Genomic DNA, 55,330 nt, shown 5'->3' with positions numbered 1-55,330 from the left:
TTACCTTGGCGATCTTCTCGGCCGAGATGAATGCGCCGGTTTCGCGATCGAGCACATAGAGGAAGCCGTTCTTCGGTGCCTGAATTAGGACCTTCCGCGTCTTGCCATCGATCACTACGTCGGCGAGCGTCATGTCCTGTACGGCGGTGCAATCCCACTGTTCGGCAGGACACACCTGGTAATGCCACCTGTATTCGCCGGTGTCGGCATCGACGGCCACGATCGATGCGAGGAAGAGGTTGTCGCCTCCGCCCGGGCTTCGCATCTTGTGATTGTAGGGGAAACCATTGCCCACGCCGATATAAATGAGGTTCAGCGCCGGATCGTAGCTGAAGGCATTCCATGCCGTGCCGCCGCCGCCGATACGCTTGCCATCAGCGCCCATCCAGCCGCTCCAGGTCGATCGCATGACCTGTTCCGCTTTCGTGGCGGCGGGCTGCGCGGGGTCGCCAGGCACAGTATAGAAGCGCCACAGCTGCTTGCCCGTGTTCACGTCATAGGCTGTCACGTAGCCTCGTTCGGGCGTGATGTCGGCGCCGCCGTGACCGATGATGACCTTGCCGCCAAATACGCGCGGCGGGCCATTATTGTTCTTCATGTCGCCAAGACCGTACTGGCGCTGCTCCCACACGGGTTTGCCGGTGCGGTCGTCCAGCGCGATCACGCGGCCGTCAGTCGTCCCGACGATGACCTTGCCGTTTGACCATGCAATGCCCTTGTTGCCCCAGCTCATGTGCAGGTTGAGTTGGGCAATCTCGCGAGTCCTGGCGTCCCACTCCCACAAGAGTCTTCCGGTTGCCGCGTTGAAGGCCTGGATGTGCGAGTGGCCGGTGGTAATGAACAGCTTGCCGTTCGCCTGAACCGGTGTTGAGACGGTAAAACCTGGCGTCAGGCCCTGATGCCATGCAAGGCCAAGCCGAGCGACATTCTGCGTGTTGATTTCGGCTACCGGACTGAAATGCTGTTCGCTGCCATCGCGCCCGAAATTGCTCCACTCTGAATTAGGGGAAGAGGCGGCAATCGCACCGGCCGACAAAAGCCCCGCAAGGCCAGCAGTCACGGCCCGGCGCATCATGTTTCGCATCGATTGCATTGTGAACTCCAATCAATGGCAAAGAGCAACGGCGGTCACCTCAGTACCGTATGCCTGCGGCGTCAGGTCCTGTCAGAGCTCGGTAAAATGAAGTGTTTCGCGGGCTCCAGCGGCGAAGGGGAGCAGCATTTCGCGAAATTCGACGTGGGCCGGTTCGTGGCGCGATTCCTTGTGCGCCTCGATTGACTCCCATTCGGCAAGGAACAGGAAAGTCTCAGGCTGCTCGACACAGCGCAGCGCCCTGAACGACAGGCAGCCGGTATAAGTCGCGGCAAGCGGCAATCCGCGCGTGCGCAGCATTTCGCCCACCTCGTCGCCAGTACCGTCCCTGGCAATAAATTCGGCGCGTTCGAGGACCATGGAGTGCTCCGTTTCTGATTATAAGGACTTGCGAGGCTGGCGGCGCATCTCCGCGCGCACACGCGGTGACAGCTCAAGGACATGGAAGCCGCTGGCGTTGCAGACAACCCAGATCTGTCCGCTTTCCGGCAAGAATCGGACATGGCCGGTGCAAACATCACCAGGCTTGAAATAGGCGACTTCCTGGGGCTGTGCCGGCTTGCGCAAATCGACGACGCGCAGGCCTCCCCACATGAAGTTGAACAGGCCCAGCTTGGTATCGACCGGGCTATCGACCGCATTGTAATGAAGCGTTGCCGTGCCTGGCGGCGGCACTATGCCGCCACTCGCCCGATCAGCTGCGGTGGGCACCGGGCAGTTTGCTTGCTGGTTCATCGCCAGCTTGAACTCACCGGCAAGGAAGGGGCGCTTTTCATCGGCAATATTGGTGATGCGCGGCCAGGTTCCGGGGCAGGCTCCCAATTCCGCTCCGCCGACAAGATAATTTACGCCGCCGATGCGTGCAGGCACTACCGAGTGCCAGCCACCACCCGGCATCGTGCCGAGCAGCCTCAGCTTGGGATCGGCCCGGCCTTCGACAAAATCTGTATTGTCGAAGATGTAGACACCGCCACCATCGGGACCGAGCGATTTCTGGCTGGGAGGGAGCAGCTTGATGCCGATATTGAGGTCCCCGCCGAGAGAAGCGTTCACCCCGGCGTACATCCGGCGGCCATCGGGGCTGAATGAAACTTCATGTGAAGCAAATTCGAATGTCGAACCGTCAGCCTTTGTCGCGCCGAACTTCCCGAGGAAGTGCGGCTTGGCCAAGTCCGATATATCCATGACCTGAATGCCGCCGCTGCCGGTAAACGGCGAAAGGTTGGTTCCATAGACCAGCCGCCCATCCGGCGAGAGACGCGCACTGTGCGAGTTTTCCGGCCACTCGACTTCTGACATCAGCTTCGGGTTGGCGCAGTCGGACACATCATAAACATCGAGCCAGGCGCCCTGCGCGGCTGGATCGTGCTCCTTTGCACCGGATGTCCCAGCCGCATGCGCGCCGCCATGATAAGCGCCGGCGATAAGCACCTTGCGCCCTTTTGCCGTAACCGCGTGCAACACTTCGAGCGAGGCTGCCGATCCCCGGTCACGAAGCAGTTTTACCGTCTTCGGCTTGCGCGGATTGCTCACGTCAATCACGGCAACCCCGGTCAGCGCCGGATCGCCCTTAAGCGTACCGATGATCGGAAACGGTCCTGCCGTGCTTGAAACGTAAGCGCAGTGGTCCACCCACGCGAGCTGCACATTGGTATCGCGGCCACGAATGGAATCATGGCCGATGCGGCGAAGCCCTTTCGCATAAGGCTGCGCAAGAACGACCGCCTCGCCCTGCATGGTCTGACCCTGAAGGCCCGGTTCAGGGCGATCCTTGGCACTGGTCGCGAGTCCGGCCGACGCTGTAGCCAAGGCTACCACAAAGGACGCGGAACTTACCCAACGCTGGAGCTGCGGGTTCATTGCGTCACGCCTGCCTGACGGCCGCTTTCGCCGACTTCGAGCATCCGCTTGTCTGAAGGCGAGCAGGTCCAGCTCGAAGCCTGCTTCACATCACCCTTGCCATCATAGCGGGCCATCTCTGGGAACTTACAGAGCGGCATCGTGCGCAGCGGGGTCTTGCTCGGATCGATGAACGGCGAGGTGTGGCTGAAAAGGCTGGCCTTCAGCGCATCGGGTGCGCGCTGCTTTTCGACCCAGTCTTCGAGCGCACCGATCGCATCGAAATTGCCGGGACCTTGCTGGCCCATGCTGCAGTGGCTGGAGCCGGGGATCATGAACAGGCGAATGTCATCCTGCAGCTTCTCATAGCCGCCGTACATGGCCGCGAGTTGCTTGTAATAGTTCACCGACATGTACGGCGTGAGCTTTTCGTCGCTCGAATTGTGCCAGATCAGCAGTTTGCGGTTCTGGCGGATCAACTTCGCGACATTACGCGGATCGTCGCCGATACCCATGCGGACCGCAACATGGGCTTTCTCAACCTCAGCGCGGGGCACGATGGCACGGAAGTCGGTTACCGGTCCGGTGCCGCCACCAGCGAACGAGAAGATCGCCCGCGTGTCGAAGTTCGGGTCGTTGCGGTTGGTGAAAATCTTGAGCGTCGCATTTGCGATTGATCCAAGGCTGGGGGGATTGTCCCAGTCCACAGGCGCGGAAAGGTCGGTCGGGCGCGCTCCTTCGCGGAATACAGGCATGATTTCGCTCACAGCAAAGCCGGGCTGCACCAGCCTGCCGTTCTCATCCGTCACGGCGGTCAGGTGTGCACTGATGGTCTGCGCCTGAGCGAGCGTGAAGCAATTGCTGCCCGGCTTGTCGTCGGCGCATCGCGGCAGATCGCGTTCCGCGCGAAAATTGCAGGCGGCCGGGTTCTGGATAAGCCCGTCCTTCACCCCGTCCACCGCGTCGCACTGCGCTTTTACGATGGGATCGATCTGAGCGATCAGGCTGGGCGGTACGTCGGCACCGGGGGCGCGGCGGGTAGCGAGGTAATTGCCGGCGATCTGCACACCGGCGTTGACCATGTTCGCATAGGGTGACCCGGCGATGATCCCGTCGAACTCCTCGGGGAAATAGGACGCGGCCACCAGTGCATCTCGCCCGCCGCCGGAACAACCGCAGAAATACGAATAGGCAAGGGTCTGCTTCTGCTTGGTGGCCTGGCTGTAGAACGCACGGGTAAAGGCCTTGCCACCCCGCGCCAACACAAGGTTCGAGCGGTAGAGGAAATCGTCGATCGCATCCTGATCGACTTTGCCCGGACCCTTGATAGCCCAGTTGCCACCCGTCGGGTCTTCATGGCCCTGGTCAGTGCCGAACGAGGCATAGCCCTTTTCGATGATCTGGCCGGGATAGCCCTGTGCAACAATCGTCACCAGCGGCATCGCCGCGTCGTTGAGCGAGAAGAAGCCGCAGTGACCAAAGCAACCGAACTGCAGGTACTTACGGTTCCACGCATCAGGCAGCGTGGCAAGGAAGTTGGCGGTTTTGCCGGTCTTGCGGTTGGTGACAATGCTGCCTGTCACCTGGCAATAGCCCGGCCGCTGGGCGGTTGCCGCGACATATTTGGTTCCACCGGGCAGTTTCGGCCCGTTGGCGATCGGCTTGATTACCATGCCATAGGGCAGCTTCGCCGCGACTGCCTTGACCGCTGCCGGATCGCACGCTGCGGCTATGCCCGCGACGGTAACCCGGTCCGTGGCTGGCCGATTACCGGCCGGGGTATCTGCTGCATGAGCCAGGCCCGCCGAGCCAAGCGAAATCAGAACCAGTAGATCGCGAAATCTTTTTACCAATTGCATGGACCTTACTCCCCGCCGACTTTGCGGCTAAATTTCAATTGCTTGGCTTGCCGCTGTTTTCAGCGCCCATTCCCGAAAATCCTATCGAATATCCGCCATCCACCGGCAGGATTACGCCGGTGACGTATGCCGCCTCGTCGCTTGCCAGATAGAGGCCCGCATAGGCGATGTCGCTTGCAAGCCCCCAACGATCGAGCGGAATCCCGGGCAGTCTGAACCCGTCCTTTGGAGGCACCGGAATCGTCTTTGAGGCTTCAACAAGACCGGTCCACATCGAGCCCGGAGCAATGGCGTTCACCCGGATATTGTGATCTGCGTAGTCAAGCGCTGCCGCCTTGGTCATTTGATGGACCCCGGCCTTTGCCGCGCCATAGATGGAATGGTGTTTCCAACCGACCACTGCCGACGCCGAGCCGGTGTTCACAATCGAGCCGCCGCCGGTCTTCAGCATCGAGATGATGCCGTATTTCATGCCGAAGAACACGCCGCGCAGGTTGACCGAGTGGACCAGATCCCAGCTTTCGGTTGTCTGTTCATGCAGGGGCTTCATGCCGCCGCCGAAACCGGCGTTGTTGACCAGCACATCAAGCCGGCCGAACCGTTCTTCGGCCGTAGCAATCATGCGCTGCACGTCGTCTTCATCGGCGACGTTGCAATGCACCGCGACGGCTGCGTCGCCGATGGAAGCTGCGACCGCTTCCTGCTGGCCGCTGATGTCTGCACAGACAACCTTTGCCCCTTCCTGTGAGAAGAGTTCTGCCATGGCTTTGCCCATGCCGGAGCCTGCGCCGGTTATTACGGCAACTTTGCCTGCAAGGCGCATCATTCGGACCCTTTGCTCTCGGAGGTTGGGTTGAACGCGGGTGCCAGCCCACGCCTCAATGCGGCCAGTGCCGTCTCGTGCGCCGACTTGGTGACCGGGGCATCCTTGGCGAGTTCAAAGCCGTGATAGGCACCGGGATAGAGGTGGAGTTCGGTAGACACCCCGGCGCGCATCAGACGGCGCGCAAATTCGAGGTTTTCGTCGGCAAACAGATCCAGGGCACCGACAGTGATGAATGTGCGCGGAAGGCCGGACAGGTCTTGCGCCCGCGAAGGCGAAGCGTAACCGCAAACGCCTTCACCGCCGGCAGGCTCACCTAGAAGCGCCGACCAGCCCAGCTGGTTGTTGCCCGCAGTCCAGACAAACTCTCCGGCATAGGGGTTGGCTGTATCCGGGCCCGTGCGGTCATCAAGCATCGGATAGATCAGGTGCTGGTATGCCAGCGATATTTCATCTCGATCACGCGCCAGCAATGCAGTTGCCGCCGCGAGCCCGCCGCCCGCACTTTCGCCGGCAACGGCAATCCGGGTAGGGTCGATACCGAGCGATGGGGCATTATCGTGCACCCATTTCAGGGCTGCATAGCAATCTTCGACCGGCCCCGGATGTGGCACTTCGGGAGGCAGCCGATAGTCGACCGAAACGACAAGGCATTGCACATCGCGCGCCATCAGCTGGTTCGAAAGCCGCATGGATTCGGCCGAACCAAGAAGGAAGCCGCCGCCATGGGAGTAGACGACCACCGGCGCGGCTGGGGGCAGGTTATCCGGCCGGTGGATGAGCACGCGCACCTTGTGCCCTTGGGGTGAGGGTACGAAGTCTTCAGTTGTGCTGACGCCAGCAAGGTCTTCAGTGACCCCCATCCGCGTGAACTCGGCCATGCGCTCACGGATGGCGGGCAGGTCTTCGAGAGTGAACTCGACCGAAGGTATTAGTTCGAGTCCGGGCAGCAGTTCCGGATCTACGAGGTGGCGCGAAATGGTCATTTTACTTATTTCCGTGATAGCCCAGCCGGGCGAGTTCGAGTATTTCTTCGCGGTCTGCGGAAAGGATCGCGCCGCGCGAAATCGCCTTGTCGAGCGATGCGGCAAATCTTCCGAGGTATTCGCTGCGCCCACCCGGATACAGACGGTCAAGCGTTGCCTGATCGAACAGCGTGGTGCTTCCAACGAGCTGCGGGGTCGATGCGAATGCCACGCCTGACAGCAGCGACACGGGAACATCCACCCACGGAGACCTGACGCCGCCCAGGCTGTTGCCAAGCGCATCCTGTTCGAAACCAGGCGCGGTGCCGGGCTTCATCTTGAGGCGCTCGAATGCGGGAGGAGCAACACCTGTACGGACCCACACATCGAGATGTCTTAGCGCGACTTGAGTCACATAATGATGCTGCGGCCCGTTGTTCATCGGCTTGTCGAGCTTGACGCCGGGCATCGAATCCATGGGCTTCCATGCGGCGGCGAGTTGTTCAATTGGCAGTTTGCCAGAATCAATTCCGCCAACCCGAAAAAGGTAATTGTCCGCATGAGCGGCCCCGGCGATTTCCCAAGTCCGCAGCTTGCTACTGTTCGGCTGCCGCGCTGAGTGGAAACCGATCGAACCGACCAGCCCGAGGAGGTCAGTTTCGGTATGGACCTGCATGACAGGCACCCGCAGGTTGGTGCGCAACCTGACCGCCTTCTGCATGACTTCAGGCCCCGCAGTCATGAACACCCCATCGAGGGGTGCGGCAACTCCCGAGCGCGAATGGATCAGGAAACCGTCATAGATCTGAGCCAGCCGATCAACGGCATTGACGTAAGTTGTCAGGAAAAAGGCCGACTGCGATTCGCCCATGGCGATGATCTTGCTTGGGGCAAGCGGTCCCAGAACTGTTGATCGTTGCCTGCCACGAAGCAGCCGGCCAACATCACTGAAGATGTCGTAGGAGTATGCATCCCCCGGATGCGAAAGCTCGCCATAGCGTTTGGGATTGATCTTCTTGAGCGCCGCAGAGGTTCCCCGGCCGAGATTTGGCCCGCCCTCAACGCCAACAACCTGCGCGGATACCCCGACATAGGCATAGCCGCTGCGCATCATTTCCCGGTGCATGGTCGACCATTCCACCGGTACGTCGAGCCCGCCGCTGACGTTCATCCATTCTACCAACACAGTGCCGTTGAATTTTGCCGCATCATTGGGCTTGATGACGATGATCCGCGATCGATAGGGCGCGCTTCCGGCAGCCTTGACCTGCCAGCGACCGTCGCTTCCTGTGGCACCCTTCGCAATGAAAGAGCGTGCCTCACCCGATACTGCAAATTCTTCGAGGCCATAACCCAACTGGGCGAGGTCGAAGCTTCCCTTCACGACAAATGGTTCGCCCGGCATGGCAGTGGCGACGGGGTTTTCTGCGCGAGCAGTGCCAGAAACGGCCAGCGTCGCAGCAGATATGGAGAGTCCCAGCATGACGAGGCTGTATGCTGCGGACTTCATCGCGTTCCTCCCGGATATTCCTGTCTCGCGCAAATTTCTGCCGGCTTCAAAGTCACAAGCGCGATTGCGGTCAGTTCTCGATTGCCATAACCATGCCACTCAAGAACCCCCCGAATGGGGGGCGAGGTGGGAAAGCGGATGCCTGGCACTTTCGATCAAAGCGAGATGATCACCGCAATTCTTGACGGGGCCTTCGAAACCCCGCCCTGGACAACGTTTATCAACCAATTGAGGATGTTGACTGACGCAGAGTTCGTCACGCTTCTGTTCAGGCCATCGGGACGTCCGCTCGATGAAACACTCCACATGTTCAGCGGCGCCGCGACGGACCAGGAAGTACTTGAAAACTATTACCAGCCGCACAGCAGCATGGATTTTCTGGGTGCACTGGAAATGGAGGAAGGCCGCGTCTATCACTTTGATGAGCTTTACCCTCCCCGCAATCCGGCCCTGACGAAGTTCTACGAAGAACTGGTGGTGCCAAGCGGCATCCGAGCCTGCAGAATGCTGCGGGTCATGGAACCTTCCGGTGTCAGCGCATGGCTGGCCATATCCCGTACAGCGGGTGATTTTGGTGCCAACGCTGACGCAATTCTGAAAGTTGTCGCCCCGGTCTTGCGCGGAGCTTTGCGAAATTTCGTGGCGCTTGAGCATAGCCGCTTCGCTGCCAAGGTAGCCGGCGATGCCATGCGGGGACTGCGTTTCGGGTGGATGGCGCTCGACGCCGAAGGACACATCGTCGATCACGATTCAGAAGCGGGCAGTGTTTTCGTGCTCTCAAAAATTCTATCGAAAAGCCCGGGTGGCCGGCTCGAAGTGCATTCGCAGTCGTTGAAAACCAGCATATTTTCGGCCATCCGCGACCTGGCGCAGGGCAAGGGAAAGGCTCGCGCCTTCACCCTTTCGCAGGAGCCATGGCTCGATATGCTGATCATGCCCGCAGCAGCAACCGGCCTTTCGGCCAGCCCGCGCGCGGCGGTAATCGCCTACGTCCATGGCGATTCCTGGCTCGCTGCCGACCGGTGCGATCAGTTGACCGAATTGTTTGGCCTGACGCGAAGCGAAGCAAAGCTGGCGCTTGCTCTTAGCCGCGGCATGAACATCGCCGGCGCAGCCGAGCATCTGGGCATCAAGGAAGCAACGGCACGCAAGTGCACGAAGCAGATCTATGCCAAGACCGGCGCGGCCGGCCTGCCCGATCTCGTCCGGATCGTGATGCGCAGCGTTTTGGCACTGGCACCGCGCGACTGACCCGCCACAAAATAATCGGGGCGCCACTTGCGTGACGCCCCGATCCCTTGGGAGGGAGGGTCAGGTCAGAACTTCTTGTTGATCCCGAACTGGACGAGACGGCCAAGAGTGCGACCATTGGCAAAGCCGTTGGTTCCCGGGGTCAACCCATTCTGCTTCAGGTAGACCGGCGGATCGGCATCAAACACGTTGTTGACGTTCAGCGACAGCGAGAGACCGTTCAGCATGTCGTCGCCCTTGAAGTCATACTTGAAGAACAGGTCGACAACGTTGAATGCGCTGACGCTGTTCTGGGTCGTACCGACACCAACGGCGGGGACGAGCTTGTATCCCGCGCTGTGGCTGAGCGAGACCTGCGCCCGAAGGCCACTGATCTGCGCGCCCGCCGAAGTGCGGAAGCGGAAGCGGCTCGCATTCGCGAAGATCTGGTCGGTGTAAGGCACGGTCGAAACCGCAGCCTGGTCGCGCTTCAGATCGATGTTGCCATTGAAGCTGAAGTCGACCGAACCGAAGCTGGTCAGGCGAACGTAGTTGGCGACCAGATCAAGGCCGGCAATCTTGACGCGCGACAGGTTCTGCTTGCGCGCATCGATGATTACATAGCAGTTCGCGCCGCAGCTTGCGCCGTTGATCTGGCTGGATGAAGCCAGCGCCGCATCGACCTGAGCCTGCGTTGGGTTGAGCGTGATCGTCGGGGTGCCAACAAAGTTCTGATAGAACGTGCTGGTGGTGAACGGCGGCTGCCCGATGATGTCGCGGTAGTCGATGTTGTAGTAGGTGCCGCTCAGGCGCAGCCCATCAACGAACGGTACGTCAAGATCGGCACCAACCGACCACGTGGTTGCGGTCTGCTTGGTGATGCCGGGACGGTTGCCCAGCAGAACGATCTGCTGGCGGCCGTTGACGGCCGGGATGACCACGCCATTGATCGTGGTACCGACCTGAGCCGCAGTGGGCTGCAGGAACGAAAGGTTGGCTACGTTGAACGAATTGACTGCTGCCAGTTCATCGTCGGCAAGGCTGGGCGCGACGAAGGATTTGCCCCAGTTGGCGCGCAGACGAAGTGCGTCGAACGGCTTCCACGTGATGCCGAACTTCGGGTTGAACGTGCTTCCGAAGTCGCTGTAGTCATCGAAGCGGCCAGCGACCGACAGGGTTAGTTCGCGGAAGCCGGTCATCGCATTGTCAGCGCCGAACAGCGGCACAACGAGTTCACCAAACGCCGACTTCACGTTACGCGACAAGTTGACCCGCTTGAGCGGACCGTAAGCAGCGATGATCGTCGTGCCGTTTACCGAAATGCCGTTCGAACCGGTATTTTCGGTTCCTGGTATGATGCTGCCATTGCGCGGGCTGAAGTGCTCGAAATCGTATTCCGCGCCGACTGCGACCTTCACGCCGCCGCCGGGCAGCGCGAACAGTTCGCCATCGACGATGACCTTGGTGTTGAGCTGACGCTGGCGGGTGTCGCCGTAGAGTTCATTGTTGGCGATTGCGGCCAGTGCCGCCGGATTGCTGGCGGAAGGGTTGTAGGGATTGAACAGGCCGGCGCTGACAGCAGCGTTCACGCCCAGCGCGTTCAGGTTGAATCCGTCGAACCGGACGCGGCTTTCGCCGTAGCTCGAGATCCACTTGGCCTCCCAGCCGCCGCCCAGATTGGCGGTGAAGCGCGGCGCAACGCCCCAGGTCTTGAGGTGGTTGCGGGTATTGATCGAGTCCGCAGGGCCAAACTTCCAAAAGACGGTCTGCGTCTCAAACAGGTTGCATGGCAGCGGGAAGATAAGGCCCGGAGCAACCTGCGTCGGGCATGAACCGCCAACAGCCTTGTTGGCATCGAACAGCGGACTCGACAGGAAACCGAAGGAGGCGAGGAACGAAGGACCGAAGTTCGTCTGACCATTGAAGGCCCCTTCACTGAAGGTGATCAGACGATCCGTATAGAATGCACGAACATCAAATTCGATATTGTCGTTCAACTGCACGTTCATCCCGGCCATGACCGAGTGGCGCTTTTCGCGCGGATAGATCGAGGCATCATCCGAGGCATCGCACTGGTTCAGCGTTGCCTGGCGCGCGCCGGTGGGCGTCAAACCATAGAAGCCCAGTCCAGTGGCGGGACCCGAGCCGACAAAGCCAGCGCTGACATTGCCGGGCGAGCACAGGAGGCTGGTTGCTGTAGTAGATGGCGAACCCGGCGCTCCGCCGATGGTGTCCAGCGGATAGAACACCCAATCGCGGTCACGGCCGTGGAGTTCGCTGTGCTGCGAGTAGTTGTAAGAGATGAACAGCGAGGCATCACCAAAGGTCTTGCCCGCCGTGACGCTGGCGTCCCAGCTGTCATACTTGTCGGCAAAACCATAGTGGCCGCCGATCTCGATGCCATCGAACTTCTTCTTGGTGATGAAGTTGATCACGCCGGCAACTGCGTCAGAACCGTAGATGGCCGATCCGCCATCGGGGACAATCTCGACGCGCTCGATCAGGCTTGGTGGCACAATGTCGGGATCTGGTGTTGTCACCGAAATGCCGGCACCGACTACGCGGTGACCATCGACCAGCACCAGCGTTGGCGAAGCGCCCGCGGTGGTGAAACCGGGCAGGCTGCGAAGGTTTGGCCGGTTGGTGGTTACGAAGTTCGATGCGGCGACTGGCGCCTGAAAGTCGTTGAACGAACCGACCTGCGGAATCGTCTGGAGCAGCTGCGCGGTGGTCGAAGCGCCGGTCTCTGCAACCTGCTCATTGCCGACCGTGATCACGCTGGCGCCGGCGGGCGCAATGCCGCGAACAAGCGTGCCAGTTACGACAATTTCCTTGTCCTTGGGCTCGTCTTCAGCTGCATCCTGCGCATAGGCTGGCATTGCCAAAGCAAGCAGGCTGACGCCCATGAGTGATTTCTGGATTCCGAATCGCATAGATTTCCCCTCCCATTGATAAATTTGCATTTCAGCTCGGTTCAGGCTGATTTGAGGGGGAACCTAGTTAATCGGCTGCCTGTAATAACCCCCCAACTGGGGGGCAATTAGCCTTCGATCTTATATGAAGTCGTGAAGCGGCCCGCATTGGGCCCGCAAGGGTTCATCACTCCCCCCATTTGGGGGTGACAACCAGCCTATTGGCAAGGCTATGCTCACTTCACGTCACGGGTTCGCATCGCGATTGCGCTCAGCATACGGGCGAGACAGCAATCGAACCCAGCTGACGCAGAAAAGGCCTTGAGGGGAGAGTTGATGGCGGTGATCAAGCAAATCGCTTTGGCGACGGTTTCGCTGGCGGCGGCAGGTTCTGTCCTCGCGTTTCCATTACCGATTGGCTCGGGCGCCGGTGTTGCCCAAGCCAGTTCTGGAACCTCCCCCCAGTCACAAGATGTCTGCACACGACTCGCCGACCTTCGCCTGAAGGACGTCACCATCACCATGGCGACCTCGCTTGCCGAGGGTGCGCCGGTGCCTAACTCCGGTCTTTCGTCGATGTTCGGCAATGCCCCTGTCGTCGGAAAGGCCTCGGCCGCGATGTGCCGGGTCGCTGGCCGCATTCGCCCGACCGCAACCTCGGACATCGGCTTTGAGGTTTGGCTTCCGGCAACCGGCTGGGATGGCCGTATGCATGGTATCGGCATCGGCGGGTTTGCCGGAGCAATCGACTATTTCACCTTGGGGCAAGCGGTAAAGGCGGGACAGGCCGCCGTCGCTACCGACACCGGCCACCGTGGCAACATGCAGGAAAGCGCATGGTCGAAAGGCCAGCCGGAAAAGGTGCGCGATTACAGCTGGCGCGCAGTGCATCTGTCCACTGTCGCAGCGAAGCAAGTTATTGCTGCTTTCTATGGCAAGCGACCGGACAAGTCCTACTTCGTCGGTTGCTCTGGTGGCGGTCGGCAGGGTCTGGTTGAGGCGGCTCGTTTCCCAGAGGATTACGATGGCATCGTTTCAGGCGCCCCCGCCGCAAGTTTCACCGAACTGGCGATGGCGCTCGTCAATGCGCACCAGGCACAGATTCCGCCGGGCGCTGCCATGCGCCCCACCCAGACCAAATTTCTGCAGGAAGAAGTCCTTCGGCAATGCGATGCGGGTGACGGGCAGTCCGATGGCCTGATCGACGATCCGCGCCAATGCCGGTTCGATGCCAGCAAGCTGCTGTGCAGCAATTCCAATTCGCCGCAATGCTTCAGCGATGCGCAGGTCGGCGCCCTCAAGCGGCTGCACGCGGGCCCGCGCAATTCGGCGGGATTTCAGCTTGCCGGCGGTTACCTTCCTTCCGGATCGGAAGCCGGTGATCCCGCGCCGCTGCTCGGCTGGGAAGGATACCTGATGTCAGGCGGCAACAGCAGCACGGCTGGGCGCGGACTGGCCGACGGGATGCTAGACGGCTTGATCCAGAACCAGTTCGCCACAGTTCAGACCTTCGATTTCGATCGACACCCGGCAAAACTGAGGACGGCTTCGCGCGAACTCGACGCGCCGCCAAACCTTAGCCGCTTCTTTGCGCGTGGCGGCAAACTGATCATCTGGCACGGCTGGGCCGACGCAGCGATCCCGCCTGAAGCCAGTTTGCGCTATCATGCCGCGATGCTCCGCCAGTCGGGAGCAAAGGCGAAGGATTCCGTGCGCCTGTTCATGGTGCCCGGCGTTCAGCACTGCTTTGGCGGCAAAGGCGCCGACGTATTCGGCCAGAGCGGCGCGCCTGGTGTGAATGAAACACCCGATCGCAACATGGTCATGGCCATGCAGAACTGGGCCGAAGGCCAGCGCTCGGCACCTCAATCCTTCATCGGACGCCGCGGACACGGCGGCGGCATGTTTGGTCCAACTGCGTCCGGCCCCGAACGCCAGCGCCTGCTCTGTGCCTGGCCGAAGAAGGCCGTGCTCCAATCCGGCGCCGATCCGGACAAGGCCGCCAGCTACACGTGTTCATGACGGGAAAACGAAAATGCGCCTCTTGAAGTTCGCGACGGCCAGCAGTGCCGCAATTCTCCTGTTTTCGGCAAGTGCTGCATCTGCGGCCGACCATGAAGTGATCGCGCTGTGGCCGGGCACCCCTCCGGGGACCGACGACTGGACAGGGCCGGAGACGGTCCAGACCTACCCCCTGCCCGGCCAACCCATCCGTATGATCGGCAATGTAACGCGGCCCACGCTTACGGTTTATCGTCCCAGCCCGGACAAGACCAATGGCACCGCGATGATCGTTGCGCCCGGCGGCGGGTTTACCTCGCTGGCAATCGATCATGAAGGCATCCTTGTCGCCCAGTGGCTTGCCGAGCGAGGGGTTACCGCCTTCGTGCTGAAGTACAGGGTCAAACCTAACCCGAACTTCCGAGTTCCAGGCGATCTGCGCAAGAACCCGGAATTGTTTTCGCAGTTCAAGGCGACGTTCGGCAAAGGCATTCCGATTGCGGTTGCCGATGCAACACAGGCAATCCGTCAATTGCGGAGCAATGCCGCCCGCTTTGGCCTTGCTCCTGATCGCATTGGAATGATGGGTTTCTCGGCTGGTGCCATTACCACGATGGGTGCGGTAATGAACACCGCCGCCGCTGACCGGCCCAACTTCGCCGCGCCAATCTATGGCGCAATGGACGAAAAAGCCCCGTCCGCTGATGCACCGCCGCTGTTCATTGCGGTCACGCAGGACGATCCTGCTGTGCCCGCCACAGAAAGTTTGAAAATCTATTCCAGCTGGACCGCTGCCGGATTGCCTGCCGAACTTCACATCTACGAACGCGGCGGGCATGGCTTCGGCATGCGCAAACTGAACCTTCCGGTCGATGGCTGGACAGTGGCGTTCGAAGCCTGGATGAAATCGCATGGCTGGCTGGACAGGCCCGTCGCAACCAATAAACCCGTCAAATGACCCGTATCGACGAACTGATCGCACGCTATGGCGCTCGCGATGCCTGTGCAGCACAGCTACTGTGCGACCGGCACGATCCCGAGGCCATCGCCTATCGCGTCATTGCGCCGGAACTGACGGCCAAGCCCATTTCCTATGGCGAACTGCGGCAGGAATCCGAAAAATTCGCTGCGGCCCTTCAGTCGCTTGGCGTGGGCCCGGGTGACCGTGTTGCCACCTTGATGGGCAAGAGCAGGCAATACCTGATCGCCCTGATGGGCATCTGGCGCTTGGGAGCGGTGCACGTGCCGCTGTTCACTGCCTTTGCCCCGCCGGCAATTGCCCTGCGCTTACTTGGCAGCAAAGCCAAGGCAGTCATCTGCGACCAGGCGCAACGGCACAAGCTTGTGCCGGGAGATGACATACCTGCTGATGCGCCGTGGCAAGTCATCTCCACGGGCGAAGCAAGCGAAGGGCAACTTTCGTTTGACCGGATGATCGACGAGGCACGGCCTGGCATTGCCGCCGCAGTAGTGGGCGGCGATGCTCCGCTGATCCACGTCTACACTTCGGGAACAACGGGCAATCCCAAGGGCGTAATCGTGCCGCTTCGCGCACTCGCATCGTTCCACGCCTATGCCGAGTTTGGCTTTGACCTCAGAGCCGATGATGTCTTCTGGTGCGCGGCCGATCCTGGCTGGGCCTATGGCCTTTATTTCGGCATCCTCGCGACCTTCCTGACCGGGACGCCAAGCATCCTGCTGGAGGGCGGGTTCTCACCCGACACGACTTTGGCGGTGCTTGCCGGCGAGGGCGTCACCAATTTCGCTGCCGCGCCGACCGTCTACCGTGCCCTGCGAAGCTCCGGCCTTCGGCCTGCCTCTCCGCTGCATCTTCGCTGCGCCTCGAGCGCGGGGGAGCCGCTTACTCCGGAAGTCAATGAATGGGCGCAGGAAGCGCTCGGCGTCACCGTCCATGACCATTACGGCCAGACCGAAGCGGGAATGTTGATCAACAACCATCATCATCCCTTGATACGCCGCCCAGTCATGTCAGGGTCGATGGGTCAGGCGATGCCCGGATGGACTGCCACAATCCTTCATGTCGACCGCGATGAGGAAGTCGGCCCGAACCAGATGGGCCGCGTGGCAATGGTTCTACCGGACAGCCCGCTCGCGTGGTTCAGGGGCTATGACGGCGATCCGGCCAAGAGTGCCGAGAAATTCGCTGGCGGCGGGCGCTGGTACCTGACCGGCGACACCGGCATGGTAGATGACGAGGGATATTTCCATTTCTCCGCGCGTGATGACGATGTGATCATCATGGCCGGTTACCGCATCGGCCCGTTCGAAGTGGAATCAACGATCGCGACGCATCCTGCCGTAGCTGAAACTGCCGTCATTGCGGTGCCCGACGAAGTCCGCGGCGAAGTGATCGAGGCGTTTGTTGTTCTGCGCGACGGGTTTACTGGTTCTGCCGAACTGGAACGCGAAGTGCAGCAATGGGTGAAAACCCGCTTTGCCGCGCATGCCTATCCCCGCACGGTCCACTTCGCTTCCAGCCTGCCCAAGACACCCAGTGGCAAGATCCAGAGGTTCGTGCTGAAGCAGCAGCGCCGACTGGAACTGGAAGCGGGCCGTTGATGCCGGAAGAAGAGCCGAATGCTGACGTGCTGCAGGCCGTTGCCGGTCGGCGCTCCATCCGTCGTTTCCTGCCGGATCCCGTTAGCGACGATTGCATAGAGGCGATCCTGCGCGCGGCATCGCGCGCACCTTCGGGTACCAATATTCAGCCCTGGCTGGTCCACATTGTAACCGGCGAAGCGCGAGAGCGCCTGAGCCGAGCCGCTCTGGCAGCGGCCGAGGCAGGGGAAACCAGCGCCGAATATGCCTACCTGCCCGAGGTGATGAAGGAACCCTACCTCTCGCGCCGGCGCAAGATCGGTTTCGATCTCTACGCCAAGTACGGGATTGACCGGCAGGACATGGCCGGCCGCAAAGCCGCGATGTTGCAGAACTACACCTTCTTTGGTGCCCCCGTCGGCCTGTTCTTCACCATGGAACGGGACATGGCGCTGGGTGCCTGGCTCGATTGCGGCATGTTCATGCAGAACGTCATGGTAATGGCCCGAGCCTTCGGCCTAGACACCTGCCCGCAACAAGCCTGGTGCGATTTCGGCGCGGTCGTCCACCGCGAGCTCGGCATTCCGGACGATCATATCGTGTTGTCCGGAATGGCGCTGGGCCGTGCTGATCAGGACGCTGCGGTCAACGGACTGCATAGCGAACGGGTGCCCCCCGATGAGTTCTCTAAATGGCATCGCTAGAGAACGGCCGGGTCTAATTCTGTACAAATCTCGCTATAACTGATCAGAACTCTGCCCCCCAATTGGGGGTGCCAGACAGCCTCCTGCCACGTGTAAGCTTGGATCGGGAGAAGTTGACGATCAGCAGCACGCAATGGTGCATCGCCGAACAACTCCAATGCTTTCCGAATGCGCGGGCGCAGGCTGCTTTCAGCTTCTCGCCAATGAGACGTTTGCTGGCGATGGAGTGCCCAAGATGTCAGACCTCTATGACCTGGACCGGAGACTGCTGCTGCAGCGCGCACTGTTGCTGCTGGGCGCTGCTTCGAGTGGCTTGGCGCCCTCTGCGCTGGCGAAAGCCGCGAAGGGCAGTGCCGCTTACCTCGATCAGCCGACATTCGATGCTTTGAGCGCAGTTTGCGACACGATCATTCCGCGTACGAATACGCCGGGAGCTGTAGACGTCCGCGTTCCAGCTCTGCTGCAAGCGCTGTTGGTGAACTGGGCCTCAGGGCAGCGCCGCTTTGAAATCACACAGGCCCTGACGCAAGTCGACCTCTATGCTCTCGATCAGCAAGGCAAGCGGCTGGCCCAGTTGCCTCCGGCAACCCGCGAGATCGTGCTGAAGTCCTACGAAGCAGAAGCAATGAAAGTCGTGCCTTTGCCGGGAGGGGGCGGGATCAAGGAGATGCTGACCGGTCCCAATTATGCCGACCCTGGATACGGGAAGCTGAAGGAACTGATTGTCCTGCTCTATTACGTGTCTGAACCGGCTCTCACGCAGGAGCTGAGTTATGTCCACGCGCCCGGTGAGTGGAAGCCGTCCATCCCTGTAACCTCCGAAACCCGCCCTGCTGCGGGCGGCCTCTTCTGATCGGAACCCGGATCCCATGTTTGATGCCATTGTAATCGGATCGGGAATGAGCGGCGGTATTGCCGCCAAGGAATTGTGCGAGCGCGGGCTCAAGACGCTGATGATCGAGCGTGGCCGCAAGCTGGTCCACGGCGAAAGCTATACCGACTGGATGCAACCTTGGGAGGTGCCCAATGCGGGACTGATCCCCGAAAACGAGTTGCGGCAGGACTATCCAGTGCAAAGCCAATGTTATGCCGTGAGCACGGCCACGAAGCAGTACTGGGTCAAAGATAGCGAACATCCCTACTCCACCCCGAAGGACAAGCCATTCAGCTGGATTCGCGGCAACCACCTAGGCGGCCGGTCGCTCATGTGGGGCCGGCAGTCATACCGCCTTGGGCCGCAGGATTTCGAAGCCAACGCTCTCGATGGGCACGGCTCGGACTGGCCGATCCGGTACGAGGATCTTGCGCCCTGGTACGATCACGTCGAAAAGTTCATCGGCGTCGCCGGGTCGCGTGAAGGGCTGACCCAACTTCCTGATGGCGAGTTCCTGCCTCCCTTCGCGCTCAATGATGCCGAACTCCAGTTCAAGCAGGCTGTCGAAGCGAAGTTCCCCGGCCGCAAAGTCATCCCTGGCCGGGTTGCCAATCTGTCAAAGGCACAGCCGCACCACGAAGAACTAGGCCGAGGTAGCTGCCAGAACCGCTCGCTATGCGAACGCGGCTGCTCATACGGTGCCTATCATTCGAGCCTGAGTTCTTCGCTTCCGGCTGCACAGCGCACCGGGAATCTGACCATCGTCACCGATGCCATCGTTCATTCAATAGTGCACGATCCGAAGACCGGAAAGGCGACCGGTGTGCGGGTAATTGATTCCAACACCAAGGCCGGTCGCACTTATGAGGCGAAGATCGTGTTCGCGTGTGCCTCAACCATCGGCACCACCCAAATACTTCTCAACTCAAAGTCCGAAGCCATGCCGCGCGGACTGGCCAATTCGTCCGACATGGTCGGCCGCAACCTGATGGACCACTTGATTGGCCCCTCGGTCTTTGGAATTTTGCCCAAGGCGCCGGACACCTTCTATTTTGGGCGGCGGCCAACCGGACTGTATATCCCGCGTTTTCGCAATGTATCTGAACCTGGCGCATTTTTGCGGGGGTATGGCTACCAAGGCGGAGCAATGCGCACCGGGGGTCGCGGCAGCGCTCTGGCGCCGCAGCTGATGGGTGCGGAGTTGAAGGCGCGCGCACGCAAGCTGGGCCCTTGGCTCGTCTACATTTCCGGGTTTGGCGAAATGCTGCCCAATCCGGAGAACCGGGTGACGCTGGATCCCAACAAGACCGATCAATGGGGCATACCGCTTACCCACATCGTCTGCGAATTTGGCGAGAACGAACTCAAGCTTGCGTCGCAGATGGTCATTGACGGTAAAGCAATGATCGAGGCGGCTGGCGGCCAGGTAATGAGCGCAAATTCCGAGGCTGGAACACCCGGCCTTGCGATCCATGAAATGGGCACAGCCTGCATGGGCAAGGATCCCAAGTCCTCTGTGTTGAACCGCTACAACCAGGCGCATGACGTACCCAACCTGTTCATCACTGACGGGTCGGCGATGGCATCCAGCGGCTGCCAGAACCCTTCGCTCACCTACATGGCGCTTTCCGCGCGGGCTGCGCATCATGCAGCCGAGTTCCTCAAAGAAGGAAAACTCTGATGTCCGTCAAATCCGCCCTGCTGGCTTTTGTTGCCGTGTCCGGAGTCTTGAGCGCCCCCGCTGCGACTGCCGCGCCTTTGGTCGATTGCGCTAAGCGCGATGCCCCGTTTTCCATCGACTCGCCGTTCATAGACGTGCTGCTCAGTCCTGCAGCTCGAGCCATATTGGATAAGGCCGCGCCGGGGCGCTTCAGCCGGTTGCCGCCGCAGTTCGCAGGGACCACTCCGCCAACTTTTGCAGCAATCCTCACGCTTCGTGAGGCATCGCAATTGGTCGGCCTAGCGCCCACCGTACTCACCACGATCGATCCCGAGTTGCGCGCTCTGCCTGTGACAAATGCGGACAAGATTGCCCGCTGCGCTCGCTACGATACCGTGCGGCCGAAGTTCAACCTCGCCAAAGGCAAGCCTCGCGCCCTCCTGTTCCAGAAGGTCAACGGTTTCTATCACGCAGACGCTGTGCCCGCTGCGCACGACGCCTTCGTCGCCATGGCTGCGCGCAAGGGCTGGGCCATCGCCGCAACCGACAAGGGCGGCGCCTTCAATGCAAGAACCCTCGGTCAGTTCGATGTGGTGCTCTGGAACAACAACAGCGGCGATGTGCTGACGCTTTCACAAAGGCGTGCACTGAAGGTCTATATCGAAAACGGCGGCGGTTTTGTTGCGATCCATGGTGCCGGCGGCGACCCGGCCTATTTCTGGGACTGGTATGCCGATGGCCTGCTTGGTGCGCGCTTCAAGGGACACCCCATGGCACCGCAGTTTCAAGATGCGCGGGTGTCGATCGCAGACGCTTCGCACCCAATTGCCAAGGGGCTGCCCAGCGAATGGACGATGAACGATGAATGGTATTCGTTCAAAACCAATCCACGGATCGCCGGGGCCAAGGTCATCCTGACGCTTGATGAGTCGACTTACAAACCCGTTGGTCCAAATGGACAGGATTTGCGCATGGGAGACCATCCGCTGGCGTGGACCAAGTGCATCGGCAAAGGGCGTGCCTTTTACTCGGCCATTGGCCACCGTGCGGAATCCTATTCACAGCCTCAGCACGTCGCCCTTTTGGAGGCTGCGATCGCTTGGGCCGCTGATAAAAGCCAGGAATGCGATCCAAGGAATTGACCGGGCACTGATAGAATCCAGGTTTTCAAAAGGATAAGGCTGCACACAAATCCCGCGTCGTGAGGCTCAGTTCTCGAGCCTCACGACCGTTACCGAAAGCGGAGGCAGGCGAAATATCGGCTTCCCGCTTTGAAATTCCACGCGGGTAGCGACTGGAGCCACTGCAGCTGGGTTGTCGAATGTGTTCCCGGCATCAACCTTTGCCGCACTCAGGACCTCTCCCGACGCGCGGCTGGCTGCCACGCCTGCGATCGTAGCGGTGACGTCGGCTATCTTGGCAGGATCGAGGTTGACGAGCGCCAGCCAGATCTTGCCGTCTTTCCCCCTTGCCGCGATCCCGTCGACCAGGGGCGTGCGGAAGTCGCCGAACCGGTAGTCGTCACCTTGCAGTTCCATGGGGATCGACGTCGCATCCTGGAACGGCACGTACATCCGGTACACGTGATAGGTCGGCGTCTTCAGCATCCGGGGGCCGTCGGTAAGGATCATGGCATGGATGACGTTCACCATCTGCGCGATGTTGGTCATGCGAACGCGGTCGGCGTGCCGGGCAAAGATGTTGAGATTGATTGCTGCGAGGAGCGCATCGCGCTGGGTTCCCTGCTGGCGCAGGAACATGAAATTCGTGCCATCCAGCGGCTTGGCCCAAAGGCCCCACTCGTCGACCATAAGACCGACTTTCTTCTCCGGATCGTACTTGTCCATTGCCGCTGAATGGATGCGAATGAGCTCTTCCATTTTCAGCGTGTTCTTCAATGAAGCCGCATATTCCGCTTCACCAAAATGGGACGAGGGCGAGGCCAGCACGCCCTGCGCTCCGCCGGTGTAATGATGCAGCGACAGGCCATGAATTTCCCAGCTGTAGGCGGGGCGCTGCGACCAAGCTTTCATCACCGCATCGGTATATTCGGTCTTCTCGCTGTCAGGACCGACGGCAATCTCCAGCATCGCATCCTTTGACCGGATGAATTTCACCGGCCCGTTCTGGGCAGGATTCAGATTTTTCGCGAAGGTCGCATAGCGCTTGTACTGGGTTACATATTCATCGGCAGTCATGCCGCCGCCACAGCCGTAGCTTTCATTGCCAACACCCAGATACTTGATCTTGTAAGGCGCGGGATGACCGTTCGCTGCACGCAGCTTCCCCAGCGTGGAAGGCTGGTCCGTGGTCATGTACTCAAGCCAGTCTGCTGCCTCTGCCGGCGATCCTGATCCCATATTGATATTGATGTAGGCCTCGGCGCCGATCTGGCCGGCGAAGTCCATGAACTCGTCAGTGCCAAATGTGTTTGGCTCTACAACGTTGCCCCACATGTTGACTGTTGCTGTGCGGGCGGCAGAAGGTCCGATGCCGTGACGCCAGTTATACTTGTCGGCAAAGCAACCGCCTGGCCAACGGACTACGGGCACGCGAAGTTCGCGCAAGGCAGCAACAACGTCGCTGCGGATCCCGCGGACGTTGGGAATGGCAGAATCCTTGCCCACCCAGATCCCGCCATAAACGCCGTTGCCGAGCATTTCGGAGAACTGGCCAAAAATATCTCGGCTGATCGTCGGGCCAGGCTTGTCGGCATGGACAACGATTGAGGCTGGTGTGCTTATCTCCGCCCTGCCTTCGCTTGCGAAGGTGCCCATGGCGGCAAGACAAATTGCTAGTCCAGAGATCATCTTCATAAGGACGTTGTCCCCTTGCTCGAGAAAGTGGGCTGGTTGCGTGAGCCCTATACACTGAAACAAGCGACTGGATATGGATTGGTCAAGCCAATTCGATGCGAAGGCCTTTCCAATTCTGCAAAACTGGTTTTCTCGTCCTGCAAGGTGCCATCCGGGATGTCGGAATTGCCGTGGTAAGGAGTTTTATGTCTGTAGTCGCTGACAAGCACGACCCGCTCCGCGGGAGGGTCGCATGGGTGCGAGGTAGCGTGATATTCATAGGTTTTGGGCGGGGAGAGGTCACCGTCTGACCATGCGAGTCCCCTCAACGAGAGGAACTTGCCATGGCTACCACTTCGACCACTCCCATCAGCCCGCTGCGCCAGCGGATGCAGCACGACATGATGATGCGGGGGCTCTCCAGGCAAATGGCGGGAACACCTTGCGCCAACAGCTCGCCGTGCAGCCATGGCGACAGCGATCCAGCTTCATGGCCGGCGCGGCGCAAGCGGTCCAGGTACGCGCGCAATGCCTCCGCAATCGCGGTCGGGTCGGTTTCCACGGCGCATTCGACCACCACTTTCGCGTCGTCACCAACCACGCAAATCGCGGTTTCTTCGACGGATACATCAAGACCAGCAAAGTACTCGATCACGCGACTCCTTCGCTTCCGTTTGAGAGAAGGAAGGGTCGCGCCACTCGCACCCGGTTCGCAAGGGTTGTCTGTTTTCCCAGACGCTGTCGGCACTTGGTGGAGTGCAAAGTACTCGCCAAATACGGCGGCAATCCAAATTTCTGACCTCTTCAGCCTACAAACCTATTGAAAATCCACCAAAAACATGACTGCCCGACGGCGTCCGGGCCAGCAACTGGGGCATCGCTCGCAACGTGCAGTGGCGAAGCAATTCAACAGCCAATCACTCTGTCATCTATGAACATTGAAGCTGCGCAGTTTTGTGCAAAGAGCTTGCGTTCAGCCAGCTGCGCCTGCGTCCTTTGCCAACAGATCAATCCGCTCCGAGCAGACAGTGTGAACGACGCGGCCGAGCTCCTCGACCTGCGCACCGAGCCATTCCAGCTCGTCCTTCCTGATGCGGTAGTGCTTCGAGTAACGCGCCTTGACGTAAGCTTCCTTGAGCTTCTCGAACAGCGCACGGTCCTTGCGGTTGTCGACCGGCCAGACGTAGGTCAGCCGCCGATCGATCCTCTCGGCCTGTGTGCGCAGGAAACCCAGATTGTGAACGTGCGGCGTTTATGCCGAGCGTCACACTATGCCGCGTGGGCGTAAAATGCCCGGATTTTCCGCGGGTCTAGGAGTCATCGGCTCGGCATAGTTTCTTGGTCCAATCCGGTCAGCCAGAACCCGAAATCCCCAGCAAGGCTCAAATATCGATGGCTCGTGACCAGGCTGTAGCGACCCAGCTGAAGCTCCTCGACCAAGAGATCGATGTGCTCGCAGAAAGGGCCTTCGTTCAGGCGCCTCACGACACTGCTTGTGTTCAAACAATCGTCGGTGATCATCGTCGTTCCTCCGCGCGCGTGATGGGCGCAGGGAACTTGAAACTATGCCGAGCCGAATACTCCTAAACCCGCAGATATCTGGGGCATTTTATGTCCACGCGGCATAGTGTGACGCTCGGCATAAACACCGTTATGCCGCGCGCGGCATAACGGCGTATAGAACGTGCAAACTAGCAGCACGCAATGGTAGAGGCGCTCAGTTGCTTGGTGCATGTCGAACGCAGCTTTTTTGAGCCAATCTTGCGACATGGAATGCAGCGCAGAGCCATGAAATTGGTTCGCAGTAGGAAACCACTCTTCAAAGTACTCTTGCGCCTTGTCCAATGCCTGCGCGGGCGTCTCCGTCAGCTTGATCGCCTTCGATCCGGGCTTGGAATTACGGATTGCTACATCGGTCAAAGCCACGGTTTTCCCAGCCTCTCCGGGGTGTCCGTACCCCCAATATACCCCCAACCGTGGGGGTATCGAGTCGACGAATTTGCGAATGCCCCCCAATCATACCCCCAGCGGCTATTGGCTGGCTGCAAACGCGGGTGGACGCTCATGGCCCGAATAACCGCTAAATACCTCAGTTTTTGGGGGTTTGTCTAGACGTATGTGAACGTCTGTGGACCTAGAAATGGAGCGGGTGAAGGGAATCGAACCCTCGTATTCAGCTTGGGAAGCTGCTGCTCTACCATTGAGCTACACCCGCGTGCCAGCGGCGGCGCTTTGGCACAGGGGGCGGGTTTGGGTCAACGCGCATCTTCCCGGCGATCACTCTGCCTCCGGCTTGCGGGGCGCGCACATATGCCTAGCTTGCTGCCAAACCGATTGGGAGCGGCAGGATGAGCGCGATCGAGCGTGGCGGGATTTCTTTCGATTTGCCGGAAAGGCAACGCCAGGTAGTGGGCGATGGTCCGAGGATTGCCGCGCTGACCGGCGATGCGGTGGACCGTGAGGCGCTTGGACTGGTCAATGCCGTGCGCGCCGGGGCCGGAGCGCAGCCGGTGACGCCGGACAATATCCCCGATTACATGCGCACCATGATGAAGCACCCGGAAGTCTTCGCGCGGCAGATGGAAATGGGGACGACAATCTTCACCGGCCGCATTCCGCCGCGGGAACGCGAACTGGCGATCCTGCGCATCGGCTGGCTGTGCCGCGCGCCTTACGAATGGGGCCAGCATGTCGACATTGCCAAGCGCATGGGCGTGACGACAGAGGAGGTCGAGCGGGTTACGCGCGGCTCCGCCGATCCCGCTTGGGACGCGCATGACAAGGCGATCCTGCGCGGGGTGGAGGAGCTGGTGGGCGACCATGCCATCGCTGATGACACCTGGGCGATGCTAGCCCAGAGCTGGGACGAGGCGCAGCTAATCGAGTTTCCGATGATGGTCGGGCAATATGTCGCCACCGCCTATGTCCAGAATTCGCTGCGCATCATGCTGGCCGAGGAAAATCCGGGGCTGAGCTACCGGTGAAAACGGCTGATAACATTGCCGCGCGCGAGGCCGAGATCATTGGCGCGCCGATCCGCATCGAGCCGCTGCCCGATGACGAGCTGGGCAGCGAAGTGCGCGAACTGGTGCGGCGCATCGGCTCCACGCTGGGGCTGGAAGCGCCCGAGACTCTGACCACTTATTTCGCCGTCCTTGCCCGCCATCCGGACCTGTTCCGCCTGCAGCTGGAAACCGGCATCTTCCTGTTCAGCGGATCAGCCATCCCCCCGCGCGAACGTGAACTGGCGGTGTTGCGGACGGCCTGGCTGGCAGGAGCGCCCTATGAATGGGGTCAGCATGTGCTGATCGGGCGCGAAATGGGGTTTACCGAGGCGGATACCGACCGGGTCCGCGCCGGGCCCGAAGCCGAAGGCTGGACCTCGCACGAAAAGGCGATCCTGTGCGCGGTGGATGAACTGTTCGACCGGCAGATGATCAGTGATGCCACCTGGGCCGAACTGAAGCAGACGTGGAACGAGGCGCAGCTGATAGAGTTGCCCTGCCTTGTCGGCCAATACCTTGGCGTTGCCATGTTGCAGAACACGCTGCGGATGCCGCTTGCACGCGATGCGCGGGGATTTGCCGAGCGCTGATTTCACCGCTAGCCTCGCGCCCATGGACATACCTGAAGCGCCTCTGCAGGTTTCCCAGCCGGTGATGGTCAAGCGCCACCGGCTGTCGACGCGGCTGTGGCACTGGCTCAACGCTGCCGTTGTGGCGATCATGCTGATGAGCGGGCTGATGATCTCCAACGCCCATCCCCGGCTTTACTGGGGTCACATCGGGGCGAACCCGGACAAGGCGTGGCTGGAACTGCCGCAGTTTCCGGGCTGGGCGACGATCCCTTCGACGTACAGCCTCGCTGATGCGCGGCTGTGGCACATCGCTATTGCCTGGATATTCGGGGCAGCGATCGCCGTCTATTTGGCTTGGTCCATGGTCAACGGCCACTTGTGGCGCGACCTGCGCCCGCGCCTTGCCGAGCTCTCGCCCGCGCATCTTTGGCAGGATATCAAGGCCCACGCGGCGCTACGTTTCCCCACGGGCGAAGCCGCCGCACGCTATAACGTATTACAAAAGCTGGCCTATTGCGGTGTGTTGCTGGTGCTTCTGCCGCTGCTCGTACTGACCGGGATGGCCATGGCGCCGGCGCTCAACGCTGCGTTCCCGTGGCTCCCCGAGATTTTCGGCGGGCGGCAATCGGCGCGCTCGATCCACTTTATCTGCGCCACCGGCATCGTGCTGTTCTTTATCGTCCACATCACCATGGTCGTGCTCGCGGGACCGGTGAACGAGGTGCGTTCGATGGTCACCGGCTGGTTCCGCCTACCGCCCGGACCCGCCGAGAAGGAGGCTGCGCATGACTGATCAGTTCTCGCGCCGCCGCCTGCTTTCGGCCGGAGCGCTCGGCACCGGTGGACTGCTGCTGTCCGGCTGTGACCGGCTGTCGCAGCCCGGCCCGTTCCGATCGGTCCTCGAAGCCGCAGCCGATGCCCACTACGGCGTCCAGCGCGGCATTGCCGGCGACGCGCTCGCCGCAGAATTCGCTGTATCGCAAATGTCGCCGGTGTTCCGCGCCAACGGCAATACCAATGTGAAGGGCCATGCCGAGTGGAGCGGCCATGGGGCGGACCAGTTCGCGCGCTGGGCGCTCAAGATCGATGGGCTGGTGCTGCGCCCGCTAGACTTGCCGCTCGATGCCTTGCGCGCGATGCCGCAGCGAGCGCAGATCACCCGGCATGATTGTGTCGAAGGGTGGAGCGCAATCGGCAAGTGGCAGGGGCCGCAGCTCGGGCCGATCCTCAAGATGGCCGGCCTGCTGCCATCCGCGCGCTACATCGTGTTCCACTGCGCTGACCGTTTCGGCAGTACCCCTTATTACGAATCGCTCGACCTGATCGAGGCGCACCATCCGCAGACGATCCTGGCCTGGGCGATGAATGACAAGCCGCTGCCGGTCGCTCACGGCGCGCCGATCCGCCTGCGCGCCGAGCGGCAACTGGGCTACAAGCACGCGAAGTACGTGATGCGGATCGAAGCGCGTAGCTCGCTTGCCGGGCTTTACGGCGGTAAGGGCGGCTATTGGGAGGACGCGCGCGGATATCAGTGGTGGGCGGGGATATGACCCGGCGGGCAGCGGTCTAGCCGCGCGGACCCAGTCCATCACGCAGCAGGCGCTCGGCCTCGGCGGCAACGTCATCAGGCTCGCGCTCCTCGCCCCAGACGCCGAAGCGCAGGCCAAGGAAGACGTTCATTCCCATGGCTGCCCAGGCGCGCACTTCGTTGTCGCCGGGGGACATAGTGCCCGCCGCCACGCTTTCATCGAAGCGAGCGGCGATGCGCTTTGCAGTCCCCATGTAATGCGCACGATAGGCGTCCGGATCGGCGAATTCGGCCTCGTCGATGATCCGGTAAAGCTCCTTGTGCTGGCGCGCGAAAGCGAGGAAGCCGGCCAGCGCTTCACGCTCGCGCCGCACGCCGGTGCTGCCGGGCGCGACTGCCGCCGCAGCCGCCGCCGCGACTGACTGGCTCATATGCGTGACCAGCGCCGAGAAGATCGAATCCTTGGAATCAAAGTAGGTGTAGAAACTGCCGAGCGCAGTGCCGGCGCGGCGGGTGATGCCGCTGATCGAGGCTTCGTGGAAACCGCGCTCCCCAAATTCGGCGGCGGCAGCGTCTAGCAGGCGGCGAAGCGTTTCGCGGCCACGCGCGGTGCGCGGTTCCTTGCCGGGACTGGCAGCGCCGTTGCGCGATGGCAGGGCGGAATCCTTAGGCAAGGTCGTCGTCTCCCCAAGCACGGCCACCGTCTGGCCTGCCTGTTGCTTCCGCGCAACGCATTACGGTCATTTCGACGCGCTGCCAATCAAAAGTTGAAAGGTGGTTCAACTTTCAATAAAGGGCCAATCATGGAGCGGCGCGAAGTGCGCCCTTTGGGAGAGAGATTCAGATGACCTTTGCGCGTCACACCGTTCGCATGGCGCTTGCCGCCACTGCCCTCACCTCGCTTACCGTACCGGCTTTCGCGCAGGACGCCGCCGCCGATGAAGGCGTGGACAGCGGCGAAGTCATCACCGTTACCGCCCGCCGCCGCGAGGAAACGCTGATTGACGTGCCTATAGCCATCACCGCCATTTCGGGCGAGCAGCTGGCCAATTCCGGCGCGACCGACATCACCGCGCTGGCCGATCTTGCCCCCAACGTCACGCTCGAACCCTCGCGCGGCACCAACTCCACGCTCACCGCCTTCATCCGCGGCGTTGGCCAGCAGGACCCGGTTTCGGGCTTCGAACAGGGCGTCGGCATCTATGTCGACGATGTTTACCTGAACCGCCCGCAAGCTGCCGTGCTCGACATTTATGACGTCCAGCGCATCGAAGTTCTGCGCGGTCCGCAGGGCACGCTTTATGGCCGCAACACCGTTGGCGGTGCGGTCAAGTATGTCACCCGCCGCATCGATGACGTGATGCACCTTTCTGCCCGCGCGACCTATGGTTCGTACAACCAGATGGACGGCGTGGTCTCGGCATCGGCCCCGATCGGCGACGGCACGATCCGCGTCGGCGGCGCGGTTGCGCGCCTCACCCGCGACGGCTTCGGCAAGAACCTGACCACAGGGCTCGACAACTATGACAAGAACATCTGGGCCGGGCGCGGCACCATCGAAGTCCACGCCACCGACTTCTTCGCGCGCCTGTCGGGTGATTTCACCCACGACAAGTCGAACCCGCGCGGCGGCCACCGCCTGATCCCGGCGCAGCTTTCCGTGGCGCCGGTGCTGGCCAACGTCTATGACACGCGCGGCGCGCTGCTGACACCGAACCAGGACGTGAAGGCATGGGGCCTGTCGCTGTTCATGGAAGCCAACCCGGCCGAATGGCTGACCTTCCGCTCGATCACTGCCTACCGCAAGGACGATACGACCACCCCGATCGATTTCGACGCGCTGCCCACGGCCGATCTCGACGTCCCGGGCATCTACCGCAACCGCCAGTTCAGCCAGGAACTGCAGGCGCTGGTCGAGACCGGCAATCTCTCGGCCCTGTTCGGCTTCTATTACCTTGATGCCTCGGCGCTGACGCAGTTTGAATCGCGGCTCTACACCACCTCGCCGGGCTTTGCGGCCTATACCAATGCCGACATCGGCACCGACACGGCAGCCGGCTTTGCCGACATTACGTACGATTTCACGCCGCAGTTCAGTGTCTCGGTCGGCGGCCGCTACACCTGGGACAAGCGCAAGGGCTATATTCTGCGCCAGTCCTTCCTCGCCGGTGGTTCGCCGGTGTTCGGCAGCCCGGGCATTGCCTTTGGCGCGCCTGCGACCAACTTCCGCGGCCAGCGCGTGTTCACCAAGTTCACGCCGAAAGCGACCGTCAGCTTCAAGCCGAGCGAGGACGCGACGATCTTCGCCAGCTTCAGCCAGGGCTTCAAGGGCGGCGGCTTCGATCCGCGCGGTGCCGGCGTCAACGCGCCTGACCTCAATGGCGACAAGGCCCTGTCGGACGATGAAATCGCTGCCTTCCTCTCGTTCAAGCCCGAGAAGGTCAACAGCTACGAAGTGGGCATGAAGGCCAGCCTGATGGACCGCCGTGTCTATGTCGCCGCCTCCGCCTTCCGCATGGACTATAGCGACGTGCAGATCCCAGGATCGGTCGCCTGCCTGATCGGCGGCCTGCCGAACTTCTGCGGCGTGGTCTCCAACGCCGGCCAGGCCCGGATGCAGGGCTTCGAGTTGGAAACCCGCATCAAGCTGATCGAAGGCAGCGCCGGCACCGGCCTGACCTTCACCGGCTCGCTGGGCTATATCGACGCCAAGTTCCTCAAGTACGTCACCAACATCGCCTCGGTCCCGACCGACGTTGCCGCGTTCCGCAAGGTGCAGAACACCCCAGCATGGACCGGCAACGCCTCTCTCAGCTACGGCGTGGCGGTTGGCGAAGGCCGGGTCGACGTAACCGGCGGCATGTCGTTCAAGAGCAAGACCACCAACTTCGAGGTGCCGAACCCCTACCTCGACCAGCCCGCCTACCAGCTCTATGACGCCAGCCTTGTCTACCACGCTCCGGGTGAACGCTTCACCATCGGCGTCTTCGGCAAGAACCTGACGAACACCCGCTACAAGACCTCGGGCTATACCTTCATGGCGGCCAATGCCACGACCGGTGTGCTTTCGACCAACAGCGGCGGCGCGCTGATCCCGGCGCTCGGCAAGGAAGGCGTGCTGACCGCGTTCTACGGCAACCCGCGCCAGATCTTCGTGACGGCGACCGCACGTTTCTGATCGTCTCTTAGGGACTTAACGGAATACCCCCCGACGGCTAGGAAGCGATCATGCATCGCTTCCTAGCCGTCTTTCTTTTCGCTCTCGTTTCGCTAATTCCTCAACCCGCGCTGGCGCAGGTGACGCTGGCGTTCCATTCGTTCAACGGGTCCTACCTCGGCGGGCGCTATCCCCACGCCTTCATCGTGCTCGACGGGACACTGGCGAACGGCACGCGGGTCCATGAGAATTACGGTTATTCCACCAGCGCCTCAGCCCTATCGGCGCTGTCCGGCCCGGTCCCCGGCATCATCCAGGTGGAAAAAGAAAAGTACATTGCTTCCACCAACCGGCATTTTGCAGTGCCGATCAGCGATGCCCAGTACCGCGAGATCGCTGCCGAGGTGAATGCGTGGAAGGATGCGCCCGGGCAAAAGCGCTACCTGCTCGATCAGCGCAACTGCATCCATTTCGTCGCCCGCATCGCGCAGATCGTAGGGCTGAAATCGGACGTTCCGCAAAAGATGGTACGCCGGCCGAAACTGTGGCTTAACCTGATCACACGGCTCAATCCCCATCTGGGGGCGAAAGAAGTCAGATAACGCGGCCACACCCGCGTCCGGGGGAGTTTCGATGTCCAGAACTGGTTCCTACCGCTTGCCAAAGCTCGGCAATCTGGCCTTGCTGGCGGCAGCGGCAGCCCTGCCTCTTGCCCCCGGCGCCAGCGCCCCCGGCAAGGAATGGCGGACCTATGGGGGCAATGCTCAGGGACAGCGTTTTTCCGCCCTGAAGCAAGTCACGCCGCGCAATGTCGCTTCCCTGCGCGAGGCATGGCGGATCGATACTGGCCCAGGCGCGCTGCAATTCAGCCCGATCATGATCGGCACCACGCTCTATGTCGCCGGGCCCGACCAGAGCGTCATGGCGCTCGAAGCAGCCAGCGGTAAGCAGCTCTGGCGATTCACGCCCGATGCGCCGGGCTTCCAGCCGGTGCGCGGGGTCAGCTGGTGGGAGAACGGCAAGGAACAGGCGCTGTTCGCTTCGACATCGCACTACCTCTACGCACTCGATCCGAAGACAGGAAAACCGATCCCCTCTTTCGGCAAGGCAGGCCGCATCGACCTGCGCGAAGGACTTGGCCGCGATCCCAAGAGCCTTGCCGTCTTCCTCACCTCGCCGGGAGTGATCTGGCAGGACCTCATCATCACCGGCTTCCGCACCAGCGAATCGCTGCCCGCGCCGCCGGGAGACATCCGTGCCTTCGACGTGCGCACAGGGGCCCTGCGCTGGTCGTTCCGCACGATCCCGCAGGCCGGCGAACCCGGTGCGGAGACATGGCCCGAAGGTGCGCGTGACCGTTCGGGCGCGGCGAACAACTGGGCGGGCATGGCGCTCGATCAACAGCGCGGCATCGTCTTCGTGCCCACCGGATCAGCGGCGAGCGACTTTTACGGCGGCGACCGCAAGGGCGACAACCTCTACGCCAATTCGCTGATCGCGCTCGATGCCTCCACGGGCAAGCGCATCTGGCACTTCCAGACCGTGCACCACGACATCTGGGACCGCGACCTGCCGGCCCCGCCCTCGCTCGTCACGATCCGCCAGAACGGGCGCAAAATCGATGCCGTGGTCCAGGCGAGCAAGCAGGGCCTGATCTTCGTTTTCGACCGCGCGACCGGCAAGCCCGTGTTCCCCATCGTTGAAACTCCGGTGCCGCAGAGCGACGTTCCAGGCGAATACAGCGCGGCAACCCAGCCGAGACCAACCTTGCCGGCGCCGATTTCGCGGCAGGTCATGACCGAGGACATGATCACCAACCGCACACCGCATGCGCGGGCAGAAGTGCTCAAAGCCCTTCGCACGGCGCGCAGCACAGGCCCATACACGCCGCTTGCCGTTGGCCAGAAGACGGTGATCATGCCCGGCTATGATGGCGGCGCGGAATGGGGCGGGGCGGCGGTCGATCCGTCGCGCGGCGTGCTCTATATCAACGCGCAGGACGTGCCCTCACTCGGCATGCTGCGGCGGAACGTGGCGCAGGGGCAGGTTCATCCCGGCAAGGCCATCTACGATCAGCAATGCTCGGCATGCCACGGGCCGGACCGCGCCGGGACTCCTCCTGAAATGCCCGCGCTGATCGGCCTGTCGCGGCGCATGGGAAGGACGGAAGTCACGTCGCTCCTCGACACCGGCAAGGGCCGCATGCCCGCCTTCCCGCAGCTTGCCGGAGTGGAGCGCAAGCTTTTGTTTGAATGGCTGCTGGAGCCCCCGGTGACCGAAGGTGGACTGCCGAGCCACCTGCCGCCCGGCTTGATCGCTGAATACCGCAAGATGATAGGCGACCGCAAGGACCCTTACCTGTTCGCCGGCTATGAAAGCTTTCGCGATCCCGATGGTTACCCGGCCATCACCCCGCCTTGGGGGACGATGAACGCCATTGACCTCAACACCGGCGCGCTGCTGTGGAAGGTGCCGCTGGGCGAATATCCCGAGCTTGCTGCAGCGGGAATGAAGGACACGGGCAGTCCAAACTACGGAGGCCCTTTGCTGACCGCCAGCCGTCTGGTGTTCATCGGCGCGACCATTTTTGACCGCAAGTTCCGCGCATTCGATGCTGATAACGGCAAGCTGCTCTGGCAGGCGCAATTGCCCTTCGCCGGTGTCGCCAGCCCCATCACCTATTCGGTGCGCGGCAGACAGTTCATCGTTATCGCCACCAGCGGCACACGCGATCCCAAAGGGCCGCAGGGAACGGCTTATGTCGCCTTTGCCCTGCCGGTGAAGTAACGACGGCGAAGTGAGGGGAAAAACCGGAGCCAAGCATTGCCCTCATCGCCGCCTTCGTGAATCACGCGGTCATGGCGATTCTTTCAGACAAGTGGATCCGGCAGCAGGCAAACGATCATCGCATGATCGAGCCTTTCGTGGAGAGCCAGCGGCGCGAGGGCTGCATTTCCTATGGGCTTTCGTCCTATGGCTATGACGCGCGGGTGGCGGACGAGTTTAAGATCTTCACCAATGTGAACAGCTCTGTGGTCGATCCCAAGGAGTTCGATCCGAACAGCTTCGTCGACCGCAAGACCGACGTCTGCATCATCCCGCCCAATTCCTTCGCGCTGGCCCGCACGGTCGAGTACTTCCGCGTGCCGCGCGACGTGCTGGTGATCTGCCTGGGCAAGAGCACCTATGCCCGCTGCGGCATCATCGTGAACGTGACCCCGCTTGAACCGGGCTGGGAAGGTCACGTCACGCTCGAATTCTCGAACACCACGCCACTGCCGGCCAAGATCTATGCCAACGAAGGCGCGTGCCAGTTCCTGTTCCTGCAGGGCAACGAACCCTGCGAGACGAGCTATGCCGACCGGGCCGGTAAATACATGGGCCAGCGCGGGGTGACTCTGCCCAAGCTCTAGGCTCCGGTCCTAACGGGAACATCGCAGGCATCCGTCCGTTAGGGGTCAAACAAGACACCCTTTCGGAGAGCCGTCATGTCCGCTTTTGTCGCTGCAATCGGCCGTATCCTGATCGCCCTGCTATTTATTGTTTCTGGCGCCAACAAGCTGATGGCCCCGGCCACCGCCGCTGCCGGCTTTGCCCAGACGGGAATGAGCCAGTCACTCGTCGTCCCGGTCGCGATTTTCGAGCTTGTCGCTGGCATTTGCCTGGCCATCGGTATTGTCACGGGCATTTCCGCAACGGCGTTGGCGGTCTTCACCGCGATGACCATCCTGCTGGTCCACAACCAGTTCAGCGATCCGACGCAGGTGCCGGTAATCCTTAGCCACGTCGCTCTGGTCGGCGGTCTGCTCATGGTCATCGCCCACAAGCTGTCGCTCTGGCAGTATGACCGTATGCGCCTGTCGCGCGAACGCGACCGTGCCAGGCTCGATTCCGAAACCGCGCGCCATGACGCGGAGCTGCGCGCCGCCCGCGCCGAAAGCCGCGCCGACATTGCCGAGCGCCAGTCGGCCCAGCCCGTCGTTGTGACCGAGCCTGTCGAGGCGCACACCAAGGTGGTCACGGCGCCTGCTCCTGCTGGCATGGCAGTTCCCGTCGATAGCCTGACTTACGAAGATCCCCGTCCGCGCCGGTGGTATCAGGTCTGGTAACCGCTTGATCACCCCGGCAACCTGTCTAAAGCTGCCCGGGTGAGCGGTTTCTTCTTCGCCTTTCTTACCGCGCTCCTGGCTTCGCTGGGGGCGCGTGACCAATTGCTGGTGGCGCAGATGGCCCTGCGGCAGGGGCCGCGCCCGGGCCTGCTCGCGGTAGGCGTGCTGGCCACGGCACTGACCTGCGCCGGCGCAGCCTGGCTGGCTACCACGCTCACCGAGCAGGTGCCGGGCAGCGGTGCCAAGATGATCTTCGCCGGCATTGCGCTGGTTCTGGCTGGCGGCGAGGCGGTGCTGCTCGGCGCGAGGAAGCCGCCCGAGGAGCCGACGCGATCGCTGTTCGCCGCGCTGGTGGTGATCGCCGCGCAGCAGGTGACCGACGCGGTGCGCTTCATGGTCGTCGCGCTCGCCTTGCTCACGGCATCGCCAGTGACTGCGGGAATCGGCGCGTTTGCCGCCGGCACGGCCAGCCTGACCACCGCGTGGATCGCGCCCGAGGTCATGGCCCACCCTGCGATGGCGACCCTGCGGCGGATGGCGGGGGCCTTTCTGACCATTGCGGGTCTGGTGCTGGTATGGCGCGGGATCCCTTGATCGCCTCAGGCAATCAATTTGGCCATATTAACTAATTTAGCAGATCACGGAACATGCCCCATATACTCTTCGTTGCAAGGGATACGAAGGGATCACACCATGACCGATAGCAAGACGAACGCCCACACCGTACTGATTGACGAGCTCAACCAGCTCTTGGCTGACAGCTTTGCGCTGTACCTGAAGACCAAGAATTTCCACTGGCACGTGCGCGGCCCGCAGTTCCGCGACCTTCACCTGCTGTTTGACGAGCAGGCCACCGAGATTTTCGCGCTGACCGACCTGATCGCCGAACGTGTGCGCAAGAACGGCGCGCCGACGCTCACTTCGATCGGGGCCATCGCCGGACGCGCCGCCATCAAGGATCAGGATGCCAGCGACCTGTCCGCCGAAGCCATGGTCAAGGAACTGGTGGCCGACAACACGACGTACATCGCTCAGCTGCGCGCCACCAAGGAAGCAGCAGGCAATGCGGGCGACAATGCCACCGACGGCGTGATTGATGACTGGACCGATCAGGCGCAGCAGCGCGTCTGGTTCCTTTCCAGCGTGATTGGCTGACTTTTGGCCTTAGCAGGGGCCGCACTTGTGCTAGGTGCGGCCTCATGCCTGCACAGATTATCGAGAACGCCAGCGACGCAGATATTGCCGACTGGATCGAACACCGCCTGACCCGGGCCGTCGCAGCCGGGGATGACATTGCCGTAGCCGTCCCGGGCGGATCGACGCCCTTCCCGATCCTCGCCGAACTGGCAGGCCGCGATATTGACTGGTCCCGCATTTCCATCTGGCCCGGCGATGACCGGATCGTGCCCGAGGATCACAGTGCGTCGAACGTCGGCCGCATCCGGGCGCTGCTGGAACCGGTCGGCGCGCGGATCGTGCCATTGGCCGAACACGCCGCGCCGCCGCATTTCGCGTTGACCTGGCTCGGCATGGGGGGTGACGGGCATATCGCCTCGCTGTTCCCCAACACTGACCCGCAGACCGATGATCCGCTCCGCGTCCGGCGCATAACGCCCGATCCGTTGCCCCCCGAAGCCCCGTTCGACCGCCTGAGCCTAACGATCCCGGCGCTGATCAATTGCGACGCGCTGATGTTCGTCATGCGCGGCGGCGAAAAACGCGCGCTGTTCGAAGCTGCGTTGGCGGGCGAGCATGACCTGCCGGTTGCACGACTGCTGAAGGCGGCAACCGCGCCGGTGACATGTTTCACCTGATCCCCCGCCCCCTGCACATCGCCGCGCTGCGCACTGCCCATTCCATCCGAGCATTATGGTGGCACGCGACTAGCGGCACGGTCACCGGCTGCCGCGTGTTGGTGATCGATCCGGACGAACGTGTGCTGCTGATCCGTCATTCTTATGGCTCGCGCCGATGGATGATGCCGGGAGGCGGCATCAAGCGCGGCGAGAACGTGCTGGTCGCCGCGCAGCGCGAAGTGCGCGAGGAAGTGGCGCTCACCCTCGTCCCGCTGGTCGATGTCGATTTCTCCATCGAGCCGCTTGGCGGCGGACACAATCATATCCACCTTGTCGCCGGCTGGACCGATGAAACCCCGGTGCCCGATGGCCGCGAGATCGCGGAAGCGCGGTTCTTTGCCGTGGCGGACCTGCCCGAGGACCTCGCCCGGCAACTTCAGGGACGAATCCCCGACTGGGTTAGAGCAGCGAAAGCTGCTCGTCGCGCGGCGGAGTGACACCCTCGCCCCGCTCACCCTGTAGCGAGGACAGGGTCAGCCCGAGCAGCCGCACCGGCTGCGGCAGGGGCAGCAGCTCATCAAGCAGGGCATGGCCGATCCCGGCGAACTGGTCGCGGAAGGCCACCGGCGCATCGAGTGAACGGGCGCGGGTTTTCAGGCTGAAATCGGCATAGCGCAGCTTCAGCGTGATTGTCCGCCCGCGCGCGTGGAGCCTATCAATGTCCGCCCAGACGAGGGCAACGATCTTTTCCAGCGCTTCGTGCAGGGCCGGGCCGGTTGACAGGTCGTGGTCATAGGTCCGCTCCGCCCCGATCGACTTGCGCGCCCGGTTGGCGCTGACCCGGCGCAGGTCGATGCCGCGGGCCGCGCGGTAGAGGTAATCGGCCTGGCTGCCAAAATGCTGGCGCAGGAAAATCATGTCCTTGGCGGCAATGTCGCCGCCGGTGTGAATCCCCAGCCGCTCCATCTTCTCCGCGCCCTTGGGGCCGATGCCGTGGAAGCGGCGCACCGGCAGGTCGGCGACGAAGCGCGCACCCTCGCCCGGCCGGATTAGGCACAGCCCGTCGGGCTTGTTCTGATCGCTGGCAATCTTGGCGAGGAACTTGTTGTACGACACCCCCGCGCTGGCCGTTAGCCCGGTCTCCGCCTTGATCCGTGCGCGGATAAGCTCGGCAATGCGGGTGGCCGATCCGATACCCTTGAGGTCATCGGTGACATCAAGATAGGCCTCGTCCAGCGCCAGCGGTTCGACGTGTGGGGTGAATTCATCGAAGATCGCCCGGATCTGCTTGGAAACCTGCCGATAGACGGCGAAACGCGGGCGGACGAAAGACAGTTGCGGACATAGGCGTTTTGCCATCGACGAAGGAATTGCCGAGCGCACGCCAAATTTGCGCGCTTCATAGCTCGCCGCGCACACGACCCCGCGGATGCCGTCACCGCCCACCGCCACCGGCTTGCCGCGCAGCGCGGGATCGTCGCGCTGTTCGACCGACGCATAGAAGGCATCCATGTCGACATGGATGATCTTGCGCAGCCCCATGGGTTCAAAGGCGTTGTCGGAATCGTCGTCCGTCATTCGTGCAGCCTATTCGATTTTGGCTGATGCGCGGCAATTTTTCGCCTTGGGGGTGGAACAATGCTGCACTTGCGTTCATTGACGGGCGATGCTCCCCGACCCACCCCAGAGCCAGCCTGCGATCAGCGAGCGCGAGCTCGTCATCATGCTCGCGCTGTTGCAAGCGCTGCATGCCTTTGCTGTCGACGCCATGCTCCCCGCGCTCGGGCTGATCTCTAACGAGCTCAATGTTACCGATCCCAACAAGCGGCAGCTGATCATCGGCATGTTTCTGCTGGGATTGGGCGTCGGTTCGCTGATTCCGGGTTCGCTGGCTGACCGGTATGGCCGCAAGACGGTGCTGCTGGTCTGCGTGGCGGGCTACGTCGTGCTCTCGCTCGCATCTGCACTGGTGACCGATATCGACGTGCTGATCGGCATGCGCTTCCTGCTCGGTATCATCAGTTCGGGCCTGTCGGTGCTGCCGCAGGCGATCATCCGCGACCGTTTCGAAGGCGACCGCATGGCCCGCCTGCAATCCATGATTGCGATGATCTTCCTTGTCGTGCCGATGCTCGCGCCGTCGATCGGGCAGGCCATCATGCTGTTTGCCAGCTGGCGCTGGATCTTCGGCGCCATGGGCCTTGTCGGCGTACTAATGATGGTTTGGGCATGGAAACGCCTGCCCGAAACGCTGCATCCCGAATACCGCCAGACCATCCGCCCGGCGACCATTGCGCGCAACATGGGCGAGGCGGTGATGACCCGCAGCTCGATTGGCTATGTTCTGGGTAGCGCCTGCATGCTCGGCGTCGGCTGGGGCTATATTCAGTCAAGCCAGCAGCTGGTAGCCGAACATTTCGGCGCCGGCACGTTGTTCCCGTTGATCTTCGGCGGCATGGCGCTGGCCATGGCGACATCGAACTTCGCCAACTCGCGCATAGTCGAACGCTTCGGTGCGCGGCGCGTGTCGCACGCTGCACTGCTGACTTACCTCACCATCTCGCTGGTCCAGTACTCTCTGGCGCAGAGCGGCCACCAGACGCTGTGGCAGTTCGTCTTCGTCCAGACGCTGTCGATGATGCTGATGGGCTTCGTCGGGGCCAATTTCGGTTCCATCGCGCTGCAACCATTCGCGCGAATCGCCGGCGCGGCAAGCTCTGTCCAGGCCTTCATCCGCATGGTGCTGGCATCGCTGATCGGCTGGGCAGTGGGCCAGTCTTATGACCAGACGGCAGTTCCCTATTCGCAGGCGCTGGTCCTGTCAGGCGTGCTGACGCTGGCGCTGGTGCTGTTCAGCGAAAAGGGCCGCCTGTTCCGCCGACTCAACAAGCCCGGCACAACGCATCCGGTTGCCGCGCCTTAACAGTCGCGCCTAAAGATCGCTGGCCTTCATCGCGAAGATCGGCGTGTGCGGCACGTGGGCCGCCATTCGCGTGAGCAGCAGGTCGAGATCATTCTCGGCAATCATGATGCCGGCGTGCGCCTCGCGGATGAAGCCGACCTCGATCATGTGGCGGTTGAACGCCAGCAGGTGGTCATAGAACCCGCAGGCGTTGAGCAGGCCGACGGGCTTGGCGTGATAGCCCAGTTGCGCCCAGCTGATCGCCTCCCACAATTCATCCATTGTGCCGACCCCGCCGGGGATGGTCAGGAAACCGTCGGACAAGTCGGTAAAGGCGGCCTTGCGCTCGTGCATATTGGCGACGACGCGCAGTTCGGTGCATTCGCGGTTGGCCACTTCGGACGAAACCAGCGCCTCGGGGATCACCCCGATCACCTCGCCCCCGGCCTCCAGCGCTGCTGTCGCGACCGCGCCCATCAGGCCCAGACGTCCGCCGCCATAGACCACACTGATGCCGCGTTCGGCCAGCGTGCGGCCAACGTGCGCAGCGACTTCGATGTAACGGGGATCTGCGGGACTGGCAGAGCCGCAGTAGACAGCGAGACGTTTCATGTCGCCGCCCTTAGACCCGGTTTCAGCCAGGTGGAAGTGCTAGCGTCAAGATGTGTTCGCCGGCCACCCCACCGGAAAGGACGTCCGGTGCAGGCCGATGGGATCGCCATCGGGGATCGGACCATCCGGCTCCCCCCCTGGCGGCGGGAAGGTCTTGCCCGCGCTGCGGTGGTGGCGAAGGTCCGGCCCGCCCCACAGGCTGGCGAAGGCGCGGCGCGGATGATCGCACCATGCTCGGCCATCGGCGCCGTGCAGCATGTTGCCCTGAAAGATCAGTGCATCGCCCGGCTGAACATCGAAGCGCATGATGTCGAAGCTGTCCTTGTGGCCCGCGACATTGGGCACCAGCGGGAGATAGGCATCGCCAAGCTGGGCGGATTCGAACTCACCCTTGCGCTCGGACATGACCGGAGAGTTTGCCATGGTCCGCGTGTTGTAGACCACGTTCCAGCGGTGCGATCCGCGCACCACCTGCACGGTAAGATCGGCGGGGCTGACATCGCAGCACAGCCAGACGCGCACCATCTGTGTCCCGCGCACCCGCAGGAACGGCGTATCCTGATGCCACGGCGTCGGCGCGATGGGGCCGGCGCTTTTGTAAAAGATCTGGTCGAGCACGAGCTGCGCCGATGGCGTGCCCATCATCCGCGCGGCGATTTCTCCGGGCAGGCTACTGGCCATCAACGCGGCGAGCGCGGGGCTGTTCTGGCTGGGGTATTGTTCGACCAGCGTTTCGCCGGTTCCATCCGCCGTGCGCACGATCGAGTGGCGGTGATCGCGGTTGCGGTAGGCTTCCTCCAATCCGGCTTCGAGCAGGGCCAGCACTTTTGCATTCAGAACGCCGCGCAGCACCACCGCACCATCGCGTTGGTAAGCGGAGATATCTTCCTCGGAGATGTCAGCGGCAAAGGTCATGCAGCCGAGCATAACCGCGCGCCAGCACTTGCCAAGTCGCAGCGGCGATGCATCATGCGGGCCATGACAAGCCTGCTTCCCAACCGGCGCGGTGCGCTGCTCGCACTTGTCATGGCGGTCGCCTTCGGCCTCATCCTGCTCGCCATGGGCCGCGCCCCGATCTGCGCCTGCGGCACGGTCAAGCTGTGGCATGGCGTGGTCCACTCCTCGGAAAACAGCCAGCACATCGGCGACTGGTATTCGTTCAGTCACGTTATCCACGGGCTGATGTTCTACTTTTTTGCCCATGTGCTGTGGCAGCGCTGGAAGGTCTTGAGTGGCCGGCCGGCGATCTGGGCCCTCCCGATTGCGGTCGCCTTCGAAGGTTTCTGGGAGCTGCTGGAAAACTCCCCCATCATCATCGACCGTTACCGCGCGGTGACCATGAGCTATGGCTACGAAGGCGACAGCGTGGTCAATTCGCTGTCCGATATCGGCTTCATGACACTCGGATTCCTGATCGCCAGCCGCCTGCCTGCCTGGGCCAGCGTAGCGCTGGCCATCGCGTTCGAAATCTTCACGCTGGTGATGATCCGTGACAATCTGGCGCTGAACATCCTGATGCTCGTCTGGCCAATCGAAGCGATCCGCCAGTGGCAGGCGGGCTAGACTTGTGAAGGTTCCATCGTTCCGGGCGCGGCTTCGTGCTTTCCAGGCCATGCGGGGCAACCCGCCAGATCCCGGGTTCATTGCTGACCTTGAATTCCTCGAGAATCGCGATCTCGACTTATCGGTGCGGCTGGGTGCGATGCTGGCCTTCAACGCCCTACTGATCACCATCGGCACGCACCCGGTATCGGCGAGCCCCGGCGCTCCGCTCAGCCTTGATGCCGTCAGCCAGCCGCTGCTAACGCTCGCGAGCCTCGTGGGACTGCTGCCGCTGGTCTTATCTTGCTGGTACGTCCTGTCCGCCATGCTGCTCGGGGAGGAGTTTGATGCCGATGACATGGACGGCGAGGCTCTGCGCACCCGGCTCTACGCCGCCTTCATCCGCTCGATCGATGCACAGGCGCGGCTCTTGACCCGGGCGATCCATGCGACCATCGCCGGCGGCATACTGACTGCCGCCGTCTGGGTGGCAATCCTCTGGACCAGGATGGGCTGACGCGATGAGCGATGATGACTACGTCTATGACGACGACAGCGGCGAATGGATGCCGTCGTCCGAGCTTGCCGCCAAGCGAGCCTCCGCTGATACGGTGGAAGTCCGTGATGCGGTGGGCAACGTCCTCGCCGATGGCGATTCGGTAACGTTAATCAAGGACCTGACGGTCAAGGGTGCTGGCCAGACCCTGAAACAAGGCACGGTCATTCCCTCGATCCGCCTGACCGGCGACGCCCAGGAAATCGACTGCAGGTATCCTGGCATCAAAGGCCTGGTCTTGCGCGCCGAATTCGTCCGCAAGCGCTGAACGCTCCCGGGGGGGGGCGCCTGTCTTCAGTTGCAGCGCACGTTGCGGCTGTCGATAGCGGCGCCGGCAGCAGCGCCGCCGATCGCGCCCAGCACAGTGCCAAGGGTCTTGGAATCGCCCGGTGCGATGATGTTGCCCAGCACGCCGCCGGCAATTCCGCCGATGATCAGCCCGGTCGTCCCGTCGCTGCGGCGGCAGTAATATCGCCCGTCCTGCCCGCGATAGACGCGGTCGTCAGAACTAAGCGTGCGGGTGCGATAGCGGCGATCAGCGCGGTAATAACGGTCGGCGTAATAGCCGTTGTAGGACGGATCGGCATTATTCCAGTCATAGCGGCCATAACGGTCGTAGGAGCTGCGATCATAATAGCCCCAGTCATTGGCACTGCGGCTCGAACGGTAGCCATCGTCATAAGTCGCGCAGCCGCCGAGCAGCGTCACAGAGGCGAGGGCAATCGGAAGTGACAGCGATCTGAACATGGGAGCAACTCCATTGAGCAACCCCTCCCGCTTCATGTAACCCTGCAAGGTGCGGATTGTTCCGCCGTGCCTGACGTGATGAGGCGGCCCGCTCCGGATCGAACCGGTGCGGACCGCCTCGCCCACTACCCCGTCGCCGGGGAACAGTGGCTTGGAAGGCTTAATTCACGCTCTCCTTTATGCGGCTGGTCTGCTGGCCGACCGTCCGGCCAGCTTCCTGCTGGCTGAACGGAGCGTAGTTGCGGAAGTCGAACGGCTCCGTAGCCGCCGTGCGCTGGCGATGCTCTGCCGAGGCCAGCATGATCCGGGCGCGCTTGCGGCGGCTTTTGCGCGAATGGAATGGGTTAGACGCATCCGGCGCGGCGGCGACCATCCGTTCGATCAAGGCCTGACGCTCGGCACCAGTGGGAACCGGGCCGGCAGGAATGCGTGCCGGCTCATTGAACTGGCGAGCGGCGGCAGGTGTCGCCCCGGCAGGACCATCGGCGGCATAAGTCGGCGTGCCAGCCGGGACGACCTCTGGATTGGCTTGGCGGCGGGCGTCCGCACCGGCGATAGTCGCGGCGAACGAACTGGTCGCCAGCGGCGCGCGGGCTTCATTGCGGGTCCCGCGGTAGACCGCCGCATCAGCCGGCTGGATCTTGCGGCGGCGTTTGCCAGCGGTTGCGGCGTAAGCGATGCCGCCGCCGAGGGCCATGCCGCCCAGCGCGAGCGGAATCAGCCAGCCATTGTCCTCAGCCGGAGCGACGGGCGCTTCGGCGACCGGAGCCGGGTCAGCCGTAACCGGCGCCCCGATCGGAGCGGTGGCCGCGTCCGGAATCGTGACGGGAGGGACGATCGTCGACGGTTCGGACGCGGCAGGACCAGCAACCGCCGAGGGGGAGGAAGGTTCGGTGGTGCGGTTGCTGGAACGGGTGGTCGTCCTAGTCGCAGCGCGCGGTTCGGTGCGGGCGTTCGGCGAGGCGGCCGGCTCTGGCGCGGACTGCGCGGCGGCCGGCGGAGTCGTCACGTCGGGAAGGACGATGACCGGTGCCGGGGCCGGAGCGGCGGGCACTGCGTCTACCGGCGGCAGGACGATTACCGGGGCCGGTGCAGGTGCTGCGGCCTCCTGGGCCGAGGCGGCGGTGAACGGGATCGCGCTGGCTGCAAGGATCGCGGCGAGGGCGAGGGGCGAAGTAGTGGGGTCTAGTTTCGTCATGCAGTCAAGCTGGCCATCGCCGGCCGTGATTGAAACCTTGACAGTGGCATTTAGAGACGAGCCGAACGGTGCAAGCGGATGAATCGATTTAATTTGAAATATATGAAAAGGCACAGTTTTCTATCGTTGCAAAAGTGAACGCCCCTCATTCATCGTGTGTTTAGGCGGGGTTCATTTGCCCGCAAGGATTACGCACTTCAACCCAAACCACCGGCCCGCGCCAGCCTCGTTTCACCGCAGCGAATCAGCCGCGCATTACTTCGACAGCCGCCTGCGGTTCGAGCGCACCTTCGAGCGGTAGTGCTGCAACGATGCCCGCGCTGCCGCTTCCGGGCCCTGCATCGGGTTGGTCATCATCGCCATGCCAATCTCAACCTGCGAAGCGACCTTTTCCGAGACCATCCGCACCGCCTCACTCCGCGCCGAGGCACCGCCGCCGGCGAGTTTCAGCGAGCGTAGCCAGATCACCGAGGCGGCCTCGCCCCACAGCATCCAGCTCTGGCCAGCAAGGCTCATCCAGTCGGAAATCTGCGGGGTATCGGGCTTGCGTGACATGCGTCGGCTCCTGTTACAGTGCCCGTCAGTCGCATCCTCATTCCCTCGGGCGGTCTAGCACGCCGCCTTCAAGGTTCCCCATTAATTCTGCGCAGTTAGCGTCAGGAACAAGCCTCGACATAGCCGAGCGTCGGCATCATGCCGATATGTATCGCCGTCACTTTGCCTTGCGGGCTCATTTCAAGGCGCACCGCCGGCCGGCCGTTTTCCGCGCCGGGCGTGGTCAGGTACTTGGCCCCTGCAACATACTTGTGCGGCGTCTCTTGGAAGCCCGGGAAGGCATCGTTCACCTGCGCGCGGGTCGATCCCACGCCGATGCCCTCGATCGACGTCACATTCGAGCTTGCGCCAGCCGTAATGCGGCGCACCTTGCCACCTTCGGTGATGGCATAGACGCCGGGATAGTCGGCCGAGGTAATCACCCGGCACGTATCGGACGCCTGCGCCCCGCGCTCGCTCCAGGGACCGTCACCGGGAGGCGCCTGGTCAAACAGCAACGTGCCCAGCCCGCTCAGCGTCAGCACCCGGCCGCCCGCTCCCGGCCCGGCGGCATCGCCGAATTGGACGGCAGCCGTGGGCGAAACCACCGCATCGAGCGCGGACTGGGCCGAAGCCCCCGAAGCATTCGCCGCCTCGGACGTCGGTTCGCTGTCCGACCGCTGGCCGGAGCAGGCTCCGAGTGAGGTAATGGCAACGATGGGGGAAAGGGCGAGTAATGCGAAGATCCGGCTCATGCCTGCCCAAACTCCCCGCTGGCCGGCCTGTTCCCCCGAGGCAGGAATAAGCCTCCGCCGCACAAGGTGACACATGGACTGGACACATTGGACACACCCCAGGAAGAAGTGTCACCTTTGCCCCCTCGAAAGCCGCTTACGGCGCCCGATCACCAGCACCCTGTCCTACGCTTCGCCAAATGCCGGCCCCATCCGCGCGCGTAGACGGTAGGCAGAATTGCGGTTCATCCCCACGGCCCGCGCAGCCGCCGCGACCGACCCATCCTCGGCCAGGGCGGATATAATGGCGAGCATGGTTTTGCGCGTCCAGTGGCATGGCGCAGGCGTTTTGCTGGTGGGGCGTGAAGGGGCGGCACGCGGCGGGGGAGGTATCAGGGGCATCGGGTGATGATACCGCAAGCGATCGGGTGTAGGAAAATGGGCAGATGGTCGCAGGCGGCGCATGATTGCGTTTTGCCGCCGGATTGCCCATCACGCCGCCATGTCGCTTCGCGCCGCCGCCGCCCAACGCAGATTAAGCCTGGAGAAGGCTGACCGGTTCCACCCCCTGCGCCGCCGCGCTTCCTTGCGGCCGTGGCAGTCCCTGCTGGTGCGAGTCGCGCTCGTCCTCGCGCTGATGGGCGTGGCGCTTGCCGTGCATTGGTTTGACCGTGACGGGCTGCGCGACAATATCGATGGCCAGATCAGCTTCATCGATGCGATCTATTTCACCACGATAACCATCACCACGGTCGGTTACGGCGATATCGTGCCGATCAGCGATCAAGCCAAGCTGTTCGAATCGTTCGTTGTCACGCCGATCCGGGTCTTCGTCTGGCTGATCTTCCTTGGCACGGCCTACGATTTCGTCTTCCGTAATTCGATCGACAGGATACGTTCCGCCATGATCCGCAATTCCTTGAAGAACCACACCATCATCTGCGGCTATGGCGCCGGCGGAACCTTCGCCGCGCGCGAGCTGGTTGCCGGGGGTGCGAAGGCCGATTCCATCGTCATCGTCGATCCCGATCCCCTGCGGATCGCTGCCGCCACAGCCGAAGGCTTCAGCGCCATCGAGGGCGATGCGACGCACAATTCGGTGCTCAAGGCGGCGCGTATCGGCACGGCCTGCGCCGTGCTGGTTTCCACCAGCCGCGACGATGCGACCGCACTGGTCGTCCTGTCGGCCCGCCAGCTTAATCCGCACGTGCAGATCAGCGCGACTGCCCGGCTGGAAGAGAACGAGGACCTCCTCGCCCAGGCCGGAGCCAATGTCGTGCTCAATCCAATCCGCATGGGGGGCCACATGCTCGCTCGCGCCGCCGCCGACCGCCACGCGGTCGACACCCTCGCCGACCTCGCATCAGCCGACCACGGCCTGCTGCTCCGCGAACGCCCGGCGCGCCCGGCGGAAATCGGTCAGCGCCTCGACCAGATCACTGGAAGCGTAGCGCTCAAACTGGTGCGTGGCGAAGAGACGCTGGGCTTCTGGGAGAACCCGGTGATTATGGCGGGCGACGGGATCGTTGAGGTGATTCAGGCGCCGTAAGGGAATTGCTGGCGGCATAAGCGAAGCGTCCGATGGTGCTTCCGCAACCTTGGAATTCTGGCGGCACTGCCCCCTACCGTCGCCCCCGCGCAGGCGGGGGCCCATCCGCCCTCAATCCATCAAACCGAGACCAGCGTCCAAAGGCACGCCCAGATGGATCCCCGCCACCGCGGAGATGACGGATTCAGGACTTGGCCAAGGCCTTCAGAATTTCGCGGTCTTCATCCATGATTTGATCAGCAAGCGCCTGCAGCGCCCGGTGCCGCCTTGCCATGACTTCCTTTGCGGCCCCCAACTGCTTCTCCAAGTCGAGGTTCACGGGCCGGATCTCAAGCCCGCGCGAAGTACGCACCACTTCGACCTTGTCCCCCACCTGTGCATTAAGGTGAGCAAGCAATTCCTTGGACAGGATAACCCCGGCGGAATTGCCGATCTTGGTGATCTTGAGCGTGGCGTTCATACGGAAGTTATAACGCCAAAAGGCCAGAGTCGCTAGTGATTGTACGCGTGCGGGTCAGTGCAGCACCCGGAGCTGAAGTGTCCGTCACGGCTCCGTGCGCACAAAGGGCATGGCCTTATCACGGTGGCGGGCGATGAACGCTTTGGCTTCGGCCATGGTTTCGGGCCTTGGGCCGACCCGGTACTTGGGGCTAAAAATGCCCTTTGGCAGCTGCGAGGGGTGGCCTAAAGCCGTCAGCGGCATGTCTTCATAGATGCGGAAATAGGGCAGCCCGGCGCGGGTGAGCGCGGCTACCACGGCCCAGCCCTTGGCATCGGACTTGGGCGGAAAGCGGAAATCGCTGCTCATCAGGTTGGCGTCGCTACCGCACGAGGGGCAGCGGCGCACCTCGCTCGGGCGCGGCACGTTGCGCTTGCCGATGTCAGCGACGGGCCGCTTGAACACGCTATGACAATCGAGGCAGGCGAACTTGGTCAGCTGTCTGCCCGCGCCCGGCTGGCCGTGGCCCTGCTTGTCCGCCGGTTCTGCCATCAGCCGCCCCGCCTCACTTGCGCGGCTTCTCCGGCGGCACGTAATCGCGCCCCGCGTTGTGCGCGATGGCATCGTGGATGAGCGCGGCGAAGGCTGCCTCGTCAAGCGTGTCACCTTCCTTCAGGTCTATCGCGCGGCGGGTGCCGGTGTCCTTGGCGGGGCCGAACAAACCGGCGGGATCGGACAGCTTGGCGCCGCGCGCGAAGGTGAGCTTAACCTTGTCTTTGTAGGTCTCGCCCGTGCAGATCAGCCCGCCGTGCGACCAGGTGGGCACGCCCGCCGGGTTGCTCGGCTTACGCCACTTGATCTCCTCGGTAACCGCAGGATCGGCGGCGAGGATAGCTGCGCGGACGCGGTCCAGGGTGACGGCGCGCCAGTCGGTGGTCGACTCAGTCATGCTCGCGGTCCCCCGCACCGATGTAGAGTTCGCGGCCGCCTTCGTCATAGGCCTTGCTCATTTGGGCATAGCCCGCGTCGATGTCCTCTTGAGACATCTCGGCTTCGGCCATGCCCTTTTCGGCATCTTCGGTGGCGATGAAGGCGGCGCTGTCCTGGTTTTGCAGCTTGGCGAATTCGCGGACTTCCTGACTGATCTTCATCGAGCAGAATTTCGGCCCGCACATCGAGCAGAAGTGTGCCGACTTGGCGCCTTCGGCCGGGAGCGTCTGGTCGTGGTACTGCTCTGCGGTGTCGGGATCGAGGCTGAGGTTGAACTGGTCACGCCAGCGGAATTCGAAGCGCGCCTTGCTCAGCGCGTCATCACGCACTTGCGCGGCAGGGTGCCCCTTGGCAAGGTCAGCCGCGTGGGCGGCGAGCTTGTAGGTGACCACACCAACCTTGACGTCGTCACGGTCGGGCAGGCCAAGGTGTTCCTTGGGCGTGACGTAGCAAAGCATCGCCGTGCCGTACCAGCCGATCTGCGCCGCGCCGATGCCGCTGGTGATGTGGTCGTAACCCGGCGCAATGTCGGTAACCAGCGGCCCGAGCGTGTAGAACGGAGCCTCGCCGCAAGCTTCGAGCTGCTTGTCCATGTTCTCCTTTATCTTGTGCATCGGCACGTGGCCGGGGCCTTCGATCATCACCTGCACGTCTTCCGCCCAGGCGCGCTTGGTCAGCTCGCCAAGGGTGTAGAGTTCGGCGAACTGGGCTTCGTCGTTGGCGTCATAGATCGATCCGGGGCGCAGGCCGTCTCCAAGCGAGTAGGCGACGTCGTAGGCCTTCATGATCTCGGTAATCTCGTCGAAGCGTTCGTAGAGGAACGATTCCTTGTGATGCGCGAGGCACCACTTGGCCATGATCGAGCCGCCGCGGCTGACGATGCCGGTCATCCGCTTGGCCGCCAGCGGGATGTAGGGCAGGCGCACGCCGGCGTGGATGGTGAAGTAATCGACGCCCTGTTCGGCCTGTTCAATCAGGGTATCGCGGAAGATCTCCCAGTTGAGGTCCTCGGCCACGCCGCCGACCTTTTCCAGCGCCTGATAGATCGGCACGGTGCCGATGGGGACGGGGCTGTTGCGCAGGATCCATTCGCGGGTGTCGTGGATGTTGCGCCCCGTCGAGAGGTCCATGACCGTATCCGCGCCCCACCGGATCGACCAGACCATCTTGTCGACTTCGCTGGCCACGTCCGAAGCTACCGCCGAGTTGCCGATGTTGGCGTTGATCTTGACGAGGAAATTGCGCCCGATCGCCATCGGCTCGCTCTCGGGGTGGTTGATGTTGCTGGGGATGATCGCGCGGCCCCGGGCGACTTCATCGCGGACGAATTCCGGGGTGACATAGTCGGGGATCGCGGCGCCGTAGCTGTCACCGTCGCGCTTATACTCCTTGAGCATTTCGCGCCCGAGGTTTTCGCGCACGGCGACATATTCCATCTCGGGCGTGATGATGCCCTTGCGGGCGTAATGCATCTGGCTGACGTTGGCGCCAGCCTTGGCGCGCAGGACCTGGCGGCGGACATTCGGGAAGGCAGGCACGCCACCGGAACGGTCCGGGCCGAGCTGGCCGTTATCCTCGGGCTTGACCTCGCGCTGGGTCACTTCCTCCACATCGCCGCGCCCGCGAATCCAGGCGGCGCGGACCTCGGGCAGACCGGCGGCGATGTCGATCGTAGCGGCAGTGTCGGTGTACGGCCCCGAGGTGTCGTAGACCCGCACCGGCGGTTCACCGCTGGTCGGCTCAAGGTAAATCTCGCGCATGGCGACGCCGAGGGGTCCGACGTGGATCTTCTTCGATCCGCGGATCGGCCCCGTGGTCACACCTATTTCGAGCTTGCTGTTGATGTCGGCCATGCGAAGTCCTTCTTGGACGAAAGGCCGGGCGCGCGCGGGATGCGACAACCCTTCCCTCCGCCCGTGCTAACGGGTTCAGGTTCAACGGGTCGGGCTGCGTTACCAGCCCCTCTCAGTCACACGACTCCCCGGGGATGGCGCGACATTAGGGGAGGTGCCCGAAAGGGGCAAGCTCACTTCAGCAAGATGAACAAGGCCACGGCGATGACCATCACGGCAAAGGCCGTGCGGGCGAGTTTCACCCGGCTCTCCAGTCGCTTCGCCAGCGGCAGGGCGGCGAGCGTGCCAACCGCTCCGCCCGCCACCAGCGCGCCGAACAGCGGCCAGTCGATCTGGCCCGATGCGGCGTAGCTGGCCGAAGTGGCCGTGCCGAACAGAGTGACCGAAACCAGCGAGCTTGCCCCGGCATTGGCCAGCGTCATGCCGGTCGAGGCCATCAGGCCCGGGGCGATCAGGAAGCCGCCGCCGATGCCGAAGAACCCCGCGGCCAGGCCGGTGAGCAGACCGACAGGGGCCAGCTTGAACACCATCGGCCCGGTCAGGTGGACACCGGGATCGCCCACGCCCTTTTTCGCCAGCAGCATCGACAGGGCAATCGCGATCATGGCGAGCGCGAACCAGAACAATAGCGCCTGACCATCAACCTGCTTGGCCAGCTGTGCTCCGCCAAGCGCCCCGGCGAGGCCGGACAAGGCGAAAACGCTGGCGCAGGGCCACTTCACCCGCCCTGACCTCGCCTGCGCGGCAAGGCCGGTCGCGGCGTTCACCGCCACCGCCGCCGCCGAAGTGCCGATGGCGGCGTGAACATCTGCCAGACCGACGACATAGATCAGCCACGGCGTTGCCAGCACCGATCCGCCGCCGCCGAACAGAGTCAGCAGCAGGCCGATCAGAGCGCCGCCCAGGCCGGCGAGGAGGAGCGGTTCCCAGCCCATAGCCTCAGGCCCTGATTTCAGGCGGGCAGAACAGCTCAGCCAGCGTCTCGATCATCCGCATCACGGCCGGGTCGGCAATTCGGTAAAAGATCATCTGTCCCTCCCGCCGGGTGGTCACCGCGCCGTGCTCGCGCAGCAGGGCGAGGTGCTGCGACAGCGCCGACTGGGAAAGGCCGATGCGCATCTGCAGCTCGGTGACCGAGAGCTCCCCCTCGGAAAGCTGGCACAGAACCATCAGACGCTTTTCGTTTCCGAGCAACTTGAGCAGGGCGGCAGCGCGTCCCGCACTGTTTTCGAACTGGGCGAGGTTGAGTTGGATGAGGTCGAACATGGATTGAATTATATGGCTTGATTCTAAATTAGCAAGTGCTAATATCTGTTGCGAGGAGACAGTTCATGTCCGCCGCAACTGCCAATGCCCCCCATGTCGAAGGCTTCTTCGACCCCGCCACCTTCACCGCCACTTACGTGGTCCACGATCCGGCCACCCGGCGCGCGGCGATCATCGATCCCGTGCTGGATTACAGCCCGCGCAATGCCCGCACTTCCACCAAGTCCGCGGACGCGCTGCTGGCCTATGTGGCGCGTGAAGGCCTGACGCTTGACTGGCTGCTGGAAACCCACGCCCATGCCGATCACTTGTCCGCCGCGCATTACCTGCGCGAGCAGACCGGCGCGCCGATTGTCATCGGTCGGCACATAACCGCCGTTCAAAAGGCTTTCGCCCCGTTGTTCGGCGCCGACGATGTGACGCCCGATGGCAGCCAGTTCGACCGTCTGATCGATGAAGGCGAGGAACTGCCGCTGGGCACGCTTGCCATCCGCGTGATGCACACGCCGGGCCATACCCCGGCCTGCGTGACCTACCTGATCGGCGATGCGGCCTTCGTCGGCGATACCCTGTTCATGCCGGACTATGGCACGGCGCGGAGCGACTTTCCCGGCGGCAGTGCCCATGCGCTCTACGCCTCGATCCGCAAGATCCTCGCCCTGCCAGCAGAGACGCGCATGTTTGTCGGCCACGATTACCTGCCTGCGGGCCGCAGCGACTACGCTTTTGAAACCAGCGTGGCCGAGCAGAACGCCGACAACGTCCATATCCACGCCGGGGTGAGCGAAGCCGATTTCGTGGCGCAGCGCGAGGCGCGCAATGCCCTGCTGGAAGCACCGGCGCTCATCTTGCCGTCCTTGCAAGTCAACATCCGCGCCGGGGCCATGCCGCCGGCAGAGGCCAACGGCAAAACCTACCTGAAACTGCCGGTCAACGCGCTCTAAGCGGCGTCAGAAGGTATAGCCCAGTCCGCCGATCAGGCGGAACTGGTCCGCATCGCCGGCGACCGAGACAATCGGCGAGCGCGCGAACTTGCCCGTGATGCGCGACCAGCCGCCGAGCGCGAACAGGCTCCAGCCGCGGCGGGGGTCGCGGCCAAGCCCGTGGGTGGCAAGCGCGGTCAGCCCGACGCTCTCCAGCCCGCCGCCATTGGTCGTGTAAGCGGGGAGCAGGCTGCCGGCCGGGACATCGTAATAGGTCCGGGCAAAGCCCTTGCCGACAAAATCGGCCGAGGCGCGCAGCTGGGTGAAGGTCCGCTTGCCTAGCAGGGTCTGGTAGCCGATCGAGGGGCGGATGACGTAGCTCTTGTGCACCTTGCCGACATCGTGGACCAGCGTGACATCAGCCGAGACCTCGTCAAAGCGGGAAAATATGCCGCGCTTGCCAAGGCCGAAATAGCCGCCTGCCTCGAACGCTGCGTCCAGTTCACCCAGCGCCGTAACGCGCGCATCCTTGACCGCGCCGGTGCGTTCGAGCCGCACCTGCACCACCGGCCCGGCGATCACGTCAATATCCGCGCCGCGCCCTTCGCGGGCAAGATCGACGTAAAGGTTGGTGCCACGCATGGCAAAGCTGAAGCCCGAGACCGAGCCCTGTACGATGCCGCCCGGCTGGAATTCGTAATCGTCCGAACCCGAATAATCGGGCGCGATGCCGCCGCCGAGCCCGATGGTAGCGCGGTCCGCCGCCCACTTGCCCTCTGGTTCGGCGGGCCGGCCTTCCTGAGCCAGCGCGGGCGCGGCGAGGAGGAGCGAAGCGGCAAGCGCGGGGATAAAGACACGGGGCATGAGGCGAAGTCTCCGGTTCGCGCCGGGGATTGGCGCACCGTGCAGATAAGGCGCAATCGCCGCCACGCAACGTGTCCTTTGGGGCAAAAACGCCCGTCCCTGCATGGACATTGCCGGAGCGGCTGCGCCATGGTCCGCCGGCTATGCCCACGCTCTACCGCCTCAACCCCGCCGCCCCGGCCATTGCCGCGCATTTTTCCGCGCGGGCGGGGAAGGATCCTTGGGCAGGCGGAACGATCGCGCCGCATACCTTTGCGCCGGTCATCACATCGGGGCGCGAGGAGGTGGCAGGGCCGCGCCCGGATATCGAGCCGCCGCGCCGCCTGATCCCGCGCCTGTGGGGCGTGCCGCCGCCCCCTTCGGCAGGCGATCCCTCGCGGCTGGTGCTCACCGTGCGCAATTCCGGCAGTCCGTTCTGGATGGGCAACCTCAAGAACAGCGAGTTCCGATGCCTAGTGCCGGCGAGCGCCTTCATGGCCTGGGGGCGCAACGATCCCGCCACCGGCCGCCGCCGCCAGCACTGGTTCGCGCCAGCTGACCAAGCAATGGGGGACCAACCGCTGTTCGCCATGGCGGGCGTGTGGAAGGACAGCGAGATCGCCAGCTTCGCCCTGCTCACCTGCGAGCCCAACGCCCTGCTGCGCGAGGCAGGGATCGAGCGGATGCCGGTGATCCTCCCCGCCGATCCGCGCGCCTGGACGACATGGCTGCGCGGCGAATGGAAACGGGCAGAGCCGCTGATCGCGCCCTATTCGTCGGGAATGATGCGCGATCTGGCGGCTAGTTGAACCGCCCTAATTGAATCGAAGTGCTCCCGCCACGTTGAGCGCGAGGCCAAACAGCATCGTCGCCGTGGCCCAGCCGCGGTGCATATGTGTCAGGCTGCGCAGCCAGAACTGGGTGTAGAGGTCGCAGAAGCCGAGGATGGCGATCGCCTCGATAATCATCAGCCCGCCCAGCGCCTTCATCACGCAGGCCAAGGTATCCGCCGGGACCCACGGATTGGCGAGATAGACGAGCGTGCCGATCAGCAGTTCGAGCAGCCCGCAGACGAATTGCAGCGTCGGCGATCCCTCGATCTCGTCGAGCATGGTGCGCCAGATTCCGGGTTTGCGCAGCGCGCCGATGCCGGCAAACATCGCGGCAAGCCCCAGCATGAGTGCGGACCAAGCAGGCGCGTCGATGGGTTGGGTCATAAGACCTTTTCCTTCCTTCCCAACGGCGCCCGGCGTGACGATGGCGAAGGATTTGGCCCAAGTCCAGTGGGAGTTACCTGCCGACCGCATGCGGCGGCACGGCATTGATCTCCGCCCTGGTCCGCACGCCGTCCTTGTCGGTATCAAGCCGGTCGAAGTTGGCGAGCGTGGCGGCGCGGTATTCGACCATGGTGATCACCTGATCGCGGTTGCCATCGAAGCGGGTCATCATCGGGGTTGCCCGGATCCTGCACCAGCGCAGCGAATTCGCCGGGAGTGGGCACCCCGTTGCGATCGGCATTGAGCCGCGCGAACAGCGTCGCACTGGGCGCAGGTTCGGTTGCAGGTGACGCCAACACGGTTTTGGTCAGCGCTGCCAGCTCTGAACGCCGCGTTGTCAACGTTGCTGCCGGCACGGCAGCAACCGATGCGGT

The 55,330-nt window shown here is 62.6% G+C and carries 58 protein-coding genes, 1 tRNA gene, 1 pseudogene and 1 riboswitch (2 of these 61 cut by a window edge); of the genes and pseudogenes, 29 read left to right on the top strand and 31 right to left on the bottom strand.

Annotated features, from left to right (window positions below):
- The 7 genes from WG900_RS15620 to WG900_RS15590 form a co-directional block, all read right to left on the bottom strand.
- Nucleotides 1–1,093, bottom strand: the 5' portion of a protein-coding gene (locus tag WG900_RS15620; RefSeq protein WP_339968490.1) for an outer membrane protein assembly factor BamB family protein. The gene continues 1,013 nt to the left of window position 1, outside the view; only the first 1,093 of its 2,106 coding nucleotides appear in the window; its start codon is at nt 1,091–1,093; its stop codon lies off the left edge, out of view.
- A gap of 72 nt (nt 1,094–1,165) precedes the next feature.
- Nucleotides 1,166–1,453 (bottom strand): putative quinol monooxygenase, encoded by a 288-nt coding sequence (locus tag WG900_RS15615; protein ID WP_339968488.1) that lies wholly within the window; start codon nt 1,451–1,453, stop codon nt 1,166–1,168.
- An 18-nt stretch (nt 1,454–1,471) separates the two neighbouring features.
- Nucleotides 1,472–2,911, bottom strand: a complete 1,440-nt coding sequence (locus WG900_RS15610; RefSeq protein WP_339968621.1) for an LVIVD repeat-containing protein — start codon at nt 2,909–2,911, stop codon at nt 1,472–1,474.
- 38 nt (nt 2,912–2,949) lie between these two features.
- Nucleotides 2,950–4,791, bottom strand: coding sequence for a tannase/feruloyl esterase family alpha/beta hydrolase (locus WG900_RS15605; RefSeq protein WP_339968486.1), 1,842 nt, complete (start codon nt 4,789–4,791; stop codon nt 2,950–2,952).
- A 34-nt stretch (nt 4,792–4,825) separates the two neighbouring features.
- On the bottom strand, nt 4,826–5,617 hold the full coding sequence (locus WG900_RS15600) for an SDR family NAD(P)-dependent oxidoreductase (RefSeq protein WP_339968484.1): 792 nt from the start codon (nt 5,615–5,617) through the stop codon (nt 4,826–4,828).
- Nucleotides 5,614–6,600: an alpha/beta hydrolase gene (locus tag WG900_RS15595; RefSeq protein ID WP_339968482.1), complete on the bottom strand. Its 987-nt coding sequence runs from the start codon at nt 6,598–6,600 to the stop codon at nt 5,614–5,616. The genes WG900_RS15600 and WG900_RS15595 overlap by 4 nt, the downstream gene beginning before the upstream one ends.
- Nucleotide 6,601: 1 nt before the next feature.
- Complete coding sequence (locus WG900_RS15590; RefSeq protein WP_339968479.1) at nt 6,602–8,089, bottom strand: alpha/beta hydrolase domain-containing protein; 1,488 nt, start codon at nt 8,087–8,089, stop codon at nt 6,602–6,604.
- A gap of 234 nt (nt 8,090–8,323) precedes the next feature.
- On the opposite strand from WG900_RS15590, the gene WG900_RS15585 reads away from it, so the two are divergent.
- Nucleotides 8,324–9,340, top strand: coding sequence for a helix-turn-helix transcriptional regulator (locus tag WG900_RS15585; RefSeq protein ID WP_339968477.1), 1,017 nt, complete (start codon nt 8,324–8,326; stop codon nt 9,338–9,340).
- Between the two features lie 65 nt (nt 9,341–9,405).
- Here WG900_RS15585 and WG900_RS15580 read toward each other — a convergent pair whose 3' ends face one another.
- Nucleotides 9,406–12,252 carry a TonB-dependent receptor plug domain-containing protein gene (locus WG900_RS15580; protein WP_339968475.1) on the bottom strand — a complete coding sequence of 949 codons (2,847 nt, stop codon included), beginning with the start codon at nt 12,250–12,252 and terminating at the stop codon, nt 9,406–9,408.
- 315 nt (nt 12,253–12,567) lie between these two features.
- On the opposite strand from WG900_RS15580, the gene WG900_RS15575 reads away from it, so the two are divergent.
- From WG900_RS15575 to WG900_RS15545, 7 genes are all read left to right on the top strand, one after another.
- Nucleotides 12,568–14,253 (top strand): tannase/feruloyl esterase family alpha/beta hydrolase, encoded by a 1,686-nt coding sequence (locus tag WG900_RS15575; protein ID WP_339968473.1) that lies wholly within the window; start codon nt 12,568–12,570, stop codon nt 14,251–14,253.
- 13 nt (nt 14,254–14,266) lie between these two features.
- Entirely contained in the window at nt 14,267–15,190 is a 924-nt protein-coding gene (locus WG900_RS15570; RefSeq protein ID WP_339968471.1) for an alpha/beta hydrolase, read from the top strand.
- A complete protein-coding gene (locus WG900_RS15565; RefSeq protein ID WP_339968469.1) occupies nt 15,187–16,812 on the top strand; it encodes an AMP-binding protein in 1,626 nt (541 codons plus the stop codon). The genes WG900_RS15570 and WG900_RS15565 overlap by 4 nt, the downstream gene beginning before the upstream one ends.
- The gene (locus WG900_RS15560; protein WP_339968466.1) at nt 16,812–17,495 is read left to right on the top strand and encodes a nitroreductase; all 684 of its coding nucleotides are present in this window, start codon (nt 16,812–16,814) and stop codon (nt 17,493–17,495) included. Before WG900_RS15565 ends, WG900_RS15560 begins: the two co-directional genes overlap by 1 nt.
- Before the next feature lie 133 nt (nt 17,496–17,628).
- Nucleotides 17,629–18,348, top strand: coding sequence for a gluconate 2-dehydrogenase subunit 3 family protein (locus tag WG900_RS15555; protein ID WP_339968463.1), 720 nt, complete (start codon nt 17,629–17,631; stop codon nt 18,346–18,348).
- Nucleotides 18,349–18,364: 16 nt separating this feature from the next.
- A complete protein-coding gene (locus tag WG900_RS15550; protein ID WP_339968461.1) occupies nt 18,365–20,050 on the top strand; it encodes a GMC family oxidoreductase in 1,686 nt (561 codons plus the stop codon).
- Nucleotides 20,051–20,184: 134 nt separating this feature from the next.
- Nucleotides 20,185–21,171, top strand: coding sequence for a ThuA domain-containing protein (locus tag WG900_RS15545; RefSeq protein ID WP_339968459.1), 987 nt, complete (start codon nt 20,185–20,187; stop codon nt 21,169–21,171).
- A 66-nt stretch (nt 21,172–21,237) separates the two neighbouring features.
- Here WG900_RS15545 and WG900_RS15540 read toward each other — a convergent pair whose 3' ends face one another.
- The 6 genes and pseudogenes from WG900_RS15540 to WG900_RS15515 all read right to left on the bottom strand — a co-directional run bounded on the left by WG900_RS15540 (nt 21,238) and on the right by WG900_RS15515 (nt 25,039).
- A complete protein-coding gene (locus WG900_RS15540; RefSeq protein WP_339968456.1) occupies nt 21,238–22,845 on the bottom strand; it encodes an alpha-N-arabinofuranosidase in 1,608 nt (535 codons plus the stop codon).
- Nucleotides 22,846–23,149: 304 nt separating this feature from the next.
- Nucleotides 23,150–23,479, bottom strand: a complete 330-nt coding sequence (locus tag WG900_RS15535) for a hypothetical protein (protein WP_417598146.1) — start codon at nt 23,477–23,479, stop codon at nt 23,150–23,152.
- 318 nt (nt 23,480–23,797) lie between these two features.
- Nucleotides 23,798–24,076: pseudogene (locus WG900_RS15530) on the bottom strand (HEPN domain-containing protein); the annotation flags it as partial.
- Between the two features lie 65 nt (nt 24,077–24,141).
- Complete coding sequence (locus WG900_RS15525) at nt 24,142–24,345, bottom strand: hypothetical protein (protein WP_339968454.1); 204 nt, start codon at nt 24,343–24,345, stop codon at nt 24,142–24,144.
- 42 nt (nt 24,346–24,387) lie between these two features.
- On the bottom strand, nt 24,388–24,750 hold the full coding sequence (locus WG900_RS15520) for a hypothetical protein (RefSeq protein WP_339968451.1): 363 nt from the start codon (nt 24,748–24,750) through the stop codon (nt 24,388–24,390).
- 215 nt (nt 24,751–24,965) lie between these two features.
- Nucleotides 24,966–25,039: transfer RNA gene (locus WG900_RS15515), tRNA-Gly, on the bottom strand.
- A gap of 133 nt (nt 25,040–25,172) precedes the next feature.
- Here WG900_RS15515 and WG900_RS15510 point away from each other — a divergent pair.
- Genes WG900_RS15510 through WG900_RS15495 form a run of 4 tightly spaced genes read left to right on the top strand, consistent with a single transcriptional unit; the run spans nt 25,173 to nt 27,951 of the window.
- Entirely contained in the window at nt 25,173–25,808 is a 636-nt protein-coding gene (locus WG900_RS15510) for a carboxymuconolactone decarboxylase family protein (protein WP_339968450.1), read from the top strand.
- A complete protein-coding gene (locus WG900_RS15505; protein WP_339968448.1) occupies nt 25,805–26,419 on the top strand; it encodes a carboxymuconolactone decarboxylase family protein in 615 nt (204 codons plus the stop codon). The genes WG900_RS15510 and WG900_RS15505 overlap by 4 nt, the downstream gene beginning before the upstream one ends.
- A 22-nt stretch (nt 26,420–26,441) precedes the next feature.
- Nucleotides 26,442–27,194: a cytochrome b/b6 domain-containing protein gene (locus WG900_RS15500; RefSeq protein ID WP_339968446.1), complete on the top strand. Its 753-nt coding sequence runs from the start codon at nt 26,442–26,444 to the stop codon at nt 27,192–27,194.
- Nucleotides 27,187–27,951, top strand: a complete 765-nt coding sequence (locus tag WG900_RS15495; protein WP_339968444.1) for a molybdopterin-dependent oxidoreductase — start codon at nt 27,187–27,189, stop codon at nt 27,949–27,951. Before WG900_RS15500 ends, WG900_RS15495 begins: the two co-directional genes overlap by 8 nt.
- Before the next feature lie 16 nt (nt 27,952–27,967).
- Here the strand turns inward: WG900_RS15495 and WG900_RS15490 are convergent, their stop codons facing one another.
- Nucleotides 27,968–28,603, bottom strand: coding sequence for a TetR/AcrR family transcriptional regulator (locus WG900_RS15490; RefSeq protein ID WP_339968441.1), 636 nt, complete (start codon nt 28,601–28,603; stop codon nt 27,968–27,970).
- 170 nt (nt 28,604–28,773) lie between these two features.
- Between WG900_RS15490 and WG900_RS15485 the strand changes: the two genes are divergently transcribed.
- The 9 genes from WG900_RS15485 (at nt 28,774) to WG900_RS15445 (ending at nt 37,488) form a co-directional block, all read left to right on the top strand.
- Nucleotides 28,774–31,107 carry a TonB-dependent receptor gene (locus WG900_RS15485; protein ID WP_339968439.1) on the top strand — a complete coding sequence of 778 codons (2,334 nt, stop codon included), beginning with the start codon at nt 28,774–28,776 and terminating at the stop codon, nt 31,105–31,107.
- Between the two features lie 50 nt (nt 31,108–31,157).
- Nucleotides 31,158–31,688: a hypothetical protein gene (locus tag WG900_RS15480; RefSeq protein ID WP_339968437.1), complete on the top strand. Its 531-nt coding sequence runs from the start codon at nt 31,158–31,160 to the stop codon at nt 31,686–31,688.
- Between the two features lie 31 nt (nt 31,689–31,719).
- The gene (locus WG900_RS15475) at nt 31,720–33,873 is read left to right on the top strand and encodes a pyrroloquinoline quinone-dependent dehydrogenase (protein ID WP_339968435.1); all 2,154 of its coding nucleotides are present in this window, start codon (nt 31,720–31,722) and stop codon (nt 33,871–33,873) included.
- Nucleotides 33,874–33,944: 71 nt separating this feature from the next.
- The gene (gene dcd, locus WG900_RS15470; RefSeq protein WP_339968432.1) at nt 33,945–34,499 is read left to right on the top strand and encodes a dCTP deaminase; all 555 of its coding nucleotides are present in this window, start codon (nt 33,945–33,947) and stop codon (nt 34,497–34,499) included.
- A 75-nt stretch (nt 34,500–34,574) separates the two neighbouring features.
- A complete protein-coding gene (locus WG900_RS15465) occupies nt 34,575–35,195 on the top strand; it encodes a DoxX family protein (protein ID WP_339968430.1) in 621 nt (206 codons plus the stop codon).
- Nucleotides 35,196–35,234: 39 nt separating this feature from the next.
- Entirely contained in the window at nt 35,235–35,789 is a 555-nt protein-coding gene (locus WG900_RS15460; protein WP_339968428.1) for a TMEM165/GDT1 family protein, read from the top strand.
- 99 nt (nt 35,790–35,888) lie between these two features.
- Nucleotides 35,889–36,350 carry a Dps family protein gene (locus WG900_RS15455; RefSeq protein WP_339968425.1) on the top strand — a complete coding sequence of 154 codons (462 nt, stop codon included), beginning with the start codon at nt 35,889–35,891 and terminating at the stop codon, nt 36,348–36,350.
- Between the two features lie 44 nt (nt 36,351–36,394).
- On the top strand, nt 36,395–37,009 hold the full coding sequence (locus WG900_RS15450) for a 6-phosphogluconolactonase (protein WP_339968423.1): 615 nt from the start codon (nt 36,395–36,397) through the stop codon (nt 37,007–37,009).
- Nucleotides 36,997–37,488 carry an NUDIX domain-containing protein gene (locus tag WG900_RS15445; RefSeq protein WP_339968422.1) on the top strand — a complete coding sequence of 164 codons (492 nt, stop codon included), beginning with the start codon at nt 36,997–36,999 and terminating at the stop codon, nt 37,486–37,488. The genes WG900_RS15450 and WG900_RS15445 overlap by 13 nt, the downstream gene beginning before the upstream one ends.
- Here the strand turns inward: WG900_RS15445 and dinB are convergent.
- Nucleotides 37,451–38,569 (bottom strand): DNA polymerase IV, encoded by a 1,119-nt coding sequence (gene dinB / locus WG900_RS15440; protein ID WP_339968420.1) that lies wholly within the window; start codon nt 38,567–38,569, stop codon nt 37,451–37,453. The genes WG900_RS15445 and dinB overlap by 38 nt on opposite strands.
- 88 nt (nt 38,570–38,657) lie before the next feature.
- On the opposite strand from dinB, the gene WG900_RS15435 reads away from it, so the two are divergent.
- A complete protein-coding gene (locus tag WG900_RS15435) occupies nt 38,658–39,914 on the top strand; it encodes a multidrug effflux MFS transporter (protein WP_339968418.1) in 1,257 nt (418 codons plus the stop codon).
- A 9-nt stretch (nt 39,915–39,923) separates the two neighbouring features.
- Here the strand turns inward: WG900_RS15435 and WG900_RS15430 are convergent, their stop codons facing one another.
- A complete protein-coding gene (locus WG900_RS15430) occupies nt 39,924–40,505 on the bottom strand; it encodes an LOG family protein (protein WP_339968415.1) in 582 nt (193 codons plus the stop codon).
- A gap of 45 nt (nt 40,506–40,550) precedes the next feature.
- Nucleotides 40,551–41,420: a phytanoyl-CoA dioxygenase family protein gene (locus WG900_RS15425; RefSeq protein ID WP_339968413.1), complete on the bottom strand. Its 870-nt coding sequence runs from the start codon at nt 41,418–41,420 to the stop codon at nt 40,551–40,553.
- A gap of 63 nt (nt 41,421–41,483) precedes the next feature.
- Here WG900_RS15425 and WG900_RS15420 point away from each other — a divergent pair, with 63 nt between their 5' ends.
- The 3 genes from WG900_RS15420 to WG900_RS15410 are packed head-to-tail and all read left to right on the top strand — an operon-like array spanning nt 41,484 to nt 42,871.
- A complete protein-coding gene (locus WG900_RS15420; RefSeq protein ID WP_339968411.1) occupies nt 41,484–42,068 on the top strand; it encodes a DUF2585 domain-containing protein in 585 nt (194 codons plus the stop codon).
- A 49-nt stretch (nt 42,069–42,117) separates the two neighbouring features.
- Nucleotides 42,118–42,564 carry a hypothetical protein gene (locus WG900_RS15415; protein WP_339968409.1) on the top strand — a complete coding sequence of 149 codons (447 nt, stop codon included), beginning with the start codon at nt 42,118–42,120 and terminating at the stop codon, nt 42,562–42,564.
- A gap of 4 nt (nt 42,565–42,568) precedes the next feature.
- Complete coding sequence (locus tag WG900_RS15410) at nt 42,569–42,871, top strand: alkylphosphonate utilization protein (protein ID WP_339968407.1); 303 nt, start codon at nt 42,569–42,571, stop codon at nt 42,869–42,871.
- A 26-nt stretch (nt 42,872–42,897) separates the two neighbouring features.
- On the opposite strand, the gene WG900_RS15405 is transcribed toward WG900_RS15410, so the two are convergent.
- The 4 genes from WG900_RS15405 to WG900_RS15390 form a co-directional block, all read right to left on the bottom strand.
- On the bottom strand, nt 42,898–43,350 hold the full coding sequence (locus WG900_RS15405; RefSeq protein WP_339968406.1) for a glycine zipper 2TM domain-containing protein: 453 nt from the start codon (nt 43,348–43,350) through the stop codon (nt 42,898–42,900).
- A 160-nt stretch (nt 43,351–43,510) separates the two neighbouring features.
- The gene (locus WG900_RS15400) at nt 43,511–44,548 is read right to left on the bottom strand and encodes a hypothetical protein (RefSeq protein ID WP_339968403.1); all 1,038 of its coding nucleotides are present in this window, start codon (nt 44,546–44,548) and stop codon (nt 43,511–43,513) included.
- A 255-nt stretch (nt 44,549–44,803) separates the two neighbouring features.
- A complete protein-coding gene (locus tag WG900_RS15395; protein ID WP_339968401.1) occupies nt 44,804–45,103 on the bottom strand; it encodes a hypothetical protein in 300 nt (99 codons plus the stop codon).
- A 101-nt stretch (nt 45,104–45,204) separates the two neighbouring features.
- Nucleotides 45,205–45,837: a hypothetical protein gene (locus WG900_RS15390; protein ID WP_339968398.1), complete on the bottom strand. Its 633-nt coding sequence runs from the start codon at nt 45,835–45,837 to the stop codon at nt 45,205–45,207.
- 481 nt (nt 45,838–46,318) lie between these two features.
- Between WG900_RS15390 and WG900_RS15385 the strand changes: the two genes are divergently transcribed.
- Nucleotides 46,319–47,365 carry a potassium channel family protein gene (locus WG900_RS15385; RefSeq protein WP_339968397.1) on the top strand — a complete coding sequence of 349 codons (1,047 nt, stop codon included), beginning with the start codon at nt 46,319–46,321 and terminating at the stop codon, nt 47,363–47,365.
- Nucleotides 47,366–47,549: 184 nt separating this feature from the next.
- On the opposite strand, the gene WG900_RS15380 is transcribed toward WG900_RS15385, so the two are convergent.
- The 6 genes from WG900_RS15380 to WG900_RS15355 all read right to left on the bottom strand — a co-directional run bounded on the left by WG900_RS15380 (nt 47,550) and on the right by WG900_RS15355 (nt 51,913).
- Complete coding sequence (locus tag WG900_RS15380) at nt 47,550–47,825, bottom strand: AbrB/MazE/SpoVT family DNA-binding domain-containing protein (RefSeq protein ID WP_339968395.1); 276 nt, start codon at nt 47,823–47,825, stop codon at nt 47,550–47,552.
- 84 nt (nt 47,826–47,909) lie between these two features.
- Nucleotides 47,910–48,356: a hypothetical protein gene (locus WG900_RS15375; protein ID WP_339968393.1), complete on the bottom strand. Its 447-nt coding sequence runs from the start codon at nt 48,354–48,356 to the stop codon at nt 47,910–47,912.
- 13 nt (nt 48,357–48,369) lie between these two features.
- On the bottom strand, nt 48,370–48,753 hold the full coding sequence (locus WG900_RS15370; protein ID WP_339968391.1) for a DUF1801 domain-containing protein: 384 nt from the start codon (nt 48,751–48,753) through the stop codon (nt 48,370–48,372).
- Entirely contained in the window at nt 48,746–50,647 is a 1,902-nt protein-coding gene (gene thiC, locus WG900_RS15365) for a phosphomethylpyrimidine synthase ThiC (RefSeq protein WP_339968389.1), read from the bottom strand. Before thiC ends, WG900_RS15370 begins: the two co-directional genes overlap by 8 nt.
- A gap of 35 nt (nt 50,648–50,682) precedes the next feature.
- Nucleotides 50,683–50,788: riboswitch (TPP riboswitch) on the bottom strand.
- A 32-nt stretch (nt 50,789–50,820) separates the two neighbouring features.
- Nucleotides 50,821–51,582 (bottom strand): sulfite exporter TauE/SafE family protein, encoded by a 762-nt coding sequence (locus tag WG900_RS15360; protein WP_339968387.1) that lies wholly within the window; start codon nt 51,580–51,582, stop codon nt 50,821–50,823.
- A gap of 4 nt (nt 51,583–51,586) precedes the next feature.
- The gene (locus tag WG900_RS15355; protein WP_339968385.1) at nt 51,587–51,913 is read right to left on the bottom strand and encodes an ArsR/SmtB family transcription factor; all 327 of its coding nucleotides are present in this window, start codon (nt 51,911–51,913) and stop codon (nt 51,587–51,589) included.
- A gap of 65 nt (nt 51,914–51,978) precedes the next feature.
- On the opposite strand from WG900_RS15355, the gene WG900_RS15350 reads away from it, so the two are divergent.
- Nucleotides 51,979–52,857, top strand: coding sequence for an MBL fold metallo-hydrolase (locus WG900_RS15350; protein WP_339968383.1), 879 nt, complete (start codon nt 51,979–51,981; stop codon nt 52,855–52,857).
- Between the two features lie 6 nt (nt 52,858–52,863).
- Here the strand turns inward: WG900_RS15350 and WG900_RS15345 are convergent, their stop codons facing one another.
- Nucleotides 52,864–53,700, bottom strand: coding sequence for a MipA/OmpV family protein (locus WG900_RS15345; protein ID WP_339968381.1), 837 nt, complete (start codon nt 53,698–53,700; stop codon nt 52,864–52,866).
- 143 nt (nt 53,701–53,843) lie between these two features.
- On the opposite strand from WG900_RS15345, the gene WG900_RS15340 reads away from it, so the two are divergent.
- Nucleotides 53,844–54,488, top strand: a complete 645-nt coding sequence (locus WG900_RS15340; protein ID WP_339968378.1) for an SOS response-associated peptidase family protein — start codon at nt 53,844–53,846, stop codon at nt 54,486–54,488.
- 6 nt (nt 54,489–54,494) lie between these two features.
- Here the strand turns inward: WG900_RS15340 and WG900_RS15335 are convergent, their stop codons facing one another.
- The gene (locus tag WG900_RS15335) at nt 54,495–54,896 is read right to left on the bottom strand and encodes a hypothetical protein (RefSeq protein ID WP_339968376.1); all 402 of its coding nucleotides are present in this window, start codon (nt 54,894–54,896) and stop codon (nt 54,495–54,497) included.
- A 73-nt stretch (nt 54,897–54,969) separates the two neighbouring features.
- Complete coding sequence (locus tag WG900_RS15330) at nt 54,970–55,128, bottom strand: hypothetical protein (RefSeq protein WP_339968374.1); 159 nt, start codon at nt 55,126–55,128, stop codon at nt 54,970–54,972.
- 68 nt (nt 55,129–55,196) lie between these two features.
- Here WG900_RS15330 and WG900_RS15325 point away from each other — a divergent pair, with 68 nt between their 5' ends.
- On the top strand, nt 55,197–55,330 hold the start of the coding sequence (locus WG900_RS15325) for a hypothetical protein (protein ID WP_339968372.1). The gene runs 430 nt beyond the window's last position; only the first 134 of its 564 coding nucleotides appear in the window; the start codon lies at nt 55,197–55,199; its stop codon lies beyond the right edge, outside the window.

It is taken from the genome of Novosphingobium aquae (genome assembly GCF_037572715.1).
Lineage (GTDB): Bacteria > Pseudomonadota > Alphaproteobacteria > Sphingomonadales > Sphingomonadaceae > Novosphingobium > Novosphingobium aquae.
This window is presented reverse-complemented; position numbering and strand designations above follow the sequence as displayed.

Excerpts from the sequence above, each read along its gene's own strand:
- WG900_RS15615 (WP_339968488.1), bottom strand. The coding sequence starts at position 1,453 with ATGGTCCTCGAACGCGCCGAATTTATTGCCAGGGACGGTACTGGCGAC.
- WG900_RS15605 (WP_339968486.1), bottom strand. The coding sequence starts at position 4,791 with ATGCAATTGGTAAAAAGATTTCGCGATCTACTGGTTCTGATTTCGCTT.
- WG900_RS15600 (WP_339968484.1), bottom strand. The coding sequence starts at position 5,617 with ATGATGCGCCTTGCAGGCAAAGTTGCCGTAATAACCGGCGCAGGCTCC.
- WG900_RS15595 (WP_339968482.1), bottom strand. The coding sequence starts at position 6,600 with ATGACCATTTCGCGCCACCTCGTAGATCCGGAACTGCTGCCCGGACTC.
- WG900_RS15590 (WP_339968479.1), bottom strand. The coding sequence starts at position 8,089 with ATGAAGTCCGCAGCATACAGCCTCGTCATGCTGGGACTCTCCATATCT.
- WG900_RS15585 (WP_339968477.1), top strand. The coding sequence starts at position 8,324 with ATGTTGACTGACGCAGAGTTCGTCACGCTTCTGTTCAGGCCATCGGGA.
- WG900_RS15580 (WP_339968475.1), bottom strand. The coding sequence starts at position 12,252 with ATGCGATTCGGAATCCAGAAATCACTCATGGGCGTCAGCCTGCTTGCT.
- WG900_RS15575 (WP_339968473.1), top strand. The coding sequence starts at position 12,568 with ATGGCGGTGATCAAGCAAATCGCTTTGGCGACGGTTTCGCTGGCGGCG.
- WG900_RS15570 (WP_339968471.1), top strand. The coding sequence starts at position 14,267 with ATGCGCCTCTTGAAGTTCGCGACGGCCAGCAGTGCCGCAATTCTCCTG.
- WG900_RS15565 (WP_339968469.1), top strand. The coding sequence starts at position 15,187 with ATGACCCGTATCGACGAACTGATCGCACGCTATGGCGCTCGCGATGCC.
- WG900_RS15560 (WP_339968466.1), top strand. The coding sequence starts at position 16,812 with ATGCCGGAAGAAGAGCCGAATGCTGACGTGCTGCAGGCCGTTGCCGGT.
- WG900_RS15555 (WP_339968463.1), top strand. The coding sequence starts at position 17,629 with ATGGTGCATCGCCGAACAACTCCAATGCTTTCCGAATGCGCGGGCGCA.
- WG900_RS15550 (WP_339968461.1), top strand. The coding sequence starts at position 18,365 with ATGTTTGATGCCATTGTAATCGGATCGGGAATGAGCGGCGGTATTGCC.
- WG900_RS15540 (WP_339968456.1), bottom strand. The coding sequence starts at position 22,845 with ATGAAGATGATCTCTGGACTAGCAATTTGTCTTGCCGCCATGGGCACC.
- WG900_RS15525 (WP_339968454.1), bottom strand. The coding sequence starts at position 24,345 with ATGATCACCGACGATTGTTTGAACACAAGCAGTGTCGTGAGGCGCCTG.
- WG900_RS15510 (WP_339968450.1), top strand. The coding sequence starts at position 25,173 with ATGAGCGCGATCGAGCGTGGCGGGATTTCTTTCGATTTGCCGGAAAGG.
- WG900_RS15500 (WP_339968446.1), top strand. The coding sequence starts at position 26,442 with ATGGACATACCTGAAGCGCCTCTGCAGGTTTCCCAGCCGGTGATGGTC.
- WG900_RS15495 (WP_339968444.1), top strand. The coding sequence starts at position 27,187 with ATGACTGATCAGTTCTCGCGCCGCCGCCTGCTTTCGGCCGGAGCGCTC.
- WG900_RS15485 (WP_339968439.1), top strand. The coding sequence starts at position 28,774 with ATGACCTTTGCGCGTCACACCGTTCGCATGGCGCTTGCCGCCACTGCC.
- WG900_RS15480 (WP_339968437.1), top strand. The coding sequence starts at position 31,158 with ATGCATCGCTTCCTAGCCGTCTTTCTTTTCGCTCTCGTTTCGCTAATT.
- WG900_RS15475 (WP_339968435.1), top strand. The coding sequence starts at position 31,720 with ATGTCCAGAACTGGTTCCTACCGCTTGCCAAAGCTCGGCAATCTGGCC.
- dcd (WP_339968432.1), top strand. The coding sequence starts at position 33,945 with ATGGCGATTCTTTCAGACAAGTGGATCCGGCAGCAGGCAAACGATCAT.
- WG900_RS15465 (WP_339968430.1), top strand. The coding sequence starts at position 34,575 with ATGTCCGCTTTTGTCGCTGCAATCGGCCGTATCCTGATCGCCCTGCTA.
- WG900_RS15455 (WP_339968425.1), top strand. The coding sequence starts at position 35,889 with ATGACCGATAGCAAGACGAACGCCCACACCGTACTGATTGACGAGCTC.
- WG900_RS15450 (WP_339968423.1), top strand. The coding sequence starts at position 36,395 with ATGCCTGCACAGATTATCGAGAACGCCAGCGACGCAGATATTGCCGAC.
- WG900_RS15445 (WP_339968422.1), top strand. The coding sequence starts at position 36,997 with ATGTTTCACCTGATCCCCCGCCCCCTGCACATCGCCGCGCTGCGCACT.
- dinB (WP_339968420.1), bottom strand. The coding sequence starts at position 38,569 with ATGACGGACGACGATTCCGACAACGCCTTTGAACCCATGGGGCTGCGC.
- WG900_RS15435 (WP_339968418.1), top strand. The coding sequence starts at position 38,658 with ATGCTCCCCGACCCACCCCAGAGCCAGCCTGCGATCAGCGAGCGCGAG.
- WG900_RS15430 (WP_339968415.1), bottom strand. The coding sequence starts at position 40,505 with ATGAAACGTCTCGCTGTCTACTGCGGCTCTGCCAGTCCCGCAGATCCC.
- WG900_RS15425 (WP_339968413.1), bottom strand. The coding sequence starts at position 41,420 with ATGACCTTTGCCGCTGACATCTCCGAGGAAGATATCTCCGCTTACCAA.
- WG900_RS15420 (WP_339968411.1), top strand. The coding sequence starts at position 41,484 with ATGACAAGCCTGCTTCCCAACCGGCGCGGTGCGCTGCTCGCACTTGTC.
- WG900_RS15415 (WP_339968409.1), top strand. The coding sequence starts at position 42,118 with ATGCGGGGCAACCCGCCAGATCCCGGGTTCATTGCTGACCTTGAATTC.
- WG900_RS15410 (WP_339968407.1), top strand. The coding sequence starts at position 42,569 with ATGAGCGATGATGACTACGTCTATGACGACGACAGCGGCGAATGGATG.
- WG900_RS15405 (WP_339968406.1), bottom strand. The coding sequence starts at position 43,350 with ATGTTCAGATCGCTGTCACTTCCGATTGCCCTCGCCTCTGTGACGCTG.
- WG900_RS15400 (WP_339968403.1), bottom strand. The coding sequence starts at position 44,548 with ATGACGAAACTAGACCCCACTACTTCGCCCCTCGCCCTCGCCGCGATC.
- WG900_RS15395 (WP_339968401.1), bottom strand. The coding sequence starts at position 45,103 with ATGTCACGCAAGCCCGATACCCCGCAGATTTCCGACTGGATGAGCCTT.
- WG900_RS15390 (WP_339968398.1), bottom strand. The coding sequence starts at position 45,837 with ATGAGCCGGATCTTCGCATTACTCGCCCTTTCCCCCATCGTTGCCATT.
- WG900_RS15385 (WP_339968397.1), top strand. The coding sequence starts at position 46,319 with ATGTCGCTTCGCGCCGCCGCCGCCCAACGCAGATTAAGCCTGGAGAAG.
- WG900_RS15380 (WP_339968395.1), bottom strand. The coding sequence starts at position 47,825 with ATGAACGCCACGCTCAAGATCACCAAGATCGGCAATTCCGCCGGGGTT.
- WG900_RS15375 (WP_339968393.1), bottom strand. The coding sequence starts at position 48,356 with ATGGCAGAACCGGCGGACAAGCAGGGCCACGGCCAGCCGGGCGCGGGC.
- WG900_RS15370 (WP_339968391.1), bottom strand. The coding sequence starts at position 48,753 with ATGACTGAGTCGACCACCGACTGGCGCGCCGTCACCCTGGACCGCGTC.
- thiC (WP_339968389.1), bottom strand. The coding sequence starts at position 50,647 with ATGGCCGACATCAACAGCAAGCTCGAAATAGGTGTGACCACGGGGCCG.
- WG900_RS15360 (WP_339968387.1), bottom strand. The coding sequence starts at position 51,582 with ATGGGCTGGGAACCGCTCCTCCTCGCCGGCCTGGGCGGCGCTCTGATC.
- WG900_RS15355 (WP_339968385.1), bottom strand. The coding sequence starts at position 51,913 with ATGTTCGACCTCATCCAACTCAACCTCGCCCAGTTCGAAAACAGTGCG.
- WG900_RS15350 (WP_339968383.1), top strand. The coding sequence starts at position 51,979 with ATGTCCGCCGCAACTGCCAATGCCCCCCATGTCGAAGGCTTCTTCGAC.
- WG900_RS15345 (WP_339968381.1), bottom strand. The coding sequence starts at position 53,700 with ATGCCCCGTGTCTTTATCCCCGCGCTTGCCGCTTCGCTCCTCCTCGCC.
- WG900_RS15340 (WP_339968378.1), top strand. The coding sequence starts at position 53,844 with ATGCCCACGCTCTACCGCCTCAACCCCGCCGCCCCGGCCATTGCCGCG.
- WG900_RS15335 (WP_339968376.1), bottom strand. The coding sequence starts at position 54,896 with ATGACCCAACCCATCGACGCGCCTGCTTGGTCCGCACTCATGCTGGGG.
- WG900_RS15330 (WP_339968374.1), bottom strand. The coding sequence starts at position 55,128 with ATGATGACCCGCTTCGATGGCAACCGCGATCAGGTGATCACCATGGTC.